Source organism: Janthinobacterium sp. BJB426 (assembly GCF_002735705.1).
Lineage (GTDB): Bacteria > Pseudomonadota > Gammaproteobacteria > Burkholderiales > Burkholderiaceae_D > Janthinobacterium.
On sequence record NZ_PDZL01000010.1, the window covers coordinates 112,627 to 170,297 of the forward strand.

The 57,671-nt window shown below is 64.4% G+C and carries 46 protein-coding genes (2 of these 46 only partly in view); 33 read left to right on the top strand and 13 right to left on the bottom strand.

Annotation, left to right across the window (positions count from 1 at the left end; genetic code table 11):
- From tssF to CSQ93_RS17315, 6 genes are all read left to right on the top strand, one after another.
- Positions 1-1,308 carry the 3' portion of a type VI secretion system baseplate subunit TssF gene (tssF, locus tag CSQ93_RS17290; protein WP_099379100.1) on the top strand. 534 nt of this gene lie to the left of the window's left edge, so the window shows 1,308 of its 1,842 coding nt (coding positions 535-1,842); its start codon lies off the left edge, out of view; the stop codon is at positions 1,306-1,308.
- Positions 1,269-2,297, top strand: coding sequence for a type VI secretion system baseplate subunit TssG (gene tssG / locus CSQ93_RS17295; protein ID WP_099379101.1), 1,029 nt, complete (start codon positions 1,269-1,271; stop codon positions 2,295-2,297). The genes tssF and tssG overlap by 40 nt, the downstream gene beginning before the upstream one ends.
- A gap of 47 nt (positions 2,298-2,344) precedes the next feature.
- On the top strand, positions 2,345-5,089 hold the full coding sequence (locus tag CSQ93_RS17300; RefSeq protein WP_099379102.1) for a type VI secretion system Vgr family protein: 2,745 nt from the start codon (positions 2,345-2,347) through the stop codon (positions 5,087-5,089).
- A 23-nt stretch (positions 5,090-5,112) separates the two neighbouring features.
- Entirely contained in the window at positions 5,113-7,359 is a 2,247-nt protein-coding gene (locus CSQ93_RS17305) for a T6SS effector phospholipase Tle3 domain-containing protein (RefSeq protein WP_099379103.1), read from the top strand.
- A 72-nt stretch (positions 7,360-7,431) separates the two neighbouring features.
- On the top strand, positions 7,432-8,775 hold the full coding sequence (locus CSQ93_RS17310; protein ID WP_233516222.1) for a hypothetical protein: 1,344 nt from the start codon (positions 7,432-7,434) through the stop codon (positions 8,773-8,775).
- Between the two features lie 28 nt (positions 8,776-8,803).
- Positions 8,804-9,067: a PAAR domain-containing protein gene (locus tag CSQ93_RS17315; RefSeq protein WP_099379104.1), complete on the top strand. Its 264-nt coding sequence runs from the start codon at positions 8,804-8,806 to the stop codon at positions 9,065-9,067.
- Here CSQ93_RS17315 and CSQ93_RS17320 read toward each other — a convergent pair.
- The 7 genes from CSQ93_RS17320 to CSQ93_RS17350 form a co-directional block, all read right to left on the bottom strand.
- On the bottom strand, positions 9,064-10,386 hold the full coding sequence (locus CSQ93_RS17320; RefSeq protein WP_099379105.1) for an aspartate aminotransferase family protein: 1,323 nt from the start codon (positions 10,384-10,386) through the stop codon (positions 9,064-9,066). The two genes, CSQ93_RS17315 and CSQ93_RS17320, sit on opposite strands and share 4 nt — an antisense overlap.
- 82 nt (positions 10,387-10,468) lie before the next feature.
- Positions 10,469-11,356 (bottom strand): MurR/RpiR family transcriptional regulator, encoded by an 888-nt coding sequence (locus CSQ93_RS17325; RefSeq protein ID WP_233516223.1) that lies wholly within the window; start codon positions 11,354-11,356, stop codon positions 10,469-10,471.
- A 44-nt stretch (positions 11,357-11,400) separates the two neighbouring features.
- A complete protein-coding gene (locus CSQ93_RS17330) occupies positions 11,401-11,685 on the bottom strand; it encodes a hypothetical protein (protein WP_158301275.1) in 285 nt (94 codons plus the stop codon).
- A gap of 170 nt (positions 11,686-11,855) precedes the next feature.
- Entirely contained in the window at positions 11,856-14,528 is a 2,673-nt protein-coding gene (locus CSQ93_RS17335; RefSeq protein WP_233516224.1) for a TonB-dependent receptor, read from the bottom strand.
- A gap of 227 nt (positions 14,529-14,755) precedes the next feature.
- The gene (locus CSQ93_RS17340; protein WP_099379107.1) at positions 14,756-17,920 is read right to left on the bottom strand and encodes an EAL domain-containing protein; all 3,165 of its coding nucleotides are present in this window, start codon (positions 17,918-17,920) and stop codon (positions 14,756-14,758) included.
- A 172-nt stretch (positions 17,921-18,092) separates the two neighbouring features.
- Complete coding sequence (gene cphA, locus CSQ93_RS17345) at positions 18,093-20,663, bottom strand: cyanophycin synthetase (protein WP_099379108.1); 2,571 nt, start codon at positions 20,661-20,663, stop codon at positions 18,093-18,095.
- Between the two features lie 70 nt (positions 20,664-20,733).
- Positions 20,734-22,911, bottom strand: a complete 2,178-nt coding sequence (locus CSQ93_RS17350) for a cyanophycin synthetase (RefSeq protein ID WP_099379109.1) — start codon at positions 22,909-22,911, stop codon at positions 20,734-20,736.
- A 467-nt stretch (positions 22,912-23,378) separates the two neighbouring features.
- Between CSQ93_RS17350 and CSQ93_RS17355 the strand changes: the two genes are divergently transcribed.
- The 4 genes from CSQ93_RS17355 (at position 23,379) to CSQ93_RS17370 (ending at position 27,200) form a co-directional block, all read left to right on the top strand.
- Positions 23,379-25,649, top strand: a complete 2,271-nt coding sequence (locus CSQ93_RS17355) for a cyanophycin metabolism-associated ABC transporter (RefSeq protein WP_099379110.1) — start codon at positions 23,379-23,381, stop codon at positions 25,647-25,649.
- A 2-nt stretch (positions 25,650-25,651) separates the two neighbouring features.
- A complete protein-coding gene (locus CSQ93_RS17360) occupies positions 25,652-26,122 on the top strand; it encodes a cyanophycin metabolism-associated DUF1854 family protein (RefSeq protein ID WP_099379111.1) in 471 nt (156 codons plus the stop codon).
- 134 nt (positions 26,123-26,256) lie between these two features.
- On the top strand, positions 26,257-26,733 hold the full coding sequence (locus CSQ93_RS17365; protein ID WP_233516225.1) for an antitoxin Xre-like helix-turn-helix domain-containing protein: 477 nt from the start codon (positions 26,257-26,259) through the stop codon (positions 26,731-26,733).
- On the top strand, positions 26,730-27,200 hold the full coding sequence (locus tag CSQ93_RS17370) for an RES family NAD+ phosphorylase (RefSeq protein WP_099379112.1): 471 nt from the start codon (positions 26,730-26,732) through the stop codon (positions 27,198-27,200). Before CSQ93_RS17365 ends, CSQ93_RS17370 begins: the two co-directional genes overlap by 4 nt.
- A gap of 7 nt (positions 27,201-27,207) precedes the next feature.
- Here the strand turns inward: CSQ93_RS17370 and CSQ93_RS17375 are convergent, their stop codons facing one another.
- A complete protein-coding gene (locus CSQ93_RS17375; RefSeq protein WP_070221052.1) occupies positions 27,208-28,722 on the bottom strand; it encodes an AMP nucleosidase in 1,515 nt (504 codons plus the stop codon).
- 111 nt (positions 28,723-28,833) lie between these two features.
- Between CSQ93_RS17375 and CSQ93_RS17380 the strand changes: the two genes are divergently transcribed.
- The 4 genes from CSQ93_RS17380 to CSQ93_RS17395 all read left to right on the top strand — a co-directional run bounded on the left by CSQ93_RS17380 (position 28,834) and on the right by CSQ93_RS17395 (position 31,507).
- Complete coding sequence (locus CSQ93_RS17380; RefSeq protein WP_099379113.1) at positions 28,834-29,433, top strand: TetR/AcrR family transcriptional regulator; 600 nt, start codon at positions 28,834-28,836, stop codon at positions 29,431-29,433.
- A gap of 17 nt (positions 29,434-29,450) precedes the next feature.
- Entirely contained in the window at positions 29,451-30,254 is an 804-nt protein-coding gene (gene map / locus CSQ93_RS17385) for a type I methionyl aminopeptidase (protein WP_099379114.1), read from the top strand.
- A gap of 2 nt (positions 30,255-30,256) precedes the next feature.
- Positions 30,257-30,781 carry a hypothetical protein gene (locus CSQ93_RS17390; protein WP_099379115.1) on the top strand — a complete coding sequence of 175 codons (525 nt, stop codon included), beginning with the start codon at positions 30,257-30,259 and terminating at the stop codon, positions 30,779-30,781.
- 78 nt (positions 30,782-30,859) lie between these two features.
- On the top strand, positions 30,860-31,507 hold the full coding sequence (locus tag CSQ93_RS17395; RefSeq protein ID WP_099379116.1) for an FABP family protein: 648 nt from the start codon (positions 30,860-30,862) through the stop codon (positions 31,505-31,507).
- Here the strand turns inward: CSQ93_RS17395 and CSQ93_RS17400 are convergent.
- Both CSQ93_RS17400 and CSQ93_RS17405 read right to left on the bottom strand, forming a co-directional pair.
- Positions 31,504-33,966, bottom strand: coding sequence for a tetratricopeptide repeat protein (locus CSQ93_RS17400; RefSeq protein ID WP_099379117.1), 2,463 nt, complete (start codon positions 33,964-33,966; stop codon positions 31,504-31,506). The two genes, CSQ93_RS17395 and CSQ93_RS17400, sit on opposite strands and share 4 nt — an antisense overlap.
- 81 nt (positions 33,967-34,047) lie before the next feature.
- Positions 34,048-34,827, bottom strand: coding sequence for an AraC family transcriptional regulator (locus CSQ93_RS17405; protein ID WP_099379118.1), 780 nt, complete (start codon positions 34,825-34,827; stop codon positions 34,048-34,050).
- Positions 34,828-34,928: 101 nt separating this feature from the next.
- On the opposite strand from CSQ93_RS17405, the gene CSQ93_RS17410 reads away from it, so the two are divergent.
- Together CSQ93_RS17410 and CSQ93_RS17415 are read left to right on the top strand one after the other, a co-directional pair.
- Positions 34,929-35,819, top strand: a complete 891-nt coding sequence (locus CSQ93_RS17410) for a DMT family transporter (RefSeq protein WP_099379172.1) — start codon at positions 34,929-34,931, stop codon at positions 35,817-35,819.
- Between the two features lie 32 nt (positions 35,820-35,851).
- Positions 35,852-36,439 (top strand): O-methyltransferase, encoded by a 588-nt coding sequence (locus CSQ93_RS17415; protein WP_099379119.1) that lies wholly within the window; start codon positions 35,852-35,854, stop codon positions 36,437-36,439.
- Here CSQ93_RS17415 and CSQ93_RS17420 read toward each other — a convergent pair whose 3' ends face one another.
- Together CSQ93_RS17420 and CSQ93_RS17425 are read right to left on the bottom strand one after the other, a co-directional pair.
- A complete protein-coding gene (locus CSQ93_RS17420) occupies positions 36,440-36,949 on the bottom strand; it encodes a GAF domain-containing protein (protein ID WP_099379173.1) in 510 nt (169 codons plus the stop codon).
- Between the two features lie 67 nt (positions 36,950-37,016).
- Entirely contained in the window at positions 37,017-37,907 is an 891-nt protein-coding gene (locus CSQ93_RS17425) for a LysR family transcriptional regulator (RefSeq protein ID WP_233516226.1), read from the bottom strand.
- A 91-nt stretch (positions 37,908-37,998) separates the two neighbouring features.
- Here CSQ93_RS17425 and CSQ93_RS17430 point away from each other — a divergent pair, with 91 nt between their 5' ends.
- From CSQ93_RS17430 to CSQ93_RS17490, 13 genes are all read left to right on the top strand, one after another.
- Positions 37,999-38,985, top strand: a complete 987-nt coding sequence (locus CSQ93_RS17430; protein WP_099379120.1) for an aldo/keto reductase — start codon at positions 37,999-38,001, stop codon at positions 38,983-38,985.
- A gap of 131 nt (positions 38,986-39,116) precedes the next feature.
- Positions 39,117-39,950 carry a CheR family methyltransferase gene (locus CSQ93_RS17435; protein WP_199534443.1) on the top strand — a complete coding sequence of 278 codons (834 nt, stop codon included), beginning with the start codon at positions 39,117-39,119 and terminating at the stop codon, positions 39,948-39,950.
- A gap of 1 nt (position 39,951) precedes the next feature.
- The gene (locus tag CSQ93_RS17440; protein WP_099379121.1) at positions 39,952-40,560 is read left to right on the top strand and encodes a chemotaxis protein CheB; all 609 of its coding nucleotides are present in this window, start codon (positions 39,952-39,954) and stop codon (positions 40,558-40,560) included.
- Between the two features lie 106 nt (positions 40,561-40,666).
- Entirely contained in the window at positions 40,667-41,791 is a 1,125-nt protein-coding gene (locus CSQ93_RS17445; protein WP_099379122.1) for a hybrid sensor histidine kinase/response regulator, read from the top strand.
- Entirely contained in the window at positions 41,788-45,186 is a 3,399-nt protein-coding gene (locus CSQ93_RS17450; protein WP_099379123.1) for a hybrid sensor histidine kinase/response regulator, read from the top strand. The genes CSQ93_RS17445 and CSQ93_RS17450 overlap by 4 nt, the downstream gene beginning before the upstream one ends.
- A gap of 48 nt (positions 45,187-45,234) precedes the next feature.
- A complete protein-coding gene (locus tag CSQ93_RS17455) occupies positions 45,235-45,633 on the top strand; it encodes an MAPEG family protein (RefSeq protein ID WP_099379124.1) in 399 nt (132 codons plus the stop codon).
- Positions 45,634-45,744: 111 nt separating this feature from the next.
- The gene (locus tag CSQ93_RS17460) at positions 45,745-47,415 is read left to right on the top strand and encodes a RecQ family ATP-dependent DNA helicase (protein ID WP_099379125.1); all 1,671 of its coding nucleotides are present in this window, start codon (positions 45,745-45,747) and stop codon (positions 47,413-47,415) included.
- Positions 47,416-47,504: 89 nt separating this feature from the next.
- Complete coding sequence (locus tag CSQ93_RS17465; RefSeq protein ID WP_099379126.1) at positions 47,505-48,536, top strand: ligase-associated DNA damage response exonuclease; 1,032 nt, start codon at positions 47,505-47,507, stop codon at positions 48,534-48,536.
- Positions 48,529-50,169, top strand: coding sequence for an ATP-dependent DNA ligase (locus CSQ93_RS17470; RefSeq protein WP_099379127.1), 1,641 nt, complete (start codon positions 48,529-48,531; stop codon positions 50,167-50,169). Before CSQ93_RS17465 ends, CSQ93_RS17470 begins: the two co-directional genes overlap by 8 nt.
- On the top strand, positions 50,166-52,631 hold the full coding sequence (locus CSQ93_RS17475) for a ligase-associated DNA damage response DEXH box helicase (RefSeq protein ID WP_099379128.1): 2,466 nt from the start codon (positions 50,166-50,168) through the stop codon (positions 52,629-52,631). Before CSQ93_RS17470 ends, CSQ93_RS17475 begins: the two co-directional genes overlap by 4 nt.
- Positions 52,628-53,317, top strand: coding sequence for a ligase-associated DNA damage response endonuclease PdeM (gene pdeM, locus CSQ93_RS17480; protein WP_099379129.1), 690 nt, complete (start codon positions 52,628-52,630; stop codon positions 53,315-53,317). Before CSQ93_RS17475 ends, pdeM begins: the two co-directional genes overlap by 4 nt.
- A gap of 205 nt (positions 53,318-53,522) precedes the next feature.
- Positions 53,523-53,900 (top strand): KGG domain-containing protein, encoded by a 378-nt coding sequence (locus tag CSQ93_RS17485; RefSeq protein ID WP_099379176.1) that lies wholly within the window; start codon positions 53,523-53,525, stop codon positions 53,898-53,900.
- Positions 53,901-54,098: 198 nt separating this feature from the next.
- Positions 54,099-54,362: a hypothetical protein gene (locus CSQ93_RS17490; protein WP_099379130.1), complete on the top strand. Its 264-nt coding sequence runs from the start codon at positions 54,099-54,101 to the stop codon at positions 54,360-54,362.
- Positions 54,363-54,466: 104 nt separating this feature from the next.
- On the opposite strand, the gene CSQ93_RS17495 is transcribed toward CSQ93_RS17490, so the two are convergent.
- Positions 54,467-54,964 carry a pyridoxamine 5'-phosphate oxidase family protein gene (locus CSQ93_RS17495; protein ID WP_099379131.1) on the bottom strand — a complete coding sequence of 166 codons (498 nt, stop codon included), beginning with the start codon at positions 54,962-54,964 and terminating at the stop codon, positions 54,467-54,469.
- 278 nt (positions 54,965-55,242) lie between these two features.
- On the opposite strand from CSQ93_RS17495, the gene CSQ93_RS17500 reads away from it, so the two are divergent.
- The 4 genes in view from CSQ93_RS17500 to CSQ93_RS17515 are tightly spaced (at most 32 nt apart) and all read left to right on the top strand, a layout consistent with a single transcriptional unit that may run on beyond the window.
- Complete coding sequence (locus tag CSQ93_RS17500) at positions 55,243-55,896, top strand: PepSY-associated TM helix domain-containing protein (RefSeq protein WP_099379132.1); 654 nt, start codon at positions 55,243-55,245, stop codon at positions 55,894-55,896.
- Positions 55,897-55,928: 32 nt separating this feature from the next.
- The gene (locus CSQ93_RS17505) at positions 55,929-56,444 is read left to right on the top strand and encodes a DUF2271 domain-containing protein (protein WP_099379133.1); all 516 of its coding nucleotides are present in this window, start codon (positions 55,929-55,931) and stop codon (positions 56,442-56,444) included.
- A 10-nt stretch (positions 56,445-56,454) separates the two neighbouring features.
- Entirely contained in the window at positions 56,455-57,279 is an 825-nt protein-coding gene (locus tag CSQ93_RS17510) for a DUF4198 domain-containing protein (RefSeq protein ID WP_099379134.1), read from the top strand.
- A gap of 26 nt (positions 57,280-57,305) precedes the next feature.
- Positions 57,306-57,671, top strand: partial view of an FAD:protein FMN transferase gene (locus CSQ93_RS17515; RefSeq protein WP_099379135.1) — the 5' portion only. It continues 675 nt past the right edge of the window; only the first 366 of its 1,041 coding nucleotides appear in the window; the start codon lies at positions 57,306-57,308; the stop codon falls past the right edge of the window.

Here is a 57,671-nt window from a genome sequence, read left to right on the forward strand (position 1 = left end):
CTGGACGGGCTCCCGCTGCCGGCGCTGCGCCTGTTCCTCGACGGCGAGCCTTCCTTTTGCGCCACCTTGCGCGACAGCCTGTTCCTGCGTGCGCGTTGTGCCTATGTGGACGTCGATGGCGTATGGCATGGGCTGGACGTAGTGCCCTTGCATCCGGTCGGCTTTGCCACCGAGGATGCCTTGATGCCGGCCATGGCCGCCTCGCATCCCGCTTACCGCTTGCTGGGCGAATGGTTTGCCTTTCCCGATAAATTCAATTTCGTCGACCTGGACCTGGCCGCGCTGCGTCCGCTGTTGCCGCCGGCCTGCCGGCGCTGCACCATCCACCTGCTGTTGGCCGACATGCAGGCCGATGCGGATATCGCGCGCATCTTGCGCCCCCTGTCCGCCAGGCATCTGGTGCCGGGGTGCACGCCCGTCGTCAACCTGTTTCGCCAGGCGGCCAATCCCATCCGCCTGACGCACGCGAGCGCCGAGCATGTGCTGCTGCCATCGGTGCGGCAGGCGCATTGCTACGATATTTACAGCGTCGATAGCGTGCAGGTGCTCAGTGAAACGCAGAGCGGTGGCGCACTCGATGCGTTTCACCCGTTCTATTCGATGCGCCATGGCGAAGCGGGCGGGCGCCAGGGACGCTACTGGGTGACGCGGCGCGACGAAGACATGGCGCTGAGCAATCCCGGCTACGACATGCGCATTGCCTTTGTCGACGGCGCCATGCAGCCGCTGCACGACGCCACGCAAACGGTGTCCATCATGCTGACCTGCAGCAACCGCGATTTGCCAGGCCGCCTGGTGTTGGGCAATGCCGCGGGCGACCTGCACCATGACGGCGTGGCCAGCGCCTTGCCGGTGCGCCTGCTGCGCAAACCCGGCGCGCCGTGTCGCTTCCCTGCGTGCGCGGCGTCGCATTGGCGGCTGATCGCGCAATTGTCCCTGAACCATCAGTCGCTGAATGAACAGGGCTTGCCGCTCTTTAAGCAAATACTCGAGTTGTACAACTTGCCCGGTTCGGCCAGCGCCGCGCGCCAGATCGCGGGCTTGACGGGACTGCGCCAGCGCGCCGCCAGTACCTGGCTGCAGGACGAGGCGGGCGGCAGCCTGGTCTTCGGCATCGACGTCCTGTTGTCCGTCGACGAAGAAGCCTTTGTCGGCAGCGGCTTGCATGCCTTTGCCCAGGTGATCGAACGCTTTCTCGGGCTGTATGTGCACCTGGCCTCGTTTACCCGCCTGATCGTCTTGTCGCAGAAGACTGGAAAGGAGTTGCTGTGCTGCCTGCCACGCAATGGAAACCAGACGCTGGTGTAGTCGCGCACCTGCTGGCCGATCCGTCCGGTACCGGCTTCTTTCAAGCGGTGCGCCTGCTGTCTGCCTGGCTGAAGCAGCAGGGCATTTCGCAGGAGCAGGTGTTTGAGGATTACCTGCGCCTGCATGGCAGCGCATCGCTGTCGTTTGCGCCGGGCGAAATCGAACAGCTGTGGCTGGAACCGCAGGCGGACGGCGAAACGCAGGTGCATGTGCAGGCGGCCATGCTGGGTTTTTTAGGCGTGCATGGCAACTTGCCGCTGCATTACACGGAAACGCTCGCCCGCCACGAGCGGCAGACGGGCGATGGCGGTCCCCGTGCCTGGCTCGACACCTTGTCGCACCGCGCGCTGGTCCTGTTTTACCAGGCCTGGGCCCGCTACCGCATCGAATGCCAGCAGGATGCAGACGGTGGCGATTTCCTGCCCATGCAACTGGCCCTCGCGGGCGCCTGGCCTGCCAGGGTGGCCCAGCAAGAGGATGGCTTGCCAGCACATGTGCTGGCCCATTTTGCGGCCTTGCTGCGACACCGGCCCGTGGCGGCCGACGTGATGCAGGCGGTGCTGGCCGGGTATTTCGGCGTGCCCGTTCGCTTGCAGCGTTTTGTGGGCGCCTGGTTCCGGCGCGCGCCGCAAGAGCGCACCTTGCTGGCCACCGCGCATGCCGGGCTGGGACAAGGCGCCATGCTGGGCGAGCGCTGCCGGCGCGCCGACTTGCGCGTGCGCCTCGTGCTGGGGCCGCTGGCGCGCCGCGCCTACGAGGATTTCTTGCCCGGACGCCCCGGTGCGCTGGCCCTGCTTCAGATGCTGGGCCTGTTTGGCTTGCCTGGCATGAGTTTTGAAATACGCCTGGTGCTGCGCCGGGAAGACGTGCGCACCTGCGTGCTGGGCATGGGCGCCTGCCTGGCGGAGGATGCCTTTTTGGCCGGCAAGCTGCCGGCCCGTGAGCGTGACGACATGCATTACGACATACGTTTCGATGGTTCCGCCTGAGACCGCCTTATTGATGGACCCCGCTGACTGTTGGAAGGAAGAAAACCATGGAAGACTTCGCGCAATGGCTGGCCGTGGACAAGGCATTGACCGCCGACAACCGTGCTCTGCGGCTGCGCCTCGCTTACCCGGAAGGCATCAATGAGGATGCCTTGCTACCGCAGCGCATCAGCGGCTGCGAGGCCATCTGCGGCGGGATTGAGTACCGCATCCTGTGCGTGGCCACCGAGGTGCAACTGCCGCTGAAACAGTTCATCGCCGTGCCGGCCGAATTGCAGATCGTCACCGACCGTGGGCAGTTGCGCAGGGTCTGCGGCATCGTCGCCGAAGCGAGTGCGGGGCAAAGCGATGGTGGCCTGGCGACCTATCAACTGGTGCTGCGCGATGGTCTGGCCTTGATGGAAAAACGCATCAATACACGCGTGTTTCGCAACAAGCACGAATTGCAGATCGTGCAGCTCCTGTTTGAGGAGTGGCGGCAGGGTAATAGCGTGCTCGCCGGCAGCCTGGATCTCGCCATCGATGCGGCGCTGGCGGCGCGCAGCTTGCCCGTGCGTGAATTCACGATGCAGCATAATGAATCCGATGCCGCCTTTATCCGCCGCCTGCTCAGGCGCCGCGGCATCGCCTGGTGTTTCCAGGCGGGAGCGCCCGCCAGCGCGCACGCCGCGCACGTGCCCGTGCATACCCTGCTGCTGTTCGACGACGCCAGCCGCCTGCCGGAAAACGCGGCCGGCACGGTGCGCTATCACCGCGATGACGCCACCGAAGAGCGCGACACGGTCACGGCCTGGAATGCCGTGCGTCGCTTACAGCCCGGAAAGTCGGAGCGCTACAGCTGGGATGACGGCCACCCGCACAGCCCGCAATTCATGCGTACCCAAGCGGGCGGCACGGCGGACCAGGGCGGCAACGGCAACCGCCTGGCGGCCAGCCTGGACGACTACATCGTGGAAATGCCGCTGGCCGGCGCCAGCAACGACGACCATCGTCGGCTGGGGCAGCTGGCGATGGCGCGCCACGACCTGGAGAGCAAGTGTTTTCAGGGCGAAAGCTGCGTGCGTGATTTCTGTGTGGGTCAATGGTTCAGTTTGCAAGGACATGCGGAGATCGACACGCATCCGGCGGGCGAGCGCCAGTTCGTGCTCACGGCCGTGAGCGTGTTGGCCAGCAACAACTTGCCGAAAGGTCTGGATGCGCGCATAGAGCGTTTGTTCGCGCACAGCGGCTGGCAGGCGGACGCGGGCCAGCCGCAGGTTGTCGCTGCCGAGCCCGCGTCAATCTTGCGCTACCGCAACCGTTTTACCTGCGTGCGGCGCGGCATCGCCATCGTGCCCGGCTTCGACCCGCGCAGCGATTTCCCGGTGGTGCGCCTGCAAAGCGCGCTGGTCGTCGGCCCTGCCGGCGAGGAAGTGCATTGCGATGCGCTGGGGCGCGTCAATGTGCGTTTTGTTGCGACGCGCGCGCCGGACCACGCGCATGCCAACGGCTCCGGCGCCTCCGATACGGAGCGTGATTCGGCCTGGGTGCGTGTCGCGTCCAGCTGGACCGGCAATGGTCCGGGCAGCGGCAAACAATGCGGCACCTTGAGCTTGCCGCGCATCGGCGCGGAAGTGCTGATCGATTTTCTCGGCGGCGATCCGGACCGCCCAATCATCGTCGGCCAGCTGTACAACGCCGTGGGCGTGCCGCCGGGCCTGAGCAGCCGCGGCGCCTTGCCGGGCAACCGTTATCTGTCCGGCATGCGCAGCCGCGAAGTGCGCGGTGGGCGCGGCAACCAGCTGTGCTTTGACGACACGCCGTCGCAAATCAGCGCGCAGCTTGCCAGCGATCAGGCGGCCACGCAATTGAACCTCGGCTATCTGACCGAGCCGCGCAGCGACGGTGCAGGGCGGCAGCGCGGCGACGGCTTTGAATTGCGCAGCGACGCCAGCGGCAGCGTGCGCACGGCCCGCTCGCTGTTGATCTCGGCCTGGAAACAGCTGGGCGCCAGCGGCAAGCAACTCGATAGCAGCGAGCACGCCGCCGTAATGAAGGAATGCCTGGAATTGTTTAGCTCCTTGGGCGAGTTTGCCGCCCAGCACCAGGCGCTGGCGCTGGACGCGGCCGGCAGCAAGGCGCTGGGGGCGGCCATTGCCGCCGACCAGCCCACCGTCAGCATCACGGCACCCGAGGGGGTGGCGCTGAGCACTCCCAAAACCATCGCCGGCAATGCTGGCACGAACATCGACCTGGTGGCCCAGCAGCATCTGCAACTGAGCGCGGCCCAGCGCTGCAACGTCAACGCGGGCAAGGGCATTTCCCTGTTCGCGCACCAGGACGGCATCGTGCAGGTGGCCCATTTTGGCAAGTTCTTGCTGCAAAGCCAGCACGATCTTCTGCAGGCGGACGCCGCCAAGGAAATCCGCCTGACGGCCGGCACGCGGCTGGTCGGCATGGCGCAGGACGAAATCACCTTCATGACGGCGGGCGGCGCCTACCTGAAACTGTCCGGCGGTGCGGTGGAACTGGGCGGACCCGGCGCGCTGACGGTGAAAACCGACGGCCACCACTGGAACGGCCCTGGCAGCATGAAAGCGGCACTGCCCACCTTCGGTGAAGGCGAACTGGGCCGCGTGCCGCGCTTGCTGCGTCCCACCGATGGCTTGCCCGTCGAAGGCGTGGAAGTGCACATCGAGCGCGAAGGCGACAGTCCGCTGACGGGCGTCAGCGGCGCCGACGGGCGCGGGCCGAAGGTGGCGACCGATCATCTGCAGCGGCTGAAGGGGTTTTTCTTCCGCCGCCGTTCCTGAAACCCGACATCGGAGACCTTACCATGCTGTTCGATCCCCATCCACCGCTGTGCGACGACCCCGACATCGATATCCTCGGTCAGTTTTCCTGCAACGCCAATTTCCAGAGCAGCGATAGGGACACGCTGCAGCAGTTGCCGCTGCCCGGCATCGTGATCTTCGTGCACGGCGTCAATTCCGATGGCGAGTGGTACGCGGCAGCCGAAGAGGGACTGTGCAAGGGCCTCAACGAGCGCCTCAAGCGTTCCTGCCATCACCTGCAGCACCGTGGCGTGGAGGGCGGCGAACTGACAGCGGTCAATTATGGCGCCGAGATCACGGCCGAAGGCTTTCTCCATCCGGAAATGTCGGCCGATACCTTGATCCGCGATGCCGGCACTTTTTCTCCCGTGATCCGCTTTCGCTGGGGCTACAAGGCTTCGGGCGAGGAACTGCAGCAATACGGCAAGGGCATCTACCTGAACGAACAGGATTACTGGGGCGGCGGCCCGTTTGCCAATGGCTGCAGCGCGCTGGCGGACTTGTGGAAGGACGGGCTGAGCGAGGGTTTATTCTTGTGGAACACGATACAGCACATGAATCCCTTCCCGGAACGGCAAGTGTACAGCTGCCCGCCGCGAGCGTATTTCGTGCTGGCCGCCTATCGTCTGGCCAGGCTGGTCGAAGCCATCCGCCAGCAGCAGGCCGACGTGCCCGTCACCATCGTTTGTCACAGCCAGGGCACGATGGTGGCGATGGCGGCCGCCTTTCTGGGCACAAACCTGCCCAAGGTGAAGGACAGCTTCCCCTGCGTGGCCGACAACTATGTCATTTGCAATTCGCCGTACAGCCTAGCGAAAAGCAATAGCGCCGAGAACTGGGTGGCCAGCAATCTGCGTGCGGCGGACGGCAGCACGGGCAGGCTGACGGTGCAGGCGCGCATAGCCACCTTGAAAAATTTCTTTGCCATCATCGGCCAGCGCGCCAGCCTGGGCGAGGCGCAGACGGACGAGGAAATCGACCGCTGCATGGCCAACGCGCAGCACGGTTTTTCGGCCGCGGCAGACCGCGAGCAGTACGGGATTGCCGGCGCCGCCCGGGGCGGCAAGAAATCATCGTATGGCAGGGTGACCATCTATTGCAATCCGCACGACGTGGTGGTGTCGTCCGTGGCCATCGAGGGCATCGGCTGGCGCGGCCTGTCGGGTTCGCTGGGCAAGGACAGCAAGGACGGCGGCGAACTGGCTGCCATCGAGGCCGCAGGCGTGTGCGTGCAGCGCGTGTTTGCCCAGGGGTTTGAGGTGGGCAAGCAAGGCAGCTATCACTACTGGAGCGATCACTGGCGCAAGCCTGCGCCGGGCGGCAAGGACTTCTGGTTTCCGGCGCAGAAATATGCGTCGTATTCCATCAAGCAGGGCGTGGAGGCCAGCGAGGGCTCCTTTTCCAGCATCCTGACGGTCGGGTTTGCGCCCTTGTTTATCGTGGCAACGGGCCTGGCTCAAAGCCCTTGCAATGCCTCGCCCCACAAAGACTGGAAAATTGAACTGAACGCACCCGACTTGCTGCCGCCCTTCAAGCCGCAGTCCTTGCGCTTTGGCCAGACAAGCGAGCAATTCGACGAAGGTTACGCGCCCCCCGGCGAATTGCGCCAGGCGGGCAAGCAGCGCGCTGCCGGCGACGATTACCTTGCCGATCACGAGATTCCGCGCGGCGGCCTGCAGGGGCAGGCGGGGAAAAGCGAAGCCAAACGCATGGACAGCGCCAGGGGCACGGCCGATGACGAGGCACGTTTGCGATTCGAGCAGCGCGCCGTGATACGCGCGCAAGCCGTACGCGAAGGAAAAAGTCCCGCAGGTCAAAAAGTCCAGCAGGAAATGCCCAACGCCACGCCCGACGCCGAATACCAAGCATGGCGCAGCACGCGGATAGAGGAAATGATGTCCAGCCAGGCGGGCGCCTACGCCACCGACCATTCCACCATCCTGACCAACCCCATGCACGCAGAGCGGGCGCTCGCGTATGACGTGGCGATAGGCGTGTGCCGCATCAAGGCCGACCAGCTGCGCAAGTTGAGGGTGGCGGCGGATTGGAGGTTGTTGAAGGCGCTTGATGATAGTGATTCGGCGAAGACTTTTAAAGAGTACTTTGCCAAAGCGACACGTAACAAGATGATTGCCTCGGTGTGGGTAAAAGATGCCGAGGAAGCTAGTCTCCCTGAAAAAATAATCGACATGCGTGAAAACCCTGCGCGGGATTCCCTGCCCACTTCTGGAGAACTGGCTCACGATTGATGTCATGCGATTTAACGGTTTGTATAGAGCAGATCCTTCTGCAACAGCCTTTTTATAGATGGAGCATTGAGCATGTTCAAAACTATTTTTCTTTATGTGTCCCTCGGATTTCTGGTCGTATTCCTGCTGGCCGCTTGTTCACATTTGCGTTCGTCGCCTGCTAACTTGAGCAGTACCGTTAGCACTGTACCTGAGGTTAATAAGCGGCCTTACATGGCTCAAGTAGTTGGCTTGCAATGGCTTAATCCACTACAGCGGAAGGACTATCCGACGCAATGGCAATTGCTATGGACTTTGGGGCTGGTGCAGCCGAATCCAAGCGACGAGATGGTCAGGGAAAAGCCTGAAAAATACTCCAAACTGCAAAGCATTGCGTCTATTGCGGTTGGAAATAATGGTTCTGAAACGTTCCGCGGCTACCACCATAAATATATCGAAGATATGTTTGATCGTTTTCATGGGGTGTATTACTCCGATCCAGAGTATTTCTACAATGTCCACTCGACTAAAAACAAGTCCCGTTGGCGCGAGCTTGCAGGCATTCACATTGAGTATGCGCTACCTGAAGGCAAGCTCGACCCTGTGGAAGCAGCCAATTTCGTTCGGGAATATGTTGCCGATATTTTTAGCATCGGCAACATCCACTCTCCCACCCTCTGGACCCGTTCCACCCCACCCGACGTCCGCATCACCATGGGCGGCCCCAACGCCGGTTTTACTTCTTTGGCCGCCGCGCTCGACTATCTGCAAACTCACCCCAAGGAAACCGTCTGGGTCATGAACTGGGATGCGCCCAGCCGGCCACTGGACCGGCAGATCAACGAAAACCTGGTGCTGCTGGTGCTGGCCGGCCCCGACTACAAGACGGAGCGGGCGCCGCTGGCGTGGCTAGGTTATCCAAACAGCAAGGCTGTGGCGAATTTTGAAGTCAAAAAGGGTGAACCGCCGCGCCTGGTGCAGGCGTGGACGGCGGCCATCGAAGAGGCCGCAGCGAAGGCGAACAGGCGCGATAGCGAGATCGGCTATCTGATCCACGACGCGGGCAATGTGCACCAGGATTCGTCCGCACGGCTCGGTGCGCTGGCGCAGACGCTCACCGTGCAATTGCCGGAATTCGATATCCTCAAGCAAAGCTTCAATCTGACCGCCGTGCTGGGCGAGACGGGTGCGGGCACGGCCCTGACGAACGTGGCGCTGGGCATCGCCTACGCGCATCACTTCGGCAAACCCGTGCTGGTGGCCGGTACCAGCGACCTGCTTGCCCCCGTGGCGCTGGTGGTGGCGCCGCCGGCCGTGGTGCGGCCGATCCAGCCCGGCAAGCCATGGTTCCGTGCGCGCAGCGGCAACCATGCGTATCTGCCCTGGTGGGGCTTGCGCCACGATGCGCGCGAGTATTACCAGGGGTTTTCGCAATGAAGCGCCTTACTTATCCAGGGAGAAAACCATGCGCGGCGTGATCCGCTTGAACGACCCCACCAGCCATGGTGGCAAGGTGGTGGGCGCGGCGCCGAACAGTACGGTACTGGGCGTGGCCGTGGCGCGCAAGGGCGACCCTTGCGTGTGCCCGATCAAGGGCCATGTGCGCTGCGTGATCGCCGAGGGTGATCCGCAGGTGCTGATCGATGGCGTGCCCGTGGCCTTTGACGGTCACAAGACCAGCTGCGGCGCCAGCCTGATGTCCACCGTGGGCAACAGCGGGCGGGGCTAGACGACGCAAGCGTCGATGGCCGCGCCCAGCTTGTCGACGATTTCATCGACGTGGTTGGCGGCTATGATGTAGGGCGGCGCCAGCAGGATGTGGTCGCCGTGCAGGCCGTCGATGGTGCCGCCCATGGGGTAGCACATCAGTCCGTTTTGCATGGCGTGCGCCTTGATGCGCGCGTGCAGGCGGCGGGCCGGGTCGAACGGCTGCTTGGTATCGCGGTCCTGTACCAGTTCCAGGCCCAGGAACAGGCCGCGGCCGCGGATGTCGCCCACGTGCGCATGGCTGTCGAAACGCTGGTGCAGCCTCTCTTGCAGCAAGCCGCCCATGGCGCGCACGTTGGCCAGTAAATCGCGTTCCTCGATCTGCCGCTGCACTGCCAGAGCGGCGGCGCAGGCCGTGGCGTGGCCGATATACGTGTGGCCGTGCTGGAAGAAGCCCGTGCCGGCACGGACGGTGTCGCGGATATCCTTCGATACCATGACGGCGCCGATGGGCTGGTAGCCGGCGCCCAGGCCCTTGGCGATGCAGATCAGGTCGGCCGTGACGCCTTCCTGCTCGCAGGCGAACAGGCTGCCCGTGCGCCCCATGCCGCACATGACTTCATCGAGGATCAGCAGGATGCCGTGGCGCTGGCAGATGTCGCGCATGCGCGCAAAATAGCCGGCCACGGCGGGCAGGGCGCCGGCCGTGGCGCCGACGACGGGTTCGGCAATGAAGGCCATGACGTTGTCCGCACCCAGTGCGGCGATATGGTCTTCCAGCTCCTGGCCCAGGCGCGCCACGTAGTCGCCGTCCGTTTCATAGGCTGACTGGTCGCGCCAGGCGTAGCAGGGAGAGACATGGGTCACGCCAATGAGCAGCGGCTCGAACTGCTGCCGGCGCCAGGCATTGCCGCCCGTGGCCAGCGCACCCAGGGTGTTGCCGTGATAGCTCTGGCGGCGCGCGATGACGTGGCGGCGCTGCGGCTGGCCCCGTTCGACGAAGTACTGGCGCGCCATCTTGAGCGCGCTTTCCACGGCTTCCGAGCCACCCGAGACGAAATACACGCTGTCGATGCCGGCAGGCGCGCGGGCGACGAGGAAATCGGCCAGTTGCTCCATCGGCTCGCTGGTAAAAAACGCGCTGTGCGCGTAGGCCATGCTGGCGATCTGCCGCTGTACGGCGGCAATCACGGCCGCATCGGAATGACCGAGGCAGGAGACGGCCGCGCCGCCGCAGGCGTCCAGGTAGCGCTTGCCATCCGCATCGATCAGGTAAGGGCCATCGCCGCCCGTGGCGACAGGATAGCTGGCGGTCAGGCTGCGGTGGAAGACATGGCTCATGGCATCGCTTTCTTATCGGCAAGGTAGATGGCCGATTATAGGAGGCGCCGCGCCGCAATGCAACGTTTGATGTATATTCGTTTTAATTTACATCATTTGATGTTTTTGCGTAGGCGCCCAGCGTCCGCAGCTGGCTTTCCGCCGCACCGATGGCGTGTACGCCGTCCGGCCCCGCGCGCGCCACCAGCAATTCCACCAGGCTCTCCACGGCCGCGACGCCGGCCACGATGGAGGGGAAGAACGACGGGCTGTCGACGGCGATGACGATGCTGGCGTCAGCCTGCAGGGCCAGCGGCGACATGGCGCTGTCGCTGATGGCGACCACCTGGCAGCCGGCCTGGCGCGCCGCCTGCGCCACCAGCAGCGCTTCGCTGGAATACGGCGCGAAACTGATGACGACGACGGCTTCGTCCGCCTGCAGGGCGCGCAAATCCATTTCCAGCGTGCCGCCCTGGCCGCTCAGCAGCTGCACGCTGGGGCGCAGCAAGCGGTACAGATAGTGCAGGGTGTAGGCGATCGGGTGGGCGGCGCGAAAGCCGGCCACGTGCACGCGGGGCGCCGCCTGCAGCAGGCCGGCGGCCGCATCCAGAGCGGCGTGGTTGGCGCTTTCCGTGGCGGCCAGGTTGCGCTGCTGCGCCGTGAAGACTTCGGTGACCAGATTGCCTTCCTTGCCAGCCAGCGCGCCGGCTTTTTCAGCATACCCGGCCGGCCCGACGCGCAGGCGTTCGACGAAGATGGCTTTGAGTTCCGGCCAGCCGGCAAAGCCCAGTTGCTGCGCCAGGCGCACGAGGGCGGCCGATTGCACTTGCGCGCGCGCGGCGATGCTGCGCATCGACGACACGGCCACTTCGTCAGGGTGGTCGGCCAGGTAGCGCGCGCCGGCCTGGAATTGCGGGCTCAGTGCCGCATGGCGCGCCTTGATCAGGTCCATCAGTGCCGCATAGGAATCGTGGGGTGTCGCTGCCTGCATCGCCGTGCCTCATTGAATAGGTTGCGGCGATGGTACAGGATTCGTCAGCGCGCCGGTAGCGGCGCGCCTTGCGCCAGGGCGGCCGTGCGCGGACGCAGGCGGGCAAACAGGTGCGGCCCGGCCGGCTGGCGGCGCGGTCCCGTCGTCAGCACGCGCAGGGCGGTGGGCAGCGGCACGTCGTGGCAATGCAAAAACAGGGCGGCGGCGCCCGTGCCGGCCATTTCCTGCAAGGCCAGCGCATGCTCGACCAGCGCCGCCGTGCGCATGTCGAGCCGCACCGGGATGTCGGGTTGAAATAGCTGTGTGTCGACGTGCCGTGCATCGCGCATGCTGTCCCCGCCGGGTTCGATGGTCAGACCGCCAGCATAAAAGCACCCCGGCGCCACCACTTTGCGTTAAATCAATTCCTGTGTCGGATAGATTCCACAAGGCAAAAAAAACGCCAACCGTTGCCGGCTGGCGCTGAAAACCCTCGCAGGAAGAAAGGGTGGGGGACTGGCTAGTAACTCCAGCGGAGGGACAAACCGACAACCTTGTCATAGCGCCGCACATCGCGCACATAGTCCGGCGTGTCGTGATAGTCGCGGTAGGTCGAGTCGAGCAGATTGTTGGCGTCCAGGGTCACCGTGGTGTTCGGATTGAGCTTGTACGACACCGACGCGTCCAGGGTTTTCGTGGGCGCCACGGTCAGGTGGATGCCCTTGCCGCGGTAGTTGTAGTCGTCGACGTACTTGTCGCGCCAGCTGTAGGCCAGGCGCGCCGACCACGGTCCCTGTTCGTACAGGCCGACGATGTTGGCCGACCATTTCGACATGCCCGTGAATGGATGTACGCCGCCATCGAGTTCTGCCAGCTCGCCCGTCATGTAGGTGGCGTTCGCTTGCAGGCCCAGGCCGCTCATCCAGCCGGGCAGCTTGTCGTAGAACTGCTGATAAGCCATTTCCAGGCCTTGCAGATGGCCCTTCGAGGTGTTGCGCGGACGCGTGATGTCGTACTCGATGCCGCCATATGTTTCCTTGGCGGAACCGGACAGGATGTAATTCTTGAAATTGTGGCGGAACACGGTGGCCGTGACGGAACCCGTCTGCGCGAAATACCATTCCAGCGCCACGTCGAGGTTCTTGCCTTCCACGGGTTTGAGGTCGGGGTTGCCGCCGCTGCCCGTCGGGCGCACCATTTCCAGGCTCTGGCCCAGGCTCACGCCGGGGTTGAAATCGGCGAAGTTCGGGCGTTGCACGGCCTTGCCGGCCGTCAGGCGGGCGACCAGGTCCTGGCGCAGCATGGCTTTCAGGGTCATGCTGGGCAGCACGTCCGTATCCGAGGTCTTCACGCGCACGGGCGTGATGATGCCGTTTTGCGCGGAATTGCCTTGCAAGTCCTGCTTGGTCTGCACCACGCGCACGCCCAGGGTGCCATCGACCGGTACCTGCGCCAGGTCAAAGCCGATGCGCGCCTTGCCGTAGACGGCATTGGTTTTTTCCACATCCTTGAAGTGGGTCATCGGATCGTCGGGACTGCGTTCGCTGCTACCCGTAAACAGCTGGCGCAGCGCGGCCGTGTTGTTGAGCATGAAGTCGCGGCACGGCGTGAGCCAGCTTTGCAGGCCGAAGTTGCCCGTGTTGTCGTGCGAGGTGCATGCCAGGCCGGGAATCGCGTCCGCAGTCATGATCGACGTCAGCCCGCCCTGGCCATTTTTTTCGCGGACCGATTCGGCCTTGCGCTTGGCCAGGCGCACGCCGCCCGAGAATTCGCGGAAGAAGCCCGTGCTGTCCATGTCGTAGGTAACGTCGCCGCGCCAGTCGGTCGAGCTGCCTTCGTCGTGGTTGTGATTGTCGTAGAAACCGAGCAGGGTGTAGTTCTTCGGGTCCGTCATGTTGTAGCCGGGGTAGCTGATCTGCGCGCCGCCGTTGACGTTCGTGCTGCCGATCACGCTGGTCGGATGGGCGAGGAAGTCGAGGATGGGGAATTCGCGCTCGAAGTTGCTGACCGTGCGCGCCAGTTCCGTCGTGGCGCGCAGCTGCGGCGTGATGTCCCAGCGCGCGCCGATGGCGCCTTGCGAACCGATCGAGCGGTCGCGCCGCGCCTGGGTCGAGCCCAGCGTGAACGGCGACCAGGGGCCGTCGATCTTGCCCACCGTGGCCGCCTGGCTGGTGCCGGGGATCAGGGTGATGTCCGGGTTCTGGCCCCAGGGCAGCGAACCGACGAAGAACTGGCTGTCGAACGCGTGCTTGATCAGGGTCGACATGCCTTCCGCATACACTTCCACCTGCGAGTTCGGACGCCACTGGAAGGCGGCGTTGGCCGCGTAGCGCTTGCGGTCGCCCACGGTGGGGATCATGCCGACGGAATCGGGGCCCGTGATGTTGCCCGCGTCGGGGCGCTTGACGGGTTCGGCGTTCCAGATCGTCTCGTCATAGTATCTGCCGCGCTGGTAGGACAGGCCGAGCAGGGCGCCGAATTCGCCGTATTGGGTCTTCCAGCGGTTCGAGACCATGCCGCCGACGTTCGGGTCCGTCGAGCCGGACTTGTCGCGGTGTTCGGCGCGCACATTGCCCGATGCCGTGAAGCCCTTGAAGTCGAACGGTCGGTTGGTGCGCACGTCGATCACGCCGGCCGTGCCGCCTTCGACCATGTCGGCGCCCTGCGATTTGTACACGTCCACGCGCTGCAGCATGGCTGTCGGAATGTCGGCCAGATACAGGCTGCGGCCCACGGAGGTGAACATTTCCCGGCCGTTGAGCAGGGTCACCACGCCGGGCAAGCCGCGGATGATGACGGTGCCAGCCTCGCCGCCCTCGCGGCGGATCTGCACGCCCGTCACGCGGCCGAGGATTTCGGCCACGTTCTTGTCGGGGAATTTGCCGATTTCATCGGCGACGATGGAGTCGACCACCTGGTCGTTGTTTTTCTTGATCGTCTGCGCGCTCTGTGCGGCCCTGCGCACGCCCGTGACGGCGACGACGGCGATGCCGGCATTGTCGGTCGCCGCCGGTGCCGCTACTGCAGCCTGTGCCGTTTCTTCCGCTGGCGTGTCCACGACGGGCGCCTGTTGCGCCCATACGGAAGCGCTGCTCAGCAAGCCGGCGCTGGCCAGCGCGGCCACCGTTGCCTTCAAGGTCAAGCGCGTGTTTTGTGCGGACGTGCGGGTGCCCGTTGCCATCAATTGCTTCATCTTGTCTCCACCTGTATTTTAGTTATGTTGAGAACGCTGCGGCAGTCGCCGCCAGAGCTGGAACCTGCTCAGAAACATGGTAGGTGGGAATGACTTTGCCCCACAAATGACTTCTTTTGCGATGTCAATACCGATTCCGGTATCCCTGCTGCATTCATGCGCCCTGGCGGCGCGGCGCGCATTGCCGAACTTGGCGCGTGCGCGTTGCGGGCGCTCCACAGAAAGTGTCAGGCGGCGCAGGGCGCGGCGCTTTGCGCCAGCCAGTCCATGAAGTGCGCCTGCGGCATGGGGCGGGCAAAGTAAAAGCCCTGCAATTCATCGCAGCCGGCTTGGCGCAGCACGTCGGCATCGGCCGCGCTTTCCACGCCTTCGGCGGTGACCGTCAAGCCCAGCGTATGGCCAAGGCCGATGATGGTTTTCGTCACCGCCAGATTCTGCGGCGAACCGTGGATGTCCTGCACGAAGCTCATGTCGATTTTCAGCTTGTCGAGCGGGAAGCGGCACAGGTAGTTCAGGCTCGAATAGCCGGTGCCGAAATCGTCGATCGACAGCGCAAAACCCAGCGCCTTGATGGCGTGCAGGGTGGCGATGGTGTCGTCCACGTTGTCCATCAGGATCGATTCGGTCAGTTCGAATTCGATCTGTTCCGGCGTGACGGGAAATTCGCGCAGCACTTCGCGCAAGGTCGCCACCAGGCCGCCGTTTTTCAGCTGGATGGCCGACAGGTTGATCGACACGGCGATGTCGCCCGCGCCCGCCTCGCGCCAGGCCAGCTGCTGGCGGCACGCTTCGCGGATGACCCACGCACCGATGGAGACGATCAGGCCCGATTCCTCGGCGGCGGGAATGAAGCTGTCGGGCGCGATCAGGCCGTGCTGCGGATGCTGCCAGCGGATCAGGCTTTCCACGCCATTCAGGCAGCTGCTTTTCGCATCGATGCGCGGCTGGTAGTACAGCACCAGTTCCTGCCGCTCGATGGCGTGGCGCAGATCGCTTTCCAGGTGCAGCTGCTGCAACTGCTGTTCCTGCATCTGCGGCGTGAACATGCGCGCGTGATCGCGTCCGCCGCTCTTGGCCTGGTACATGGCCGCATCGGCGTGGCGCATCAGGGTATCCATGTCGTCGCCGTGGTCCGGGTAGACGGCCACGCCCACGCTGCACGAGACATACAGCGCGTTGCCTTCCACCTGGTGCGGCTCGCGCATGGCCGGTATCAGCCGCGTGTCGAGCAGGGCGGCGATGGCTGCGGCGTTGCCGACGCCGTTGAGGATGACGACGAATTCATCGCCGCCCAGGCGGCTGACGGTGTCGCCTTCGCGCACCAGCTGCAGCAGGCGCTTTGAGACCGATTGCAGCAGCGCGTCGCCCACATGGTGGCCCAGTGCGTCGTTGACGTGCTTGAAGCGGTCCAGGTCGACGAACAGCACGCCCACCTTTTCGCCACTGCGGCGCGCCTGCGCGATGGCGGCGGCCAGGCGCAGTTTCGAGACGTGGCGGTTCGCCAGTCCCGTCAGCGCGTCGTGGTGGGCCATGTGCTCGATCTGCCGCTCGCTGGCCTTGCGTTCGCTGATGTCGAGCGAGCTGGCGATGAAATGCGTGGTGACGCCATCGAGGCCGCGCACGGCGTTCATCACCAGCCAGGCGGGATAGCTTTCCAGCGACTTGCGCTGCACCCGGATCTCGCCCTGCCAGTAGCCGCGCCGCGCCAGGGTCCGGCGCAGGCTGTCGAGCTGCTCGGGACTGTTGTCTGGCGCGAGCAAAAAGGCCGGGCGCTTGCCGATCAGCTCCACCATGTCGTACAGCGAATGGCGGCGGAAGGCCTGGTTGACGGTGATGATGCGCATGCCGGCGTCCATCACGATCAGGCTTTCGGCCGAGGCCTCGAAGACCTTGGCCCACAGTTCCAGGCGCGACTCCATCAGCTTCATCTTGTTGATCGGCGTGAAGGTCGACAGCACGGCGCGCTGGCCCTGGTAGTCGATCAGGCGCGCGGAAATCAGGGCCCAGGTGGGCGTGCCGCCGCTCCAGCACACTTCGAATTCATCGACGGCGCCCAGGTCGCTCAAGCGCTGGAAGAAGCGTGAACGGGCTTGCGGACTCATGCCGCCCACCCACGGGTCCAGTTCCAGGCCGCCCTGCCACGCGTGCGCAGCCTGGTTCGCGTGCAGCACCTCGTGGTGCGGGATCGAGGTGACCATCAGCGGGATGGGAATGGCGTCGACCAGCTGGCGCTGCGCATCGGCCGCGCTGGCGCGCGCCACCAGTTCCTGTTGCGCCATGCGCTGGAAGTCGAGCTGCTGCAGCATGGTATTGAAGGCGCGCACCAGGCGTCCCGTTTCATCTTCGCTGTCCCAGACGGCGCGCAGGCTATGGTCGCCCGTTTCGCGCACTTCCTGCGCCACGCGCGCGAGGCGGCGGATGGGCAGGGCGATCTGACGTGCGACGAAAAACACCAGGCCCAGTATCATCACCAGCAGCAGCACGGCCGTACCCAGGTGCAGCCACATACGCGTAAAAAAGCCGTCCACGCGCAGCTGGATCAGCCGGTGCAATTCATTCGCCGTGTCGCGCCATGCCAGGCGTAGGGCGGCGAGCGCCACGTCGTCGTGCCGCCGCAGTGCCTGCGTGCCGGCGGGGGTGACTTGCGCGCCGGCCAGCGCCTGGGTACTGGCGCGTAAGCGCGCCACGGCCTGCTGCAGGACCGCGCGCGAACCATCCAGGTGCTGGCGCAGCAGCGGCGTGCTGGCCGCGAACGCCTCCGTGTAGTCGCTGCCGATGCCGCCCATGGTGGCGTCCATGCGGCCCTCCAGGATCAGGAACTGGGTCTGCAGGCGCTGGCGCTGCGCGCCTTCGGCCGTGGCCAGTTGCAGGGCCAGGGCGCGCGTGCTGTTGATCACTTCCAGCAGCTCGGGAAAGCGCAGGATCACCAGCGACATCGTGTAGTAGCTGTCGAGGTCCGGGTCGAGGATCAGGTTCGACTGGTTGCCCACGCGGGTGAGCAGTGCGCGTCCTGCAACAAAGGCGGGCGAGGGCGCGATGCCGTCGTCGGCTGGGGCGGGAGTACTGCCGGCCTGGCGCAGCAGGGCGGCAAATTGCGCATTCAGTTCGGCGCTGCGCATGCCGCTGCCGAAGCGGCTTTCAGCCTGCTCCACGGCCGCGGCCTGCGCGCCCGCTTGCGCCGTGCTGCGCGCCAGGGGCAGAAGGGCATCGCGGATCGCGGCGATGTAGTCATTGCCCGCCATCTCCTTGCGCGAGAAATCGATGGCCAGGTATTTTTCGTTGATGAGGATGCCGGAAATGAAGATGACGGCGGACAGGTCGAGCAAATAGATCAGCGCCAGTTTGCGCCCCACCGTCAATTTTCCGATCATGCGCGAGATTCTGCCCAGCATGCGTGCCCCACCTTCTCGTCAGCCCATTTATGTTTTCTTATGAGCAATTTTCATGCCTGAATTTACAAGCTTGCAAGGGGGCTTTTGCACCATGCGGGTGCGCGCAGGGAGGTGGCGGGCGCCAATAAAAAGGGCGGCCCGCAGGCCGCCCTTGTGCGCAGTGATGCAGCGCTTAGGCTTCGGCGACGCGCTTGGCGATGTGCGCCAGCGCTTCTTCCACCTGGTCGATCAGGATCAGGCACAGGTCGCCTTGACCGAGGCGCGCCAGGGCCTTGTCGATGGCGACGAATTCGCCGTTGATTTCATCGATATGCGTGGTGCGCTTGGCGCCGTTCAAGCCCTGGCGCAGCAAGGCCACCACTTCGCCGTCGGCGCGGCCGCGCTGGCATTGATCCTGGTACAGCAGCACGTCGTCGAAGGCGGCGCCGAGGATTTCCGTCTGCTGGCGGATGTCTTCGTCGCGGCGGTCGCCGGCGCCGCTGATGACCACCGAGCGGCGCTTGGCTGGCATGCTTTCGACGGCCTGCACCAGCGCCAGGATGGCGTCCGGATTGTGGCCGTAGTCGGCGATCAGGGTGGCGCCCTTGTAGTCGAAGACGTTGAAGCGGCCCGGCGCATTGTCGGCTTCATTGGCAAAGGTTTTCAGGCCCAGCGCGATGGTTTTCCAGTCCAGGCCCACGGCCCAGGCGGCGGCCAAGGAGGCCATGACGTTGTCGACCTGGAAGCCGATGGCGCCGTTGCGCGTGATCGGCACCTGCGACAGGGCGATTTCGTGGCGTTCCTTGCCCTGCGCCGCGACCAGCTTGCCGTCTTCCACGTACACGACGCGGTTGCCCTGCGCGCGGTGCGTGGCCATCACGGGATGCGTCTTGTCGGCGGCGAAGAAGGTCACCGTGCCGCTGCAATTCTTGGCCATGCGGGCCACGGCGGGGTCGGTGGCGTTCAGCACGGCCACGCCGCTGTCGGCCACGTTCTGCACGATCACGCGTTTCAATACCGCGAGGTCTTCCACGGTGGTGATGTAATTCAGGCCCAGGTGGTCGCCGGCGCCGATATTCGTCACCACGGCGACCTGGCAGCGGTCGAAGGCCAGGCCTTCGCGCAGCATGCCGCCGCGCGCCGTTTCGAACACGGCCGCGTCCACGTCCGGGTGCAGCAGCACGTTGCGCGCGCTGCGCGGGCCGCTGCAGTCGCCGCTGTCGATCTGGCGCCCTTCGATATACACGCCATCCGTGTTGGTCATGCCCGTGCGCAGGCCGGAAGCCGTCAGCAGGTGGGCGATCAGGCGCACGGTGGTGGTCTTGCCGTTGGTGCCCGTGACGGCGACGACGGGGATGCGGCCATCGTCGCCTTCGGCGAACATGGCGGCGATGATGGCTTCGCCCACGGGACGCGGCTTGCCGAACGACGGCGCCAAATGCATGCGCAGGCCCGGCGCGGCGTTCACTTCCACGATGCCGGCGTTCTGCTCTTCCAGCGGTTTCAGAATGCTTTCGGAGACGACGTCCACGCCGCAGATGTCCAGGCCCACCATGTGCGCGGCCGCAACGGCGCGCGCCGCCACTTCCGGGTGCACGTCGACGGTGACGTCGGTGGCCGAGCCGCCCGTCGACAGGTTGGCGTTATTGCGCAAGATCACGCGCTGGCCCACGGGAGGCACGGATTCGGCCACATAGCCCTGCTTGGCCAGGCTGGCCAGGGCGATGTCGTCGAAGCGGATTTTCGTCAGCGAGGTGGCGTGGCCGCTGCCGCGGCGCGGGTCCAGGTTGACCTGGTCGACCAGTTCGCGCACCGTGTGCTGGCCGTCGCCCACCACTTGCGGCGGGTCGCGGCGGGCCGCTGCCACCATCTTGTTGCCGATGACGAGCAAGCGGAAATCGTGGCCAGGCAGGTAGCGTTCGACGAGGATATCGTCGCGGAATTCCTGCGCCGCGAGGAAGCCGGCCGTCAGCTGTTCGCGCGTGGTGACATTGACGGTGACGCCCTTGCCCTGGTTGCCATCTTTTGGTTTCACGACGACGGGCAGGCCGATTTCGCAGGCGGCGGCCCAGGCGTCGTCCGCATCGACGGCGACACGGCCGTGCGGCACCGGCACGCCGGCCGAATCGAGCAGCTTCTTGGTCAGTTCCTTGTCTTGCGCGATGGCTTCGGCAATCGCGCTGGTGCCGTCCATTTCGGCGGCCTGGATCTTGCGCTGCTTGCTGCCCCAACCGAATGTCACCAGGCTGCCCTCGGTCAGGCGGCGGAACGGAATGTTGCGCGCCACGGCGGCGTTGACGATGGCGCCCGTCGATGGGCCCAGACGCACGTCTTCATCGAGTTCCTGCAACTGGTGCAGGGCGCCGGCCAGGTCGAACGGCGCATCGTCGAGCGCCGCACGGCACAGCTGCTGCGCCAGTTCCAGGGCCAGGCGGCCGACGGCTTCTTCCGAGTATTCGACGACGACCTGGAAGATACCCGTTTCCAGGGTCGGCGTGGTGCGGCTGAAGGTGACGGGGCAGCCGGCTTGCGCCTGCAGGCCCAGCGCCGCCAGTTCCAGCACCTGCGCCATCGGCGCGGCGTTGTAGTTGCCCAGTGGTTGCAGCGGGCTCAGTTGCGGAAAGCGCGCGCGCAGGCGGGCTTCGAAGCCGGGCAGCTGGGCGATGTCGAGTTCCTGCGTGGTGCAGGAAACAATGGCTTCCACGGCGGTGTCGTGGCTCCAGAGGTTAGGGCCCCGCAAGGCCCGTACGCGAGATACTTCCATAATTAAACCGTAATCCTGTTGTGTTCTTGTGGGCCCGGCCGTCCTGGCCGGGCTTGAGTGCTGCTTTGCCTTAGTTGCCGATGCAGCCGGGTGCGGCGTCGAACGTGCGCAAGCCAGCGCAAATCAGGTCGACGGGCAGGTTCAGGGCCCAGGCGGCGGCCGCGACGGCCAGCACGCTGTCGACATTGCCGGCCGTGGCTGGTTTCAGCAGGTCCAGGCACAGCAAGACCGTTTCGATGCCGCCTTCGGCCAGCACGATGTGGTTGCCGCGCACGAATACGGCGCGCTGGCCGGCGGCCAGTTGCGCCGCGATGGCTGGCAAGCCGCCGTCCTGCGCATACAGGGTCACCGTGCCGTCGCACAGTTCGGCCAGTTCCAGCACGTGCGCGTTGGCGGCGTTGAGCACGGCCACGCCCGTTGGCACCACCACGTCAACCTGGCTGCGCACGGCCTTGTACAGGCCCGCTTCGTCGAGCACGTCGAAATCCTTGACGCTATCGAGGCTGCCCATGTCCGTGACGATGCCGATCTGGCACTTGTCGTAGGCCAGGCCTTCGGCCAGGATCATGCGCGGATTGCTCTCGAACAGGGCCGTCTGCACGGTGCGGTTGAGCAGCAGGCGCTGGCCCGCGTCCCAGTTCACGCAATCGCTGCTGACGACGCGGCGCTGGTCCAGGTACATGCCTTCGCTGCAGACGGCGCCCGTGTGCAGGCCCGACAGGTTGAGCAGTTTGCACAGCATGCGCACGATCAGGCTGGCGCCGCGCGTGCCCGTCACGCCGATCAGCGGAATGCGGCCCGTTTCCTCGGCAGCGAACAGGTGGTCGACGATGGCCGCGCCGACAGGGCGGCTCTGGCCCACGCCCGGCTTGATGTGCGCCAGCAGGCCGGGGCTGGCATTGACTTCGATGATGGCGCCGCGCTGTTCTTCCAGCGGACGCGTGATGTCGGTGGTGACCAGGTCGATGCCGGCGATATCCAGGCCGACCACGCGCGCGGCCAGCAAGGCCGCATGCACGACGGACGGATGCACGTCGTCCGTGACGTCGATGGCCACGTTGCCGTTCGGCTGGATCAGCACTTTCTGGCCCGCCTGCGGCACGGACAGGGCGGTCATGCCCTGGCGCTGCAGTTCCAGCACGATTTCGCCCGATTCGTGCGGCTTGACGGTGCCTAGCGGGAAGTCTTCGCCTTCGCCGCGGCGCGGATCGGTATTGATCTGCGTGTTGACCAGTTCCAGCACGGTCGAGACGCCATCGCCGTCGACCCACAAGGATTCGCCCTTGGCGGCCGCGATCAGCTTGTTGCCGACGACGAGCAGGCGGTGTTCGTCGCCCGTGATGAAGCTTTCCACCAGCACGGCCGAGCTGTCGCCCTTGCGTGCGGCCAGTTCGTAGGCGGCCTTCACGTCCGCTTCCGTCATCAGGTTCAGCGACACGCCGCGGCCATGATTGCCGTCATACGGCTTGACGACGACGGGCACGCCGATGTCCTGCGCTTCTTCCCAGGCCGCTTCGGCGCTGCGCACCAGGCTGCCCTCGGGTACGCGCACGCCGCACGATTTGAGCAGGAATTTGGTCAGATCCTTGTCGCTGGCGATGCCTTCGGCGATCGCGCTGGTGCGGTCCGTTTCGGCCGTCCATATGCGGCGCTGGGCGGCGCCGTGGCCTAGTTGCACCAGATTGCCGTCGTTCAGGCGCAGCGAAGGGATGCGGCGTTCTGTGGCCGCATCGACGATGCTGGCCGTGCTCGGGCCCAGGCAGCGCGAATCGACCATGTCGCGCAGGGGCGCCAGGGCCGCTTCCAGGTCATAGGCTTCATCGTTGATGGCGGCCATCAGCAGTGTGCGCGCGGCGGCCAGGGCGGCGCGGCCCACGTGCTCTTCACGCGTGCGGAAAGCCATCTTGTAGACGCCGCGCTGGCTGGTCGAGCGCGTCTGGCCGAAGCCCGTGCGCATGCCGGCCAGGTTTTGCAGCTCCAGCACCACGTGTTCGAGGATGTGGGCCGACCACGTGCCTTCGCGCAGGCGCTCGAAAAAGCCGCCCCGTTCGCCCACGCCGCAGCGGTGCTCGATCATGCCGGGCAGCCACGCCACCAGGCGCTCGTACAGGCCGGGCAGGGTATTCGATGGATAGTCTTCCAGTTCGCCGATGTCGACCCAGGCTTCAATCACCGGGCGATAAGTCCAGATGTTGGGGCCGCGCAAGTGGGTGACGCGGGCAAATTCGATGTTCTTCTTCTTGATCATGTAAGTGGTTTCTTGATAACAAGCCAGGCGTCTGGGCGCCAGATACTTTATGTTGGCTCTACAGAGTCTTTTCAGGCTCGTGCTTGGTTCTTTATCCCGGGTATGCGCAGTGTGCCACTTTTAGCGGCCTCTTGTCGCGTTTGCTTCTCGTATTCTGCTGGTGTTGTCATTCTAATTGTTACTAATTGTTGCCATACTTGCTATAAAGATACCGACTCTGCTTAAAGCTGGAGCATTTGTGCAACAGCGGGCTGTTGTATACTTGCTCCGGTACGACGGTCGCCCATTTTTTTGCGCCGTTTTGTCATCATTCCTTACCGGCAGGCATCCATTCGATACAATACAGGAAATTGCCACTGGTGCATCCACCTCGCCATCGCGCAGTACACAAACATTGATCGGGCGTCTGCCCCATCCCCCAAATCCCGCCCTGAAGGGCTTGGCCTCGAGCCGGAGTATGCTTTACGATGACAACTGAACTGAGTGTTCCTGCAACAACTATTCCCCTCACATCGCTGCCTGAACACTGGCTGGCGGAAGTGGAGAGCAACCTTTCTCCAGGGGAGAACGTTTTAAGTAGCGTTGAGGTTGACCTCGATGCGCGATTACGTTTCACAAAAGGCATAATAGTTGTCACCGAGAAGCGTTTACTGGCCCGTTCGCCGGGCGACACGGCCTGGAAAAGCTGGTCTTTCCGCCACGGATTGCGCCTGACGCACCACGACCACGCCGGCGTCGGCCACCTGGAACTGTTCGACGACCACGGCCGCCTGGCCTCGTGGCGTTTTACCCTGGGCCAGAATCTGCATGCGATCCGCGTGCTGGAACAGTTCGTCGAGCGCCTCGACAGTCACCTGACGGGCCAGCCCGTGCTGGAAGCGGAGCAGGAAGTGTGTCCAAGCTGCAAGGCGCCTTTGGCGCCGGAGCAGGAAGAGTGCCCGATCTGCGCCAAGGTGCTGCACACGCCGCCATCGACGTGGACCCTGTTCCGCCTGTGGCGCTTCGCCCACCCTTACCGCGGCCAGCTGGCCCTGGGCTTCATGCTGATGCTGCTGAGCACCGCCGCGCACATGATTCCGCCCTACCTGACGGCGCCGCTGATGGACAATGTGCTGATCCCGTATCAGAACGGCAAGCACATCGACCCATGGCTGGTGGTGTACTACATGAGCGGCTTGCTCGGTTCGGCCCTGCTGGCCTGGCTGCTGGGCTGGGGCAAGACGTATGTGCTGGCCCTGGTATCCGAACGCATGGGCGCCGACTTGCGCTCGGCGACGTATGAACATCTGATGAAGTTGTCGCTGGAATTTTTCGGCGGCAAGCGCACGGGCGACCTGATGGCGCGCATCGGCAGCGGCAGCGACCGCATCTGCGTCTTCCTCTCGCTGCATTTGCTCGATTTCGCTTCCGACGTGCTGATGATCATCATGACGGGCGTGATCCTGTGGTCGATGAACCCGTGGCTGGCCATCATGACCTTGGCGCCGCTGCCCTTCATCGCCTGGATGATCCACCTGGTGCGCGATCGCTTGCGCACGGGCTTTGAAAAGATCGACCGCGTGTGGAGCGAAGTGACCAACGTGTTGGCCGATACGATTCCCGGCATCCGCGTGGTGAAGGCGTTTGCGCAGGAAAAACGCGAAGCGGCCCGCTTCCGCGACGCCAACGCGCACAACCTTGCCGTCAACGACAAATTGAACAAGGTCTGGTCGCTGTTCTCGCCCACCGTCTCCTTCCTGACGGAGATGGGCTTGCTGGTCATCTGGTGCTTCGGCATCTGGCAGCTGTCGCGCGGCGAAATCACCGTCGGCGTGCTGACCGCCTTCATCGCCTACAGCACGCGTTTCTATGGCCGCCTCGACTCGATGAGCCGCATCGTCTCCGTGACGCAGAAATCGGCATCGGCCGCCAAGCGCATCTTCGACATCCTCGACCACGTGTCGAGCGTGCCGGAACCGGCGCAACCGGTGAAGCTGGACAAGATCGAAGGACGCATCGACCTGCGCGAAGTCGGCTTCCGCTATGGCAACCGCGCCGTCAACCGCGGCATCACCCTGAACATCAAGGCGGGCGAAATGATCGGCCTGGTGGGCCACAGCGGTTCGGGCAAGAGTACCCTGGTCAATCTGATCTGCCGTTTCTATGACGTGTCGGAAGGCGCGATCCTGCTCGACGGCGTCGACATCCGTTCGTTCGCCGTGTCCGACTACCGCCGCAATATCGGCCTGGTGCTGCAGGAGCCATTCCTGTTCTTCGGCACCATCGCGGAAAATATCGCCTACGGCAAGCCGCACGCGACGCGCCAGGACATCATCGCCGCTGCGCGCGCCGCGCATGCCCACGAATTCATCCTGCGCCTGCCGCAAGGCTACGATTCGATGGTGGGCGAGCGTGGCCAGGGCTTGTCGGGTGGCGAACGCCAGCGCATCTCGATTGCCCGCGCGCTCTTGATCGACCCGCGCATCCTGATCATGGATGAAGCGACATCGTCGGTCGACTCGGAAACGGAAAAAGAAATCCAGAAGGCGCTGGACAACCTGGTGCAGGGCCGCACGACGATCGCCATCGCGCACAGGCTGTCGACCCTGCACCGCGCCGACCGCCTGGTGGTGCTGGACCGCGGCCAGGTCGTCGAAGTGGGCAGTCACGATGAACTGATGGCGAAAGAGGGCGCCTATTTCCGCCTCTACGAAGCACAGGCGCGCAACAACGAACTCGCCCTGGATGACAAGGAATAAGCATGGCCAGTACAACTTTTACATTAAGCCGCGACACCTTCGGCAAGCTGGTGATGACGGACGCGGACGGCCAGGTCTTTGAAGGCGTGGCGCCCGTGCGCGCCTTTCCCATCCAGTCGCCGGACGAAGGCATTTCGCTGGTGCTGGGCAATGGCAAGGAAGTGGCGTGGATCGACCATATCGACGCCTTGCCGGAGCCGGCGCGCAGCCTGCTGCAGGAAGAGCTGGAAGGGCGCGAATTCATGCCCGAGATCGCGCGCGTGAAAAGCGTTTCCAGCTTCGCCACGCCATGCACCTGGCATGTCGACACGGACCGGGGCGAGACGCAATTCGTGCTGAAGGGCGAGGAAGACATCCGCCGCATCGGCGCCGCGTCGCTCTTGATCGCCGATAACCACGGCATTCACTTTTTGATCCGCGACATGTTCAATATCGACAAGACGACGCGGAAGATCCTTGACCGCTTCCTGTAAGGAACACCCTGGAATGCGGTGCTGTGCCGCCGTCCATGCCGTTCAGCTTGCGCTGGGCGGCATTTTTTTTGGCCTTGTGCTCCCCTTGCTTGTTGCCTCATTTGAGCTATACTGCCGTCTGAAAGGAGGTGGCTATGGAACGACACATTGATGCTCCTGTCCCGGCTCAGCAAGCGAGGACGCTGTACGAAGGCATGGCGCTGTACGGCTTTGATACTGATGCGCGCATTGCGCTGATACGGCGGGGCATTCCAGCCTCGACGATCAGCCGCCTGTCCGCGCGCATGGGCATGAGCAAGGAATTCCTGTTGTCCAGCCTGGGGCTGTCGCGCGCCACCATCAGCCGCAAGGAAAAAGACGCCAGCTTGCTGTCGAAGGATGAATCGGAGCGCGTGCTGGGGATTGAAACCCTGATTGGCATGGTGCAGGCGATGGTCGAACAATCGGGCGATCCCGCCGGTTTTGACGCGGCGCGCTGGGTTTCCGATTGGCTGAGCAAACCGCTGCCTGCGCTGGCGGGTGCCACGCCGGCCAGTTATATGGATACCTTCGAGGGGCAAAAATTGGTGGCGGAATTGCTGTCCATGACGCAGAGCGGGGCTTATGCATGAATGTGCTCTGGCGTATTGCCGTCGAGACGCCAGCTTATGCCGCCAGTGACCTGAGCGGCACCGGCGCCAGGATCACGGGTGGCCGCTGGAACAGCAAGGGCGCGCCCGTCGTGTATTGCTCGACGAGTATCGCCCTGGCCACCCTGGAAACCGTGCATTACCTGCGGGGTGGGGCCTTGCCATTCAACCGTTACCTGGTGCGTATCGCCATTCCCGATGTCGTGTGGAATGCGCGCCAGGTCCTCGATCCATTTCCCAGCGGCTGGGACGCCATACCGGCCGGCCTGTCGGGCAAGCGGGCTGGCGATGGTTGGATTGCAGCGGGAAAATCCGCCTTGCTGCTGGTGCCTTCCGTGATCGTGCCCGACGAATACAATGTCCTGCTCAACCCCCGCCATGCCGATGCCGCGGCGGTCACTGCCAGCACCGTCCGGCGGTGGAGCTACGATCCCCGGTTTTTCCCCTGACGCTCGCTTACTGAAACGCCACTTCCGCAAAGCTGCGCAATTTTCGGCTGTGCAGCCGGTCCACGCCCTGGCGGCGCAGCAATTCCACGGCGCGGATGCCGATGCGCAGATGCTGGTCGACCCGTTCGCGGTAGAAGTGGTTGGCCATGCCGGGCAGCTTGATTTCGCCGTGCAGCGGCTTGTCGCTGACGCACAGCAGGGTGCCGTAGGGGACGCGGAAACGGAAGCCGTTGGCGGCGATCGTCGCGCTTTCCATGTCCAGCGCGATGGCGCGGCTCTGGCTGAAGCGGCGCTCCGGCGTACGCTGCGGCAGCAGTTCCCAGTTGCGGTTGTCGGTGCTGGCCACGGTCCCCGTGCGCATGATGTGTTTCAGATCATGTCCCGTCAACTGGGTGATTTCCGCCACGGCCGTTTGCAGCGCCTGCTGGATTTCCGCCAGCGGCGGGATCGGCACCCACAGCGGCAAGTCTTCGTCGAGCACGTGGTCTTCGCGCACATACGCATGCGCCAGCACGTAGTCGCCCAGGCTTTGCGTGGTGCGCAAGCCGGCGCAATGACCGAGCATCAGCCAGGCATGCGGACGCAGCACGGCGATATGGTCGGTGATGGTTTTCGCGTTGGCGGGACCGACGCCGATATTGACCATGGTGATGCCGCTGCCATCCGCGCGCAGCAAATGGTAGGCGGGCATCTGCGGCAGGCGCGGCGGCGCGGCGCCCAGCGCATCCTCGCTCTCGACCGTCTGGCCGACCCGGCGCGTGACCACGTTGCCCGGTTCGACAAAGGCGACGTAGCCATCGTCGTCCGAGGGCGCGGCCGCATCGGGCGCGCGGTCCATCATGGCGTGGCCCAGGCGGATGAATTCGTCGATGTAGAACTGGTAATTGGTGAACAGCACGAAGTTCTGGAAGTGCTGCGGCGACGTGCCGCTGTAGTGGCGCAGGCGCTGCAGCGAGTAATCGACGCGCGGGCCCGTGAACAGCGACAGCGGCTGCGCTTCGCCGTGCGCCGGTTCGTGCGTGCCGTTGGCGATGCCGTCGTCCATGGCCGACAGGTCGGGCAGGTCGAACAGGTCGCGCATGGCCAGGCGGCGGCCCGCATCCATATTGCCTTCGATATGGTCATGCTCGGCGAACGAGAAATGCACGGGAATGGGCTGGGCGCTGACGCCCACTTCCAGGTGCACCTTCTGGCCGCTGTTATGGTTTTTCAGCAGCAGGGTGAATTGATCGAGGTAATAGTCGCCGAACAGGTCGGGGCGCGTCAAGGTGGTTTCAAACACGCCGGGGCCGGCGACAAAACCATAGGCCAGCGGCGAGTCGGCGCGCGCCACGGTGTCGGTCTGGATGCGCACGAAGGGGTAGCAGGCGCGCACGCGCTCGTGCATGTCTTCGCCGGCGACAAAGCGCTGCAGCGCATCGCGCAAGTGTTCGATGCTGCTGCGGTAAATGGCTTGTACTTGTTCCAGCGCCAGGCGTGGATCGTCGAAGCGGGAGGAGGCGATGAAGGGGGGCGTAAGCAAGCGGATTCTCCTTTGGCGGTTCGTGCATACCATTGTAAGGCAGCGGGGCAACTCTTGTCGGCGCATCTGGGGCCGCTTGACGGATTCAAATAGAATCTGTATTCTATTTGAATGGTCAGACTAGCTAAATTCAACGAAAACAACTTTATCGACAGCGCGATCGCCGTCGCCGCCCAGTGTGGCGTGGGTGCCGTCTCGATGGCCGCCATCGCCGTCAAGGCCGGTGCGCCCATCGGTTCCGTGTATCACCGCTTCGATTCGCGCAACGCCATCCTGGCGCGCGCCTGGCTGCGCGTGAAGAGCGACTTCCGCGAGGAAGTGGCCAGCCGCTGGCTTGGTGGCGACACCTGGGCCGGCGTGCACGGCTTGCTGGACTGGTGCCGGCGCAAGCCCGTGTATGCACGCTTCCTGCTGCAATGCGCGGACAGCCCCGATTTCAGCAGTGGCCTCAGCGAGGAATTGCTGGCCGCCGTCGAAGAAGAGCAGGCCGCGCTCGACGCCTGTTTTGTCCGCTGCGCCGAAGCCATGCCCGCCACCACGGAGCTGGACCTCGACCACATGCTGCTCAAATTCGTCCTGATCGACGCCCCCGTGGCCGTCGTCAAGCCTTACCTGACCCAGGAGCGGCCGATACCGGCCAGCGTCGACGCCATGCTGCGCGCCTCGCACGACGCCGTGCGCGGCTGGGCCGCCCACACCACATCACACTAACAAAGAAAAGAATCCCCATGCGCTATTCCACTCAGCTTGAACACGGCAAGAAAATCCCCCTGCACGACGAAGACGGTTTCATCGGCATGCGCGCGGCCGGCCGCATCGCCGCCGACACGCTCGACTACATTGCGCCTTTCGTGAAACCGGGCGTCTCGACGGCCAAGCTCGACGCCCTGTGTGAAGAATTCATGCGCGCCGCCGGCGCCATTCCGGGCACCATCGATTATCACGGTTACAAGCACGCCAGCTGTATCTCCGTCAATCACGTGGTCACGCACGGCATCCCGTCCGAGACCAAGATACTGAAAGTGGGCGATATCCTCAACATCGACGTGACGCCGAAGTTCCAGGGCTGGTTCGGCGACACCAGCCGCACCTTCAAGGTGGGCGCTGTCTCCATCCTGGCCAACCGCCTCGTCAACACGGCGTATGACGCCATGATGGCAGGCATCCACACCGTGCGTCCGGGGGCGACTTTGGGCGACGTGGGCGCCGCCATCGAAGCGGTGGCCAAGGCGCAGGGCTTTTCCTCCGTGCGCGACTTCTGCGGCCATGGCGTGGGCCAGGTCTTCCACGACACGCCGCAAGTGCTGCACTATGGCCGCGCCGGCACGGGCATCGTGCTCGAACCGGGCATGATTTTTACCATCGAGCCGATGCTCAACGTGGGCAGCTACCAGGTCAAGGTCTTGCCCGACAAATGGACGACGGTGACGAAAGACCGTTCGCTGTCGGCGCAGTTCGAGCACTCGCTGGCCGTGACGGAAACGGGCTTTGAAATCTTCACCCTGACCGGTTCGACCGAGCCGCTGGTGTAAGCATGGATGACGCGCGCCGGCAGCAGCTCATCGATATCGTCGCCGCGAAAACCGGCGTGGATGTCGCTTGCGCGGCGCGCCACCTGGCGCTGCATGACGACGACGTGGCGGCCGCCCTGCGCGGCATCGACGCCGAACGCTACACGCTGACGCAGCGCCTGCTGAACAAATACGGGCGCGATCCGGAAGACGCGCTGCAACACGTGGCGCTGGCCGTGCTGCAGCAGGAAGGCATCCGCAGCGACAGCGTGCTGCGCGCCGAACGTATCGCGGCCCTGGCGCCGGAAGTGGCATGCGTGCTCACGCTGGCCGAGTGGCTGGCTTATGTGGACTGGGAAGGCTTCGACAGCGCCCTCTACGTGAATATCGACGCGGTGGCGGCGATCATCGCCGGTGCATTGGGTCTGCCCGAGGTGGCCGCCAACCTGCTGCAAATGCGCGATGCAGCCGTGTTTGAAACGCAGCGTGCCGCGCTGGCCGCTGCGGCACTGCTGTTCATCGAGCGCCACACTACGCAGTTTCCCTGACGGCTGGCGCTTTGCCGCCGGGAGGCGCGCGTCTTACAATGTCGGCAAGCACTGTTGCCCCATTTTGAAGACTTCCGCATGAGCGATTTTCCCGAAGATATCTACACCGAGCCGTCCGCCGACGTGCATACCCTGAACAATCTGGGCCCCTTGACCGGCATGGCCGGCATCTGGACGGGCACGCGCGGCCTGGACGTCAAGCCGAAAGCGGACGGGCCGCGCAAGCAGGCGTTTGTCGAGCGCATCGAACTGCAGCCGATCGACCCCGTTACCAACGGCCCGCAACTGTTCTACGGCTTGCGCTACTACATCCACATCACCAAGCCGGATCAGGTCAAGACGTATCATGAGCAGGTCGGCTACTGGCTGTGGGAGCCGGCCACGGGCGCCGTGATCCAGACCCTGGCCATCCCGCGCGGCCAGATCGCCATGGCGTCCGGCATGACGACGGCGGACGCCACCAGTTTCGAATTGGTGGCCAAGCGCGATTCGACGGCCTACGGCATCTGCTCGAACCCCTTCCTCGAACACGCGTTCACCACCGTCGAATATCGCATCAAGGTCGATATCCACGCCGATGGCACCTGGGGCTACGACGAAGACACGGTCATGCTGATCCGCGGCAAGGACGAACCATTCCACCACACGGACCGTAACCTGCTGACAAAAGTCGCCGAGCCGACGCCGAACCCGATGGCCTTGCAGGCGCTGGCGGCGGCTGCTTAAGGTTGCCCCTGGGCGACGGCCTTGATCGCGCGTTCCTCGCCCATGGCGGCGGCGATCTTCCAGCGCTGCATGGCGCTGGCGCGGTCGGGGCGTTTTAATCCAGCACCTTCCCAGTCCATCAAGCCCAGGTTGTAGATGTCGCCCGCGCTGCCCTTGTCGGCGGCCAGGGTGAACCATTTGCGCGCTTCCTTGTGGTTGACGGGGATCTGGTAGCCGCGCACGTGGTACAGGCCCAACAAGTGCATGGCTTGCGCATTGCCCTTGTTCGCGGCCTGTTTCAGCAGGTCGAGTCCGCGCGCCATGTTGCGCGGCTCTTGCCAGCCTTCGGCCAGCATCACGCCTTTCGCTGTCAGCGCATAACTGTCGTTTTTCACGAGGCCCTTGCCGATCAGCGGCTTGGCGGCCAGCTGGCGCGCTGCGCGCTGCTGCGCCGTTGGCGCGGTGATGGGGCCGGGTTTGCCTTCGCCCATCAGCAGCATCCAGCCATACAGACCATACGCGCCCGCGTCACCCTTGCCGACCAGGCTTTCCAGCATGGCCAGTGCCTGCACCTTGTCGCCATTTTCATACAGCTTGACGGCCTTGGTGCTACTGGCATCCTGCGGCACGGTGGCTGGCGCATGCGGTGCGACGGGCGCCGATGCCATGGCCGTTTGCGGCGGTGGAGCAGCCGGGCGTACGCGCACGGGCAAGCCATAGCTGGCGGCCAGCACGGCCAGGCTGGCGGGCGCGAGGATCAGCACGTGCGCCAGCTGGTTGCGGCGGCCCTTGCCGGCGATGCCCATGGCCCGTTCCGCCTGCTGTTCGCCGCCCAGCGCTTCGCTCAGCACGTTTTTCACCTTGCGGTTGAACAGCCAGTAGCCGGCGCCCGTGACGAGCAAGCCGGCGACGGCGGCGGCACCGCGTCCGGCGAAAAACCAGGTGGCGATGGCGGCGGCCAGGGCGGCCAGCGCGCTTTTCCACCAGAATTGCTTGGCCAGCCGCGTGTAGACCTGGCGCAAGGCGCCCAGCACGCAGGTGCGCACATTTTGCGCATACTCGGCGGAGACGACGTCGACGTGCGCGTGGTCGGTTACTCCGCTGAGCACCGATTCAATCACGTCCGCATTCAGTTCCGAGGCGGCCACGTCGCGCAGCGGCGTGAGCAAACCCTGCACATGGGCCGAGAACAGGCCGTCGTCGGCGCTGCCGGCCAGCGCGTCGCTGAGCGCCTTGAGGTCGCCGCGCAGCAGTTTTTCCACGATGTCGTCCAGGGTCAGCCAGCGCAGATCCGTGCCATACGCCACCAGGTGGTGCTTTTCGGCGTTGCACGATGCGTCCAGGCGCACGATGCGCAGCTTGGCCGCATACAGGGCGTCGACTTCCTGCGGCTGGTCTTCATTGTAAATGCTCACTTTCGCCAGGGCCAGGCTGCTGGCAATGGCCGCCAGTGAGTGCACGCTCTCCTTGTCGCGGATACGGCGCGCATCGTCGGGCGCCTGCTTGGGCAGGCTGACGCTGTAGCCTGGTGTCACGTGCACGTCGACCCAGGCCGCCTTGCCCACCTTGCCGGAACCGTCGCACGGGTTGCAGCGCAAGTCGCCCACGCCGCTGCAGGTGCGGCACGTCACCTTGCCGCTGGCGCGGCAGGTGCCGCAATTGATGCTGCCGGAACCGTGGCAGGTGCTGCAACTGACCTTGCCGTAGCTGCAATGGTAGCAAGAGCGGTATTCGGTGCGGTACTGGGCGCGCGTTTCGCTGTGGTAGCTGGTGTGCGAGCTGCCGTTGCTGTAAGTGGTAGTGGGTACTTGCACCGTGACGTAGTCGGTGACTTGCTCGGAGACCGTGCCGCTGCCGCTGCAATACGAGCACGACACCTTGCCGCTGCCGTAGCAGCCATACGCGTCGCAGCTGACGGTGCGCCCGCCGTGGCAGCTCCAGCATGTTTCCGTCGTCAGACCGTGGCAGGTGTGGCAGCCGATGCGGCCTTTGCCGGTGCAGTTGCTGCAGGTATCGAGGTGCCAGTACTTGACGGCGTGCGGCAGGTAGACGCCCGCTTCGATGCCGTTGTAGGCCTGGCCTGCCTGGCGCAAGGCATTGTCGAGTTTGCCCGCCGCGCGGCGCAGTCTTTCCTTTTCCTGCGCGTGAGCGAGCGCTCCCACCTCGTGGGAGCCACAGCGGCAGTCATTGCCCGCCGGCGTGAAATAGCCATTGATGACGCGCTGCTCGAAGCGCGCCTCGAGCGCATAGTTCGCCTGCAGGGAAAAATCCTGCAGCACGTCTTCCTCGCCCAGCGGCGTGATGTCGTGCGGCTCGAAGCGCGTCTTGTCCTGTACCAGGGCGCGCAGCTTGCCCAGCACCGTGGGTATCTCTTCCTTGTCGAGCTTGAGGGGCGCAGGCGCCGTCACGGTCGTTGCTGATGCCTGGGGCATGTCCTCGCTGCCTTGGGTATCGGTGGCCGTTTCGGTGCTGGGGTTCATGCGCGTCCTTTTGCTCTCTGGAAAGATGTTTGAATTTTAGCATCCCCATATGACAAACCATGACAAAGCGGATCCGCTTTTTCAGCGCAGGCCGCGGCGGAACTGGTCTGGCGTGCCGCCGCTTTGCCGGCGAAACATGGCGATGAAGGCCGAGGCCGTGCTGTAGCCCAGTTCCAGCGCGATGGCCTGCACGGTGTCTCCCCGTTCCAGCAGGGGCAGGGCGGCCAGGAAACGCTGGCGCTGGCGCCATTCGCCGAAGGGCATGCCCAGTTCGCGCTGGCAGCGCCGGGCCAGGGTGCGCTCCGTGACATGCAGTTGCGCGGCCCACTCCGCCAGTGAGCGGTTACTGCCCGGCTCCGCCTGCAGGGCGGCCAGCAGCGCCGCGATGACGGGCTCGTCGCTGCCCGGCAGGTAGTTGCGGCTGCACGGCGCCAGCTGCAACTGGTCCACCAGCACCTGCGCCAGGCGCTGGTCGGCTTCGGTGGCGGGCGTGGTGACGTTTCTTTCTGCAAAATCGCCGAGTATGGCTTTCAGCAAGGGACTCAATACGAGCGCGCACGGCTGCGCCGGCAGTTGTGCGCACAGGCTGGCGTCGATGTAGGCCGAGTGAAACACGACATCCTGGCGGATATAGCCATCGTGCAAGGTCTCGGGCGGTATCCACACGGCGTACTGGGGCGGCGACAGATAGCGCTGGCCCGCCACCATGATTTCCATCACGCCCGTGGAGCAATACGTGAGCTGGCCCCACGGATGGCTCTGGTAATCGAATTGTTGGTGCGCGTGGTAATCGTCGAGGCGAAAGTACACGGGATAGGGCAGGGCGTCGGAAACGGCGGGAAAATGCTGGTTGCTGGCCATGGTGTCTTTGTCCTGTTCTTCGCATCGATTGTCCGATATGGATTATATCCATGGAATCGGACCATGCGAAAATGGCGGTCTTGAATAATGGAGTACGCCGCATGCAAGTGAAACACTATCTGTTACCCGTGATCGCCGTGCTGATCTGGGCCATCAATACCATCGTCAGCAAGATGGCTGTCGGCGTGATCGATCCGGCCGCCATCTCGTTCTACCGCTGGCTGCTGGCCGGCGTGCTGCTGGCGCTCGTGTTCGGCCGCGCCGTGTGGAAGCAGCGGGCCGTGGTGCAACCGTATCTGGGGAAATTGTTTGTGCTGGGCATGTTGGGCATGGTCATGTACCAGTGCCTCGCCTACATCGCCGCGCAAACGACGACGGCTACCAATATGGGCATCCTGGCGTCCATGATGCCGCTGCTGGCCGTGGGCCTGTCCGTATTGTTGTTGAAAGAAGCGCCAACCGTGGGCGGCGTGTTTGGCGGCCTCGTGTCGCTGCTGGGACTTGGCTACTTACTCAGCCATGGCGACCCGGCAGCCCTGCTGGCCCATGGCGCGGCCATCGGTGACGCCCTGATGCTGCTGGCCTGCCTGTCGTATGCGGGCTATGGCGTGCTGCTCAAGCGCTGGAAGATTCCCCTGAATAACTGGCACTCGCTGCTGATCCAGGTCTGGTGCGCCGTGCCCGTGCTGTTCGTGTATTACCTGAGCCAGTCCGCGCCGCCCGTCACCAGCGCCGGCCTGCCGCTGGTACTGTTTGCCGGCATTCCCGCGTCCATCATCGCGCCGTTCCTGTGGATGCACGGCCTGGCCAAGCTGGGGCCGAGCCGCGCGACGACCTTGATGAATCTGCTGCCCGTGTTCACGGTGATCATCGCCATGCTGTTCTTGGGGGAAACCTTGCACAGCTATGACGTGATCGGTGGCGGCGTGACCCTGCTGGGCGTGGTGATGGTGCAATATCTGAAACGTCCGCTGCGCCGCGCCAGCGCCTAGTGCTATGCTGGTGTTTTGAACAAGGAGCCATCATGCCGGACATTGATACCCTGTTGAGCGAATTGGAAGCATTTGGCAGCAGCAACGATGCGGCGCATGCGGAGCGGGCCAGCCGCATGCTCAACATCACGCGCGACACGGGCGAGCTGCTGGCCGTGATGGTGCACGTGCGCGGTGCGCGGCGGGTGCTGGAAATCGGCACCTCGAACGGCTATTCCACCCTGTGGCTGGCGCGCGCCGTGCAGGCGCTGGGCGGCAAGGTGGTGACGGTGGAAAAGGCGCAGGACAAGTTCGACATGGCGCATGCCAACTTTGTGCGCGCGCAATTGCAGGGCGTAATCGGCCAGCTGCTGGCGGACGCGGGCGACGTGCTGCGCGATGCGGCGGACGGCGCCTACGATTTCATCTTCCTCGATTCCGCGCGCCAGCAATACGCGCAATGGTGGCCGCAGCTGGACCGCGTGCTGGCGGCCGGCGGCGTGCTGGTGGTCGACAACGCCAGTTCGCACTACGCGGACATGGCCGGTTTTATCGAGGCCATCCGCGCCGACAGCCGCTACACGACGTGCCTGGCCACCGTCGGCAAGGGCGAATTCATCGCCGTCAAGGCAGGCAACTAGTTATTCAGCAACGATAGCCGCTTCCAGCACGCGCACCAGCGATTCGACGCCTTGCGCGTCGACTTCGTCGAAGCGGCCGATCAGGGGGCTGTCGAGGTCGAATACGCCGATGATCTGGTCGTGCGCAAACACGGGCACCACCAGTTCCGAGCGGGAATTGACGTCGCAGGCGATGTGGCCAGGAAACGCGTGCACATCGTGCACGACGATGGACTTGCCTTCGACCACCGTGGTGCCGCACACGCCGCGGCCCTTCTTGATGCGGATACAGGCCGGTTTGCCTTGGAACGGCCCCAGCACCAGTTCCTCGCCTTTCAGGAAATAAAAGCCGGCCCAGTTGAGGCCCGGCATCGTATTGAAGACCAGCGAACTGAAGTTGGCCGTATTGGCGATGAAATCGGTCTCGCCTGACAGCAAGCCTTGCAGCTGCGAGCGCAAGTCCGCATACATGGCTTGCTTGGCTTCTGGGGTATCGGTGCCGTAGGCGGCGTCGCTGATGGTAAACGTCATGGTCGTGGTGGCGCGCAAAATGGGGAAGGCGTTATGGTAGCGCGTCTGGCCTGTCCGCGTGCGGCGTTCACTTTTGCAGATGTTCCACCGCCAGCTGGCGCAGCAGGGGCAGGGCTGCATGGCCGTGCTCTTCCCGCCAGGCAAGGCCGATGCCGGCCGCCAATTCCTTTCCCTCCACCAATGGCCGGTAGGCCACGCCAGCCAGGCGCAGCGCGCGGAAGGAGTCGGCCAGCAGGGCCATGCCCTTGCCGGCCGCCACATCGCCGAGCAGCACATGATGGTCGGGCGCTTCGCGCAGGAGGACGGGGGCGAAGCCATGCCGGCGAAATACTTGCTGGCAATGGTCGAAAAAGGCAGGCTGGCGCGCCCGTTCGAACCAGTAGACGGATTCCTGGGCGATATCGGCCAAGCTGAGCTTGCGCTTTTTCGCCAGCCGGTGCCCGGCGGGCAGGGCCAGCATCATGGGCTGGCGCGCCAGCGGCTGCACGGCCAGTTCGAACGTGGCGCTGGGTAGCGCGAGCAGGGCCGCATCGAGCTGGCCCTTGCGCACGGCCGCGACCAGGCGCGGCGAGGGAGCGGACGTCAGTTCCAGGCGCACATCGTGTAGCTGCTCTTCCAGCGCCGCCAGCAGCGGGCGGAACAGGCCGGCCGCCACGGAACTTGTCAAGCCCAGGCGCAGGCGCGCGGGCGCGCTGTCTTGCCGCAGCGACGCTTGCGCCATCTCCAGCAAATCGAGGATGTGCAAGGCCTGTGGCAGCAGGGTGCGTCCCGCTTGCGTCAAGGCCACGCCCTGCGTGTCGCGCTCGAAAAGGCGCGCGCCCAGCCGCTCTTCCAGCACCTTGATGGCGCGCGACAGGGGCGGCTGGGTCATGTGCAACTGCTCCGCCGCCTGGCGGAAATTCAGGCAGCGGGCGACGGCGCAAAACAGTGTCAGGGCATGGGTATCGAGGACTCTCATACCAGAAAGGTATCACGAAATCGCGCATTCCCCCGCCAGCCGGCGCGGCCTAGACTGGCCGCATTGACATCAACGATTGAGGGAGATCAACATGCAACAACGACGGATCGGCAATAGCGGCTTGACCAGCTCGGCACTGGGCCTGGGCTGCATGGGCATGTCGGAATTTTATGGCGCTACGGACGAGGCGCAATCCTTGGTCACCCTGGAAGCGGCCCTGGCGGCGGGCGTGACCCTGTTCGACACGGCCGACGCCTACGGTTTTGGCCACAACGAGCAATTGCTGGGACGTTTTTTGAGCAGCCATCGCGGTCAGGCCCTGGTCGCCACCAAGTGCGGTCTGGCGCGCGCGGCGGGCAGCTATGCGCGCCGCGTCGACAATTCCCCCGCCACCATCCGCCAGGCGTGCGAAGCGTCGCTGACGCGCCTGGGCGTGGAGAGCATCGACCTGTTCTATCTGCACCGCCTGAACCTGGAGACGCCACTGGAAGAATCGATGGGCGCGCTGGCGCAACTGCGGCAAGAGGGCAAGATCCGCGCCGTCGGCCTGTGCGAAGTGAGCGCCGCCACCTTGCGGCGCGCGGCGGCGATCTGCCCGGTGGCGGCCGTGCAGAGTGAATACTCGCTGTGGACGCGCGAGCCGGAGCAGGGCGTGCTGGCCGCCTGCCGCGACGTGGGCGCCAGTTTCTTTGCCTACAGCCCGTTGGGCCGGGGATTTTTGACGGGCGCCATTGCCGATGCGGCCAGTCTCGACGCGGGCGACTTTCGCCAGTTCAATCCCCGCTTCGCTACCGATAACCTGGCGCGCAACCAGGCCATCGTCGCGCAGGTCAGGGATATTGCGCGCGCAAAAGGCTGCACGCCGGCCCAGCTGGCGCTGGCCTGGCTGCTGGCGCAAGGCGACGACGTCATTCCCATCCCCGGCACCAAGCGCATTGCGTATCTGCACGACAACCTCGGCGCGCTGACCGTGCGGCTGGACGGTGCCGAACTGGCGGCGATGAACGCGGCCTTTCCCTTGGGCATGGCGGCGGGCGCGCGTTATACGGAGGAGGGCATGAAGGGCGTGGATGCCTGAAAAAAGACGCGTGAGTGTACGCCAGCGTACCTAACTGAAGCTTTTCCTGCGGGATAATCGGCGACGATCTGCTAGCATTTGGCAGTGACTACGCGGTGCGTATTGCACCGCGTTCAATGGTCAGGTATCCGATGAGGTGGATGTTGTTAGAGGACGATATTTTCGATATAGAACTGAAATTGTTGCTTGAGGGAATCTTGTTGAGATATCAGCACGATTTCCGCGATTATTCGGTGGCGTCGCTGCGCCGGCGCATGCGCCAGGCCATGGAGCGCTTCGGCTGCGCCAGCCTGTCGCAATTGCAGGACCGCATCTTGCACGAGCCAGCCATGTTCGCGCAGATGTTGCAGTTTTTCACGGTGCAAGTGAGCGAGATGTTCCGCGATCCCGCCTATTTCCGCGCCTTGCGCGAAAAAGTCTTGCCCATCCTGCATACCTATCCTTCCATCAAGATCTGGGTGGCGGGCTGCAGCAGCGGCGAAGAGGTGTGGTCGCTGGCCATCTTGCTGGAAGAGGAAGGCTTGCTTGAACGCAGCATGATTTACGCGACGGACATCAACGTGGAAGCGCTGGCCGCCGCCGAAGCGGGCATCTATCCAGTCGAGCGCATCGCCCAGTTCAGCGAGAATTACCAGTTGGCGGGCGGCAAGCGTTCGCTGTCCGACTATTACACGGCCGCCTACAAGGGCGCCATCTTTGAGCGGCGCTTGCGGCGCCAGTTCGTCTTCGCCGACCACAGCCTGGCGACGGACAGCGTGTTTTCGGAGGTGCATATGGTTTCCTGCCGTAACGTCATGATTTACTTCAATAAAGACTTGCAAGACCGCAGCCTGGGCCTGTTCCACGAAGCGCTGGTGAACCGGGGCTTCCTGGGCCTGGGCATGAAGGAAAGCCTGCATTTCAGCCGCCATGCGGCCAGCTTCAACGAGCTGAGCCCGGCTGAACGTATCTTCCAGCGTGCCTGACATGCTGCCGACCTGCGACGTGGCGCCGCCGCCTGCCGGCCTGCGCCTGATCGCCATCGGCGCCTCGGCTGGCGGCGTGGAAGCGCTGGGCATCGTGCTGCGCGCCTTGCCCGCCACCTGCCGCGCCGCCGTGGTGGTGGTGCTGCACCTGGCGCCGGGCCGCTCAAGCCAGTTGCCGCATCTGTATGCGGCACGCTGCGCGCTGCCCTTGCGCGAAGCGCAGGACAAGGAGCCCTTGCAGGGTGGCACCGTGTATTTCGCGCCACCTGATTACCACCTGCAAGTCGAACCCGATGGCTGTTTTTCCCTGTCGCAGGAAGCACCCGTGTATTTTTCGCGCCCGTCCATCGATGTCTTGCTGGAAACAGCAGCGTACGCCTACCGGCGCGCCATGCTGGCCATTATCCTGACAGGTGCCTCGGCCGATGGCGCGGCGGGCCTGGCGCGCGTGCGGCAGCTGGGAGGCGGTGCCTGGGTGCAAGATCCGCAGCGGGCCAGTTGTGGCATCATGCCGGCCGCCGCGCTCAAGCGGGCCGGCGCCGACCGCGTGCTCGATTTGCCGCAGATGGCTGCCAGCCTGGCATTTCTCGGCGATGACGAACGCAAGTGAATGGGAATAGTGCAGTGCGTGTAATATATGTGAGAATTGAAACAATGTTTATGTCCATATCGAAACACGATGGCATCTTGCCGTTGCGATGCCTGAAGACTGATCCGTGACCGCCCCTATCCATATTCTCGTCGTTGACGACATCGCGCAAAACCTGGTCGCCGCCGAAGCCGTGCTGGCACGGCCCGGTATTGTCATCCTGAAGGCAAGCTCGGGCGCGCAAGCGCTGGAATTGCTGTTGACGCACGAGGTCGCAGTGGCCCTGATCGACGTGCAAATGCCCCAGATGGATGGTTTTGAACTGGCCGAGCTGATACGCGGCAGCGAACGCACGCGCAGCATTCCCCTGATTTTCCTCACGGCGGCGTCGCGCGAACCGAGCTACAGTTTCCGTGGCTACGAGGCGGGCGCCGTCGATTTCCTGTACAAGCCCATCGACGTGAAGGCATTGCAAAGCAAGGTCGCCGTGCTGGTCCAGTTGTACCAGCAGAAACGCGAATTGTCGGCTCAGCTCGACGAGCTCAAGCATGCCCTGCACCTGAATGAACTGTTCACGGCCGTGCTGGGCCACGACTTGCGCACACCCCTGTCGGTGGTGATGAACGGTGCCATGCTGTTGCCGATGATGAGCGACCACCCGAAGGTGATCGTCACGGCGCAGCGCATCGAAAGCAGCGCCAAGCGCATGGCGCGCATGGTCGACCAGTTGCTGGACCTGGCGCGCATCCGTTCCGGCACGATGGAGTTGCGCAGCAGCACGCACGACTACCTGGCACTGGCGCGCGCCATTGTCGAGGAATTCGAGACGGCTGGCCAGGTCCCGCGGGTCGAAGTCAGCAGTGTGGGCGAGCTGCGCGGGCAATGCGATGCGGGCTTGCTGTCGCAAGTCATCTCGAATCTGTTATGCAATGCCCTCACACATGGCGAGGCGGGCACGCCGGTGCAGCTTGCCCTCGATGGACGGGCCGCGGACAGCATTGAGTTGCGCATCGCCAATCGCGGCGTCATCCCCGCCGCCTTGCTGCCGACCCTGTTCGAGCCGTTCCAGCAGGCGGGCGAAAAGCGCAGGACGGGGCAGGGTCTGGGGCTGGGCCTGTACACGGTGAATATGTTCGTCAAGGCCCACGGCGGCACGGTCGAGCTCAGTTCGACGGCCACGCAGGGCACGCTGGCGACCGTGCGCATCCCGCGCCAGTGCCAGGTGCGCGTGCAAGCGGGACTGGCCACATGAGCGCGCCAGCCTGGCCGCGCGGCGGCGGCCGCATGGGCGAGCTGGTGCGCCAGCGCGACTGGTCCGCCACCAGCCTGGGCGCCCTCGATGGCTGGCCGGCCAATTTGCGCACCAGCGTCGACATCGTCCTCAATTCGCCGATGGCGATGGTGCTGATGTGGGGGCCGCAGCACGTGATGATTTACAACGACGACTACATCCAGATCGCCGGGGCGCGCCATCCGGCGGCGCTGGGCGCTACGGTGCCGGCCGTCTGGCCCGAAATCTGGGACTGGAACGCGCGCATCCTCGAAGCGGGATTGCGCGGCGAGACCCAGGTGCACCGCGAATGCTGTCTGCCGCTGTTGCGCGACGGACAGCGCGCGGATGTCTGTTTCGACCTGTATTACGCTCCCGTGCATGGCGCCGGCGGCCAGGTGGATGGCGTGCTGTGCACGGCGCTGGAATTGACGGCGCGCATGGAGGAGGGGCGTCAGCTGAAGCTGGCCACGGCCGAACTGGGCGAACTCAACACCACCTTGCAAGCCGAGAGCGAGGCCGTGCGCGCGGCCAACCGCCGCCTGGGCGAGGAACGCGCGCTGTTGCGTGCCCTGTTCCAGCAGGCGCCCAGCTTCATGGCCATGCTGCGCGGACCGCGGCACGTGTTCGAATTGGCGAATGAGCATTATCTGCGCCTGGTAGGGCACCGCGATCTGCTGGGCAAGACAGTCGAAGTAGCCTTGCCCGAAGTTAAGGAACAAGGCTTCATCGCGCTGCTGGATCAGGTCTACCGCACGGGCGAACCTTACGAGGGGCGCCAGGTCAAAGTGGATTTGCAGACGGCGGATGGGCAGACGGGCCAGCGCCAGATCGATTTCGTCTACCAACCCATCAAGGATGACGAGGGCGTGGTCACGGGCATCCTCGTCGAAGGCATCGACGTTACCGAGCGCATGGAAGGCGAGGAGCGTTTGCGTCTGGCCCAGCAGGCCGGTGGCATTGGCACCTTCGAATGGTTCCCCGAGACGGGCGCGATGCTGGTATCGCCCACCTTCCGCCGCCTGTGGGGCATTGCCGACGAGGTGGAGGTGACGGAACGCCTGCTGGTGAGCCTGGTCGATGCGCGCGACCAGCAAAAGGTCGGGCCGAGCAAGCTGGACCTGACGCCCAATCCCCTCGAATACGTGGAATACCGCATCCGCCGTCCCGCCGATGGCGCGCTGCGGTGGATCGCGCGCCAGGGCGAGGTGGTGGCGGGCCGCGTACCGGGCCAGCGCCGCTACGTGGGCGTGTCGTTCGACGTGACGGAGCGGCGCCAGATCGAGGATGAACTCAACGCCAGCCAGGAGCGCATGGCCGCCATTTTCGGCCAGGCTTCGGTGGGTTTGTCCGAGCTGGGCCTCGATGGCCGTTTCCAGCGCGTCAATGGCGCCCTGTGCCGCATGCTGGGGCGTTCCGCCGAAGAATTGCTGAGCCTGAACATGAACGACATCATGCATCCGGCGGATGTGCCCGGCAACGGCGTGCTGTTCCAGCGCCTGGTGGAAACGGGCGAGTCGTTCTCGCTGGAAAAGCGCTACCTGAAGCCCGATGGCTCGCAAGTGTGGGTGTCGAGCAATGTCAGTCGCCTGGTCGATGAGCAGGGTCATACGCGTTCCTTGATCGCTGTCAAGACGGACATCACGGACCGGCGCCGCGTGGAAAAAGCGCTGCATGAATTGAACGAAACGCTGGAACACCGGGTCGAACAGGAAGTCAACGAGCGCACCAAGGCCGAGGACGCCTTGCGCCAGGCGCAAAAGATGGAAGCCGTGGGCCAGCTGACGGGTGGCATCGCGCACGATTTTAATAATGTGCTGCAAATCATTTCCGGCAATTTGCATTTGTTGCAGCACCTGGCGGGCACGGATGGCCTCATGCGCCAGCGCCTGGACACGGCGATCGCTGCCGTCGAGCGGGGCGCCAAGCTGTCGTCGCACCTGCTGGCGTTTGCGCGGCGCCAGCCGCTGCAACCGGTGGTGGCCGACCTGGCGCGCGTGGTGCGCAACATGGATGCGCTGCTGCGGCGCGCCCTGGGTGAAGCGATCGACATCGTGCTGGTGGGCGGCGGCGGACTGTGGAATACCCTGGTCGACCGCAGCCAGATCGAGAACGTCATCCTCAACCTGGCCATCAATGCGCGCGATGCCATGGATGGCGTGGGCAAGCTGACCATCGAGCTGGGCAACGTCGTGCTCGACGAACAGTATGTGCACAATCTGGTCGACGTGCCGGCCGGCCAGTACGTGATGCTGTCAGTGACCGATACGGGCCGGGGCATGAGCGGCCCCGTGCTGCAGCGGGCCTTCGAGCCGTTCTTCACGACCAAGCCGGAAGGCGCGGGCACGGGCCTGGGCTTGTCGATGGCGTACGGCTTTGTCACGCAAAGCCGCGGCCATATCCGCATCTACAGTGAACCTGGCGTGGGCACGGGAGTCAAAATCTATTTGCCCCGTTCCCTGATGGCGGAAGCGGACGAGGAACTGGAATTGAGCGGCGTCGTCACGGGCGGCACGGAAACCGTGCTGGTGGTGGAAGATGACGTGGGCGTGCGCACCACTGTGGTCGATATGCTCGGTGCGCTCGGTTACCAGGTGCTCAAGGCCGAGGATGGAGAAAGCGCGCTGGCTGTGCTGCACAGCGGTGCGCAGATAGACTTGCTGTTTACGGACGTGATCATGCCCGGTCCCGTCAGCAGCACGGAGATGGCGCGTCAGGCGCGCGAATTGCAGCCTGATATCGCCGTCTTGTTTACTTCGGGCTACGCACAGGATGTCATCGTGCACGAAGGCAGGCTCGACGCGGGCGTGGAATTGCTCAGCAAGCCATACCGGCGCGAAGAGCTGGCGCGCAAGCTGCGCCATGTGCTGGCCAACCGTCAGCAACAAATGCGTGCGCGCCAGTTTGAACGGTCCGGTGCGCCGGTGGCCGGCACGCTGGCAAGCGGCAGCACGGCGGCCAGCCTGTTGGGGGGCGGCACGCCGGGGCTGGACTTGACGGGGCATGCGCCAACACCGCAGGGGGACATGCCGACATCCATGAAGATACTCGTGGTGGAAGACAATCTCGATTCCCAGCTGATGGTATGCGAACTGGTGGGCATGCTGGGCCACACGGTGAGCGGCGTGTCCGATGGCGAGGCGGCGTGGGAATTGCTCAACGAGCAAGACTTCGATATCCTGTTTACGGATGTCAGCCTGCCCGGCATGTCCGGCATCGCGCTGGCGCGCATGGTGCTGCGCGAGAAACCGGACATGCGCATCATCTTTTCCACCGGCTATGGCAAGGAATCGATGGATGAGCTGGGCTTTTCCGCCAGCGTCTTGCGCAAGCCCTATGATTTGATGGAGTTGCAAGCGGCACTTGACCAACCCTGACGGGCATGCGCCGGCACGGCTTGCCTGTCTCACCCGCAGAGGTAAGACATGACCCCTGAACTGACGATGCTGGCCTGTACTTTGGTACTGGCGCTGGTGCAAATCCTGCTGCCCGCGCTGTTTCGCACGCGCGAGACAGGCACGGCCTATAACGTGAGCGCGCGCGACGGCGACGGGCCGCCCGTCGGCAAGATCACGGGCCGCTTGCGGCGGGCCCAGGCGAACCTGTTCGAAACCCTGCCCCTGTTCGCCGCCGCCGTGCTGATCGCCCACGTGACGGCGCAGGAAAGCGCGCTGACACTGTACGGTGCCGCCCTGTACCTGGCCGCGCGCGTGCTGTATTTACCGCTGTACGCGTTCGGCGTGCCCGTCGTGCGTACGCTCGTGTGGTGCGTGTCGATTGCCGGCTTGCTGATGCTGTTCTGGGCCATCCTCTTTACTTCCTGAAGTCCTACGCCGGCTGTGGCGCCCGTCCTATGGCGGTGCGCGAGGCCCGGCCGTAAAGTAACTGCACCTTGGCGCAGGGGCGCCGGCAGTGTTACTTTCGGGACGGCAACAATGCATGCTTCAGTGTACAAGTCTGTTCGACACATCCAGCGCCTGCTGCGCACGGTCTTTGGCGTGGCGCGGCTGCGCACGGGCCAGCAGGAAGTCATCGACAGCGTGCTGGCCGGGCGCGACACCCTGGCCATCATGCCCACCGGCAGCGGCAAGTCGCTGTGCTACCAACTGCCTGCCGCCCTGTTGCCGGGTGCCACTCTGGTCGTGTCGCCGCTGATTTCGCTGATGAAAGACCAGCTGGAAAAGCTGCACGAATTGGGCATCACGGCCGTGCAGCTCAACAGCAGCCTGTCGCGCGCGGAAGAGGATGAGGCCATCGCCCGCATCGGCCAGGGCGGCAGGCTCATCATCTTTTGCACGCCGGAACGCCTGGCGACGCCCGAGTTCCTGTCGCTGCTGGCCAGCGCGCCGCCCAGCCTGGTCGTCATCGATGAAGCCCATTGCATTTCCCAGTGGGGCCACGACTTCCGTCCCGCCTACCTGGACATCGCGGCTGCCTTGCGCGCGCTGGGCCGTCCGCCCGTGCTGGCGCTGACGGCCACGGCCACCGGGGAAGTGATAGACGATATCGACACGCAGCTGGAAGCGCGCAAGCTGCAGGTCATTAATACCGGCATCTACCGCGCCAATTTGCGCTACCGCGTGATCCAGGTCACGAATGCCGCAGAAAAACAGGATACCGTCTTGCGCCTGCTGCGCGAGACACCAGGCGTGGGCATCGTGTATGCGGCCACCGTCAAGGCCGTCGAGGACCTGGCGGCGCGGCTGGGGGACTTGGGCGAGAGCGTCACGTGCTACCACGGCAAGCTGGCGGCGCGCGAGCGCAAGCACAACCAGGATTTGTTCATGAATGGCGAACGCCGCATCATGGTGGCCACCAACGCCTTCGGCATGGGCATCGACAAGCCCGACACGCGCTTCGTCATCCACTTGCAGGTGCCTGCCAACCTGGAAGCGTACTACCAGGAATCGGGCCGGGCGGGGCGTGACGGCTTGCCCGCCGATTGCACCTTGCTGTATTTCCAGGAAGACAAGCGGGTGCAGCAGTTTTTCCTGGCCAAGCACTATCCCACGGAAGGTGAACTGGCTGCCATCATTGCGGTAGCGCAAGAATTGCCGGCCACGTTTGCTTTCGCTGCACTGGCGTCCAGCCTGCCCGAGTTTTCCGACGGCCACTTGAAGGTATGCCTGAAACTGTTGAAAGACGGCAAGCTGCTGCGCCAGGACCGCAAGCTGGGCTACCGCTTGACAGCGCCGTCGGCCGCCGCGCCCCCGTATGCGCAACTGGCGCAAATCTATGTCGACAAGCAGGAGCGCGACAAACAGGCGCTCGAGCAGATGGTGGCGTATGCGCAAAGTGGCCTGTGCCGCTGGAAACTGCTGCTCGATTACTTTGGCGATGCCGGCGATTTCGAGCGCTGCTGCAGCTGCGACAATTGCCAGTCGCCGCCCGCGCTGGCCGCGCCCATCACCCTGGTCGAGTTGCCGCCGGCGCCTGGCCAAGTACCTGCGCCGGCGCTGGTACCCCAGATCGCCGTCGGCAGCCGCGTGCGCGTGCCCCGCTACCAGATTGGCACCGTGCTGTCCGTGGCGGGCGACCAGGTCACCATTGCCTTTCCGGAAGACACCACGCGTACCTTCATGGCGGAATTCGTCGTGCCCGCATGAAGCCATGGTGCGCTGTCGAACAGTGATCTGGCGCAAGCGCGCTAGAATCAGCCCATTCCAACGCGCTTTTTTAACGCAGGGAGCAGGGCATGGCAGACATGGTGGTGGTGCGCAAGGAAGGCTTGTATTGTGTGCCGGGTCATTTCTACATCGACCCGTGGCGCCCCGTCGAGCGCGCCATCATCACGCACGCGCACGCCGACCATGCGCGTGTCGGGCACCGGCATTATTTGTGCGCCGCTGCCGGCGAGCAAGTGCTGCGCGCGCGCCTGGGCGCCGTTTCCATCCAGGGCCTCGCGTATGGCGACAGCATCGAACACCACGGCGTGCACGTGTCGCTGCATCCGGCCGGCCATGTGCTGGGTTCGGCGCAGGTGCGCATGCAGCACGGTGGCGAAGTGTGGGTGGCGTCCGGCGACTACAAGCTGCAGCCCGACCCCACATGCGCACCGTTCGAGCCCGTGCGCTGCGATACTTTTATTACGGAATCGACCTTCGGCCTGCCCATCTACCGCTGGCAGGCGCCGCAGGACGTTGTTGACGACATCAACCAATGGTGGCGCAGGAATGCGGCCGAGGGGCGCACCAGCGTGCTGTTCTGCTATGCCTTCGGCAAGGCGCAGCGCATCCTGGCGGGACTCGACGCCACCATCGGCCCCATTATCTGTCATGGCGCGGCGCAGGCCTTGACGCAGGTCTACCGCGAGTCCGGCGTGGCCTTGCCCGCCACCGTGATGGTGGGCGACGTCACGGACAAGGCGGCCCTGAAGACGGCGATGGTGATCGCGCCGCCGTCGGCCGCCGGCTCGCCGTGGATGAAGCGTATCGGCGACTACAGCGATGCGTTCGCCAGCGGCTGGATGCTGCTGCGCGGCGCGCGCCGGCGGCGTGGCGTGGACCGGGGTTTTGTGCTGTCCGACCATGCCGACTGGCCCGGCCTGATGCAAGTCATCCAGGCCACGCAGGCTGAACGCATCATCGTCACGCATGGCTCGATTCCCGTGATGGTGCGCTGGCTGCAGCAGAACGGCTGGCAGGCGGGCGGCTTCGAGACGGAATATGGCGACGACGAGGCGGAAGACAGCGTAGTTGCACAGCAGGAGGCAGCGCCCCATGCGTGACTTTGCCCGGCTGTACGCGGAACTCGATGAAACCACGTCCACCAGTCGCAAGCTGGCGGCCCTGCAAGCCTATTTTCGCGGCGCTTCGCCCGAGAATGCGGCCTGGGCCGTGTATTTCCTGGCCGGCGGCAAGCCGCGCCAGGCCGTGCCCACCAAGTTGCTGCGCGAGTACGCGACCGAGCGGGCGGGCCTGGACGCCTGGCTGTTCGACGAGGCCTATCACGCCGTGGGCGACCTGGCCGAAACCATCGCCCTGATCCTGCCCGCGCCCGCCAGACGCAGCGACATCGGCCTGGCCGAGTGGGTCGAGCAGCGCATCGCACCGTTGCGCGGCGCGGCGCCCCACACCATCCGCGCCGACTTGCTGGCCTACTGGGACGAGCTGGAAACGCGCGAACGTTTTTTGTTGATCAAACTGATCGGCGGCGGCTTTCGCGTGGGCGTGTCAAAACTGCTGGTGACGCGCGCGCTGGCCTCCATCGCCGCCGTCGACAGCAAGCTGATCGCCCAGCGCCTGATGGGCTGGACGGATGGCAAGGTCAGCCCCACGGGCGCGGGCTTTCTCAAACTGATCGCCGCGCAGTCGGAGGGAGAACATGCGCTGCGCGGCGGCCAGCCGTATCCGTTTTTCCTCGCGCACCCCTTGCAGACGGGGCCGGAGACGCTCGGTGACATCGGCGGCTGGCTGGCCGAATGGAAATACGACGGCATGCGCGCCCAGCTGCTGCGCCGCGAGGGCGTGAACTGGCTGTGGTCGCGCGGCGAGGAATTGATCACGGAGCGCTTTCCCGAACTGGCGCAACTGGCCTTGCCCGAGGGGACCGTGCTCGATGGGGAAATCCTCGTCTGGCAGCCGGGCGACGTGCCGGCGCCATTTGCCGATTTGCAACTACGCATGGGTCGCAAGAGCGTGTCGCCCAAGCTGCTGGCCGGGTTGCCCGCCGTGCTGGTGGCCTACGATGTGCTGGAAATGGATGGCGTCGATGTCCGCCAGCTGCCCCAGCTGGAACGCCGCGCGCTGCTGGAAAGCGTGGTGGCCGGCGTGAACTCTCCCGTGCTGCGTCTGTCGCCGCGCATAGCGGCAGCAAGCTGGGAGGCGCTGGCGGCCATCCGTAGCGAATCGCGGGCGCGCGGCGTGGAAGGCTTGATGCTCAAGGCCGTGTCGGCCGCGTATGGCGTGGGCCGCGCGAAAGACGTGGGCACGTGGTGGAAATGGAAGATCGACCCGTATGCTGTCGACGCCGTGCTGATCTACGCCCAGGCGGGCCACGGCCGGCGCGCGTCGCTGTACACGGATTACACGTTCGCCGTCTGGGATGAGGAGGGTGGTGAAGGTGGCGAGGAACGCAAGCTGGTGCCGTTCGCCAAGGCGTATTCGGGCTTGACGGATGCCGAGATCGCGCAAGTGGACGCCGCCATCCGCAAGACGACGATAGAAAAATTCGGCCCCGTGCGCAGCGTGCAGCCGACCATGGTGTTCGAAATCGGCTTCGAAGGCATCGCCGCGTCCAGCCGCCACAAGGCGGGCATCGCCGTGCGCTTTCCCCGCATCCTGCGCCGGCGTGACGACAAGGCCATCGCCGAGGCGGATACGCTGGCCACCCTGAAGGCCATGCTGGCCCAAGCCACATGAGCAAAAGCGCGCTGGCGCAGCGCATCGACGCGTGGTTTGCCGCACGCGACTGGTCCGTGTTCCCGTTCCAGCGCGCCGTCTGGCGCACCGCCGCCCAAGGGCAATCCGGCCTGCTGCATGCCAGCACGGGTTCCGGCAAGACCTACGCCGTCTGGTTTGGCGCGTTGCTGCGTGCCGAGCGGCTGGCGCGCAAAGGTAAAAAACAGGGCTTGCGCGTGTTGTGGATCACGCCGATGCGGGCGCTGGCGGCCGACACCGTGCGCGCCCTGCAAGGTTCTAGCGCCGACCTCGCTCCCGGCTGGCGCATCGAGGCGCGTACGGGCGACACGAGCGCCGCGCAGCGGGCGCGGCAGGCGAAAGCCTGGCCCGAGGTGCTGGTGACCACGCCGGAAAGCCTGTCATTGATGCTGAGCCAGGCGGATGCACGGGAACGTTTCAGCCTGCTGGAAACCGTGATCGTCGACGAGTGGCATGAATTGATGGGCAGCAAGCGCGGCGTGCAGGTGCAGCTGGCGCTGGCCCGCTTGCGCCGCTGGAATGACGCATTGATGACGTGGGGCCTGTCGGCCACCCTGGGCAATCTGCGGCAGGCGCAGGATGTCTTGCTGGGCGAGGAAAACGCCGGCGTGCTGGTGGAAGGGAAAATTAAAAAACGCATCCTCGTCGACAGTTTGATCCCCGTCAACCCTACGCGCTTTCCCTGGGGTGGCCACCTGGGCATCCAGATGCTGCAACCGTTGATCGCCGAAATAGAGGGCAGCGCCACCACCCTGGTGTTTACGAATACGCGGTCGCAGGCCGAGCTGTGGTACCAGCATCTGCTCGATGCGCGCCCCGACTGGGCGGGACTGATCGCCCTGCACCACGGTTCGCTGGACCGCGAAGTGCGCGAGTGGGTCGAACAGCACTTGAAATCGGGTGAGCTGAAAGCCGTCGTGTGCACTTCCAGCCTGGACCTGGGCGTCGATTTCCTGCCCGTCGAACGGGTCTTGCAGGTGGGCAGCGCGAAAGGCATCGCGCGCCTGGTGCAACGGGCCGGGCGCAGCGGCCACGCGCCGGGGCGCATCTCGCGCGTCACGCTGGTGCCCACCAACAGCCTGGAATTGCTGGAAGCGGCTGCTGCCCGCACTGCCCTGGCGCAGGGCCAGCTGGAAGCGCGGCCCGTGCCGGACAAGCCGCTCGACGTGCTGGTGCAGCACCTGGTGACGATCGCCCTGGGCGGCGGTTTCCAGTCGGACCCATTGTATGAGGAAGTGCGCGCGGCCTGGTCCTACCGCGACCTGACCCTGGGCGAATGGCAATGGGCGCTCGACTTCGTCGCGCGCGGCGGGCAAAGCCTCACCGTGTATCCGGAATACCGGCGCGTGCTGCCCGATGAGGCGGGCGTGTATCGCGTGCCGGATGTGGCCCTGGCGCGGCGCCACCGCATGAGCATCGGCACCATCGTCTCGGAGGCGGCGATCCAGGTCAAGTTCCTCGGTGGCGGGCGCATCGGCAGCATCGAGGAATCGTTCATTGCGCGCCTGAAGCAGGGCGACCATTTTTTGTTTGGCGGGCGCATCCTGGAATTCGTGCGCGTGCACGAGATGACAGCCTATGTGCGGCGCGCAACAGGCAGCCGCGGCGCCGTGCCGCGCTGGCAGGGCGGCAAGATGCCCCTGTCGTCGGAACTGGCGCATGCCGTGCTGGACCAGTTGCAGCTGGCGCAGGAAGGCCGTGCCAGCGGCCCGGAAATGCGCGCGCTGGCGCCGCTGCTGGCCATCCAGCAAGCATGGTCCAGCCTGCCCACGCGTGCCAGCCTCTTGCTGGAAACCCTCTCCAGCCGCGAAGGCCATCACATGTTCGTGTATCCGTTTGCAGGCCGCTCCGTGCACCTGGGCCTGGCGTCGCTGCTGGCGTACCGCATCGCGCGCGTGCAGCCGGCAACCTTGTCGATCGCCGTCAACGATTACGGCTTTGAATTGCTGGGCGCGGACGACATCGATTTTGCGCCGCTGTTGACGGCCGCCAGTGGCGCCGGTATTGCCCTGTTCAGCACGGACAACTTGCTGGAAGACGTGCTGGCCAGCCTGAACGCGACGGAATTGTCGCAGCGGCGCTTCCGCGAAATTGCCCGCATCGCCGGCCTCGTGTTCCAGGGCTATCCGGGCCAGCCGAAAAGCGCGCGCCAGTTGCAGGCTTCGTCTTCGCTGTTTTTCGAGGTGTTCCGCAAGCACGATGCGGCCAATTTGCTGCTCACGCAGGCGCAGCGCGAAGTGCTGGAACAGGAGCTGGAATTGACGCGCCTGCGCGCCACCTTGCGCGAGCTGCATGGACGGCGCATTTCCCTGCAGCCGCTGGAGCGGGCCTCGCCCTTTGCCTTCTGCCTGATGGTCGAGCGCTTCCGCGAACAGCTGACGACGGAAAAATTGTCGGACCGGGTGGCGCGGCTGGTCAGCGCGCTGGAAAAGGCGGCCGCATGAGCGGGCGGCAGCAAGCGCACTGCGTGGTGGCGCTGGCCGGCGAGATGCTATGGCTGCTGGCGCACAAGGCCGTGTATTGGCCCGCGCGCAAGATGCTGGTCATCGCCGACATTCATTTCGGCAAGGCTGCCGCCTTCCGCGCACTGGGCGTGCCCGTGCCGCGCGGCACCACCACGCAAAACCTGCTGGCGCTCGACGCCTTGCTGGCCAGTTACGCCTGCGGGGAAATCGTTTTTCTCGGCGATTTCTTGCACGCGCGCGCCGCGCATGCGCCCGCCACCGTGGCCGCCATGCTGGCCTGGCGCGCGCGCCATCCGGACGTGCGTCTGACGGTGGTGCGCGGCAACCACGATGCGCATGCGGGCGATCCGGCCGCCGCGCTGGGGATACGCATGGTCGATGAACCGCACCAGGTGGGCAAGCTGTCGTTCTGCCATCACCCGGATACCGTCGCGCCCGGCTATGTACTGGCCGGTCACGTGCATCCCGTGTTTCACTTGCGCGCAGCAGGGACGGGACGACATGGGGGCGGCTTGCGCCTGCCGTGTTTCCTGCTGGGCCAGCAGCGCGCCATCTTGCCTTCGTTTGGCGCGTTCACGGGCGGCCATGCGGTGCGGCCCGCCGTTGGCGAGCGCGTGTATGTGACGGCGGACGCGGGAATTTTCCCGCTGCCTGCTAACTGCTGAGTGTCTGGTACTTTTGGTGGAAAACTGAAAGTAACTGCGCCACCGTGGGCGGGACTCATCCTACATGCGCTCTTGCCATCCTCCTATTTCTTGTGCCCCATGTGCGCACTAAGATGACGGTTCCCTTGTCATGCGAGGGGGAAGAATTGCATGGTTTGCATTGTTTTTTGCATTGTTTCTGATTCCATCGATTAAGGAGATCATCATGGCCACATCGAGCGACAATAAACAGCAAGGTAGTAAAACCAGTAGCAGCAGCAGTAGCAGCGGCGGCAACAAGCAAAGCGATACCAGCAAACGGGGTTTCGCTTCCATGGATCCCGCCCAGCAGCGTGAAATCGCCAGCGAAGGCGGACGTGCTGCGCATGAAAAGGGCACGGCGCATGAATTCACGTCGGAAGAGGCACGCCGCGCAGGCAGCCAAAGCCACAAGAACGATGCCAGCCGGCAAAGCGCCACCAGCTCCAGCGGTACGCGCGACAATGCCAGCCTGAACCAGGATGGCAACCGCGACAGTGGCAACAAGCAAAGCGGCGGTGCGGGTTCCAGCTCGGGTTCCTCGGGTTCGCGCAACAAGTCGTAGCAAGTCGTCATGAGCAGTAGGAAGTGAGCATGGCCTGCGGCAGGTACGCCGTTGGCCATGGTCGCATCTGTCCGGTCGCTGCAAAATTTTGATGCAATGCAGCAGGCATGGACTATGATGAAATAGCTGCGCCAGCAAGGTGCAATCACCGTGCAATCGCCTCGCAGTCAACTTGTATTGATGATCAGGGAGAAGATTATGGGCAACTCGAATACGCCGCAACCGGGCAATAGCCAAGGCGGCACGCCTTCTACGGCGGGCAGCAAGCAAAGCACGGCCGACTCGGCCGAAAACTTTGTGCTGGTCGATAGCGAGCAAGGCCTCGATATTGGCGACGATCTGTTTTCCATCGGCGAAGTGCGGCGCGCCGACCGCTTGCCCCATCACCAGTCCGGTTCCTCCGGGCAGAGCCGGCAGAGCGCCGACGATGCGCCAGACACCACGGGCAGTACGGGCGTCTGAACTTTCCTTCCTGACTGTCTGATCATCCCCGCAAGGCCAGCCGTCAGGCGTGTTCGCACACGCCGACTGGCCCGCATGCGCGCGGGTAAATCAGGAAGGCTCCGCTACAGGTCGACCCGTCCATGTTCGCCCAGGTCCTTCGGCGGCTCGCCCGTAATGGCGGCCTTGGCCATCTCATAGAATTGCATCATCTTGCTGGCGCTGCTATCCCAGTACTCGGCCGACTGGATCGTCACCTTGATCAGCGACAGCTTCGGATCGTCGAGTCCGCCCGGGAACCAGGCTTTTACGAGCGGGTTCCACAATTCCTCCGCCTTGGCGCGGTCCTTCAGCAGCTGCGCGTGGCCGCAGACGGACACATACAGGCTGTCGCCCGTGTCGACAAAGCTGACATTGACTTGCGGATTGTTCAGCAAATCGCGCGTGTAGGCGGCTTCATCCGAGACAAAGAACCAGATGTGCCCATCGCTGTCGACCTGCTGCTGCGTCAACGGCCGGCTGGTGAGGGTGCGCATGTCATCGCTGGTGGTCAGCATGCCGAATTTGACGTCCTTGATTTTGGCCGCGATGCTGGCCAGTTGTTCGCTGGAATACGCTTGCATGGGGTGCTCCCTTGATGGTTGTCCTGAACAAGAGCATAGGCGGGCGCGGCAGTCGGCTCTGTACGGCAGCTTACGTAGTGGCGTCGGCCTGCCTGCCTCGCGCCATGTTTCAAAGCTGTTACAAAACGCTGGCCCGACGGGGCGCCCCATGTATTGACTTAATAAATGATAATCATTATCATTTGTTTGAAAATTAGGCATGAACTTTGATTGAAGGATGGGAATGAAGCACACTGACTTGTCGCGCCACCTGGCCCGCTCCTTGCCGGGAGCGCTCGATGGGTAATGCGGGCGCCGCAGACAAGGCCAAGAACAACGCCAGCCGCGCCGTCTGGCTGAAGAATTTGCATCAATGGCACTGGATCAGCTCGGCGCTCTGCCTGCTGGGCATGTTTCTGTTCGCCATTACCGGCATCACCCTGAACCACGCCGGCCAGATCGAAGCCAAGCCGTCCATCACGCGGCAGAAGGCAGAATTGCCGGCACCCCTCGTCACGCAACTGGCCGCCTATGCCGCCAAGCACGATGGCGCCAACGCACCGATGCCGGCCGCCGCCGAAGCCTGGCTCAAGCAGCAGTGGTCGCTCAACGCGGGCGGCCGTCCCGCCGAATGGTCGATCGACGAAGTGTATTTACCGCTGCCCAAGGCGGGCGGCGACGCCTGGGTGCGCATCGGCCTGGAAGACGGGGCCGCCGAATATGAATTGACGGACCGGGGCTGGGTGTCCTGGCTCAACGATGTCCACAAGGGCCGTAACACGGGCGTGGCCTGGAGCTGGTTCATCGACATTTTTGCCGGCGCCTGCATCGTGTTTTGCCTGACGGGTTTGTTGATTTTGAAATTCCACGCGGTTAACCGGCCATTTACCTGGCCGATGGTTGGCCTCGGTATCTTGATACCTTGCGCGATCGCCTTGTTGTTTATCCATTGATCGTTTTTATTTTTCCTTTTTACAGGCACACCATGAAATTACGCTACTCCCTGGCGCTTGGCCTTCCCCTGATCGGTACGTCGGCAATGGCGGCCGACCTGACCCTCAAGATTGAAATCCCGCAACTGAACGTAGCGGAATACCACCGTCCCTACGTGGCGGCGTGGCTGGAAACGGCGGACCAGAAGGTCGTTGGCAACCTGACGGTGCTGTATGACGTGAAAAAGAAAGACAAGGCGGGCGAGAAGTGGCTGAAGGACATGCGTCAATGGTGGCGCAAGAGCGGCCGCGACCTGGCCATGCCGGTTGACGGCGTCAGCGGCGCCACGCGTGCGCCGGGCGAACACACTCTGACGTTCCCAGGCGCCAAGGCCTTGCTCGACAAGCTGCCCGCCGGCGAATATCAGGTGGTGGTGGAAGCGGCGCGCGAAGCGGGTGGACGCGAACTGGTGCGCGTGCCGTTCCAGTGGCCGCTGAAGTCGGCCCAGTCCGTGCCTGCCAAGGGCAAGGAAGAACTCGGCAATGTCGTCGTCCAACTCAAACCATAAGGCGCACCCCATGTTCAAGCAATTCAATAAACCCCTGATCGCCCTGGCCCTGGCCGGCCTGGCCATGAACGCCCACGCCCACCGCGGATGGATGGTGCCTTCGAGCACGATGGTGGAAAGCAAGGACGCCTGGGTGACGGTGGATGCCGCCGTCTCCGACGGCCTGTTCGAGATCGACCACCAGCCGCTGCGCCTGGACGCGCTGCAAGTCATCGGTCCGGACGGCGCCAAAGTTACGCCGGCGAACACAGTCACGGGCCGCTTGCGCAGCGTCTTCGACGTCAAAATGGAAAAGCCGGGCACGTACAAGGCGGCCATCGTGTCGCAAAACGTGATGGGCAGCTACAAGCTCAACGGCGAGCAGAAGCGTTTCCGCGGCAACGAAGAGACGTTCAAGAAGGAAGTGCCGGCCGATGCGCAAGAGCTGAAAATCACGCGCACGGCAGCGCGCCTGGAAACCTTCTTCAGCAATGGCGAAACCAGCACGGAAGTGTTCAAGCCGACCGGCGTGGGCCTGGAATTCGTGCCAGTGACGCATCCGAATGACTTGCGCGCGGGCGAGAAAGCCACGTGGCGCTTCCTGGTCGACGGCAAGCCGGCGGCGAACCAGGCCTTCAGCCTCGTGCCAGGCGGCGTGCGTTACCGTGGCGTGCTCGGTGAAATCCGCCAGAGCACGGATGCCAAGGGCGAGATCACGTTTACCGTGCCAGCGGCTGGCATGTATTACCTGAGCAGCACCTGGCCAGCGGCCGCACCGGCCGTGGCCGGCCAGCCGCCGGTGATGCCCGAGCGCCGCATGACGTACGCGGCTACCGTGGAAGTGCTGCCGCAGTAAGCGGCGGCCTGTTCACAAGGTTTCCGATGCGCCGGGTCCTGCTGCCGCAGCATATTTCCAATCAGGTCGCGCCGCCCGGCGCCGCGATCCGGGACTTGCGCGGCTTGTCGATGGGCACCAGCTGGTCGGTGCGCCTGCTGGAGTCCGCCATGCCGGGACGCGCGGGCAGCGCCGACTTGCAGCAGGGCTTGCAGCAGCAACTGGATCTTGTTGTAGCGCAAATGAGCCACTGGAGTGACGAGTCCGACCTGGGCCGCTTCAACCGGGCCGAACCCGGCAGCTGGCATAGCTTGCCTGCCGCGTTTTGCGAGGTGCTGGGCTTTGCCATGCACGTGTCGCAAGCGTCCGGCGGCGCGTATGACCCGTGCGCCGGCGCCCTCGTCAACCTGTGG

What these genes read in the sequence shown, in the direction of transcription:
- CSQ93_RS17300 (WP_099379102.1), top strand. Translation starts at nt 2,345, where the DNA reads ATGGAAGACTTCGCGCAATGGCTGGCCGTGGACAAGGCATTGACCGCC.
- CSQ93_RS17305 (WP_099379103.1), top strand. Translation starts at nt 5,113, where the DNA reads ATGCTGTTCGATCCCCATCCACCGCTGTGCGACGACCCCGACATCGAT.
- CSQ93_RS17310 (WP_233516222.1), top strand. Translation starts at nt 7,432, where the DNA reads ATGTTCAAAACTATTTTTCTTTATGTGTCCCTCGGATTTCTGGTCGTA.
- CSQ93_RS17315 (WP_099379104.1), top strand. Translation starts at nt 8,804, where the DNA reads ATGCGCGGCGTGATCCGCTTGAACGACCCCACCAGCCATGGTGGCAAG.
- CSQ93_RS17320 (WP_099379105.1), bottom strand. Translation starts at nt 10,386, where the DNA reads ATGAGCCATGTCTTCCACCGCAGCCTGACCGCCAGCTATCCTGTCGCC.
- CSQ93_RS17325 (WP_233516223.1), bottom strand. Translation starts at nt 11,356, where the DNA reads ATGCAGGCAGCGACACCCCACGATTCCTATGCGGCACTGATGGACCTG.
- CSQ93_RS17330 (WP_158301275.1), bottom strand. Translation starts at nt 11,685, where the DNA reads ATGCGCGATGCACGGCACGTCGACACACAGCTATTTCAACCCGACATC.
- CSQ93_RS17335 (WP_233516224.1), bottom strand. Translation starts at nt 14,528, where the DNA reads ATGAAGCAATTGATGGCAACGGGCACCCGCACGTCCGCACAAAACACG.
- CSQ93_RS17340 (WP_099379107.1), bottom strand. Translation starts at nt 17,920, where the DNA reads ATGCTGGGCAGAATCTCGCGCATGATCGGAAAATTGACGGTGGGGCGC.
- cphA (WP_099379108.1), bottom strand. Translation starts at nt 20,663, where the DNA reads ATGGAAGTATCTCGCGTACGGGCCTTGCGGGGCCCTAACCTCTGGAGC.
- CSQ93_RS17350 (WP_099379109.1), bottom strand. Translation starts at nt 22,911, where the DNA reads ATGATCAAGAAGAAGAACATCGAATTTGCCCGCGTCACCCACTTGCGC.
- CSQ93_RS17355 (WP_099379110.1), top strand. Translation starts at nt 23,379, where the DNA reads ATGACAACTGAACTGAGTGTTCCTGCAACAACTATTCCCCTCACATCG.
- CSQ93_RS17360 (WP_099379111.1), top strand. Translation starts at nt 25,652, where the DNA reads ATGGCCAGTACAACTTTTACATTAAGCCGCGACACCTTCGGCAAGCTG.
- CSQ93_RS17365 (WP_233516225.1), top strand. Translation starts at nt 26,257, where the DNA reads ATGGAACGACACATTGATGCTCCTGTCCCGGCTCAGCAAGCGAGGACG.
- CSQ93_RS17370 (WP_099379112.1), top strand. Translation starts at nt 26,730, where the DNA reads ATGAATGTGCTCTGGCGTATTGCCGTCGAGACGCCAGCTTATGCCGCC.
- CSQ93_RS17380 (WP_099379113.1), top strand. Translation starts at nt 28,834, where the DNA reads ATGGTCAGACTAGCTAAATTCAACGAAAACAACTTTATCGACAGCGCG.
- map (WP_099379114.1), top strand. Translation starts at nt 29,451, where the DNA reads ATGCGCTATTCCACTCAGCTTGAACACGGCAAGAAAATCCCCCTGCAC.
- CSQ93_RS17390 (WP_099379115.1), top strand. Translation starts at nt 30,257, where the DNA reads ATGGATGACGCGCGCCGGCAGCAGCTCATCGATATCGTCGCCGCGAAA.
- CSQ93_RS17395 (WP_099379116.1), top strand. Translation starts at nt 30,860, where the DNA reads ATGAGCGATTTTCCCGAAGATATCTACACCGAGCCGTCCGCCGACGTG.
- CSQ93_RS17400 (WP_099379117.1), bottom strand. Translation starts at nt 33,966, where the DNA reads ATGAACCCCAGCACCGAAACGGCCACCGATACCCAAGGCAGCGAGGAC.
- CSQ93_RS17405 (WP_099379118.1), bottom strand. Translation starts at nt 34,827, where the DNA reads ATGGCCAGCAACCAGCATTTTCCCGCCGTTTCCGACGCCCTGCCCTAT.
- CSQ93_RS17410 (WP_099379172.1), top strand. Translation starts at nt 34,929, where the DNA reads ATGCAAGTGAAACACTATCTGTTACCCGTGATCGCCGTGCTGATCTGG.
- CSQ93_RS17415 (WP_099379119.1), top strand. Translation starts at nt 35,852, where the DNA reads ATGCCGGACATTGATACCCTGTTGAGCGAATTGGAAGCATTTGGCAGC.
- CSQ93_RS17420 (WP_099379173.1), bottom strand. Translation starts at nt 36,949, where the DNA reads ATGACGTTTACCATCAGCGACGCCGCCTACGGCACCGATACCCCAGAA.
- CSQ93_RS17425 (WP_233516226.1), bottom strand. Translation starts at nt 37,907, where the DNA reads ATGAGAGTCCTCGATACCCATGCCCTGACACTGTTTTGCGCCGTCGCC.
- CSQ93_RS17430 (WP_099379120.1), top strand. Translation starts at nt 37,999, where the DNA reads ATGCAACAACGACGGATCGGCAATAGCGGCTTGACCAGCTCGGCACTG.
- CSQ93_RS17435 (WP_199534443.1), top strand. Translation starts at nt 39,117, where the DNA reads ATGAGGTGGATGTTGTTAGAGGACGATATTTTCGATATAGAACTGAAA.
- CSQ93_RS17440 (WP_099379121.1), top strand. Translation starts at nt 39,952, where the DNA reads ATGCTGCCGACCTGCGACGTGGCGCCGCCGCCTGCCGGCCTGCGCCTG.
- CSQ93_RS17450 (WP_099379123.1), top strand. Translation starts at nt 41,788, where the DNA reads ATGAGCGCGCCAGCCTGGCCGCGCGGCGGCGGCCGCATGGGCGAGCTG.
- CSQ93_RS17455 (WP_099379124.1), top strand. Translation starts at nt 45,235, where the DNA reads ATGACCCCTGAACTGACGATGCTGGCCTGTACTTTGGTACTGGCGCTG.
- CSQ93_RS17460 (WP_099379125.1), top strand. Translation starts at nt 45,745, where the DNA reads ATGCATGCTTCAGTGTACAAGTCTGTTCGACACATCCAGCGCCTGCTG.
- CSQ93_RS17465 (WP_099379126.1), top strand. Translation starts at nt 47,505, where the DNA reads ATGGCAGACATGGTGGTGGTGCGCAAGGAAGGCTTGTATTGTGTGCCG.
- CSQ93_RS17470 (WP_099379127.1), top strand. Translation starts at nt 48,529, where the DNA reads ATGCGTGACTTTGCCCGGCTGTACGCGGAACTCGATGAAACCACGTCC.
- CSQ93_RS17475 (WP_099379128.1), top strand. Translation starts at nt 50,166, where the DNA reads ATGAGCAAAAGCGCGCTGGCGCAGCGCATCGACGCGTGGTTTGCCGCA.
- pdeM (WP_099379129.1), top strand. Translation starts at nt 52,628, where the DNA reads ATGAGCGGGCGGCAGCAAGCGCACTGCGTGGTGGCGCTGGCCGGCGAG.
- CSQ93_RS17485 (WP_099379176.1), top strand. Translation starts at nt 53,523, where the DNA reads ATGGCCACATCGAGCGACAATAAACAGCAAGGTAGTAAAACCAGTAGC.
- CSQ93_RS17490 (WP_099379130.1), top strand. Translation starts at nt 54,099, where the DNA reads ATGGGCAACTCGAATACGCCGCAACCGGGCAATAGCCAAGGCGGCACG.
- CSQ93_RS17495 (WP_099379131.1), bottom strand. Translation starts at nt 54,964, where the DNA reads ATGCAAGCGTATTCCAGCGAACAACTGGCCAGCATCGCGGCCAAAATC.
- CSQ93_RS17500 (WP_099379132.1), top strand. Translation starts at nt 55,243, where the DNA reads ATGGGTAATGCGGGCGCCGCAGACAAGGCCAAGAACAACGCCAGCCGC.
- CSQ93_RS17505 (WP_099379133.1), top strand. Translation starts at nt 55,929, where the DNA reads ATGAAATTACGCTACTCCCTGGCGCTTGGCCTTCCCCTGATCGGTACG.
- CSQ93_RS17510 (WP_099379134.1), top strand. Translation starts at nt 56,455, where the DNA reads ATGTTCAAGCAATTCAATAAACCCCTGATCGCCCTGGCCCTGGCCGGC.